The sequence below is a fragment of the Microcella sp. genome, assembly GCF_046296455.1.
GTDB lineage: Bacteria > Actinomycetota > Actinomycetes > Actinomycetales > Microbacteriaceae > Microcella.
In genome coordinates this window covers 57,672-113,234 of the sequence record NZ_JBKBLF010000004.1, presented here as the reverse complement: position 1 = coordinate 113,234, position 55,563 = coordinate 57,672, and the positions used below count along the sequence as shown (strand labels likewise).

The 55,563-nt window shown below is 71.0% G+C and carries 56 protein-coding genes and 1 tRNA gene (2 of these 57 running past the window's edge); 29 read left to right on the top strand and 28 right to left on the bottom strand.

Annotated features, from left to right (window positions below; translation table 11 throughout):
* The 8 genes in view from ACK4HH_RS03635 to ACK4HH_RS03600 are tightly spaced (at most 45 nt apart) and all read right to left on the bottom strand, a layout consistent with a single transcriptional unit that may run on beyond the window.
* A protein-coding gene (locus ACK4HH_RS03635) for a DEAD/DEAH box helicase (protein ID WP_409648366.1) crosses the window boundary here: on the bottom strand, positions 1–420 show its 5' portion. The gene continues 2,028 nt to the left of window position 1, outside the view; 420 of the gene's 2,448 nt are visible here — the first part of the coding sequence; the start codon lies at positions 418–420; its stop codon lies off the left edge, out of view.
* Positions 413–1,177 carry a twin-arginine translocase subunit TatC gene (gene tatC / locus ACK4HH_RS03630; protein WP_409648364.1) on the bottom strand — a complete coding sequence of 255 codons (765 nt, stop codon included), beginning with the start codon at positions 1,175–1,177 and terminating at the stop codon, positions 413–415. The genes ACK4HH_RS03635 and tatC overlap by 8 nt, the downstream gene beginning before the upstream one ends.
* A gap of 45 nt (positions 1,178–1,222) precedes the next feature.
* A complete protein-coding gene (locus ACK4HH_RS03625) occupies positions 1,223–1,444 on the bottom strand; it encodes a twin-arginine translocase TatA/TatE family subunit (RefSeq protein WP_409648362.1) in 222 nt (73 codons plus the stop codon).
* Positions 1,445–1,483: 39 nt separating this feature from the next.
* Positions 1,484–2,485, bottom strand: a complete 1,002-nt coding sequence (locus ACK4HH_RS03620; RefSeq protein WP_409648359.1) for a helix-turn-helix transcriptional regulator — start codon at positions 2,483–2,485, stop codon at positions 1,484–1,486.
* Positions 2,478–3,467 (bottom strand): helix-turn-helix transcriptional regulator, encoded by a 990-nt coding sequence (locus ACK4HH_RS03615; RefSeq protein WP_409648357.1) that lies wholly within the window; start codon positions 3,465–3,467, stop codon positions 2,478–2,480. The genes ACK4HH_RS03620 and ACK4HH_RS03615 overlap by 8 nt, the downstream gene beginning before the upstream one ends.
* 7 nt (positions 3,468–3,474) lie before the next feature.
* Positions 3,475–4,467 carry an FKBP-type peptidyl-prolyl cis-trans isomerase gene (locus ACK4HH_RS03610; RefSeq protein ID WP_409648355.1) on the bottom strand — a complete coding sequence of 331 codons (993 nt, stop codon included), beginning with the start codon at positions 4,465–4,467 and terminating at the stop codon, positions 3,475–3,477.
* A 5-nt stretch (positions 4,468–4,472) separates the two neighbouring features.
* Positions 4,473–5,459 carry a tRNA (adenine-N1)-methyltransferase gene (locus ACK4HH_RS03605; protein WP_409648353.1) on the bottom strand — a complete coding sequence of 329 codons (987 nt, stop codon included), beginning with the start codon at positions 5,457–5,459 and terminating at the stop codon, positions 4,473–4,475.
* A gap of 3 nt (positions 5,460–5,462) precedes the next feature.
* Positions 5,463–6,146 carry an HAD family hydrolase gene (locus ACK4HH_RS03600; protein ID WP_409648351.1) on the bottom strand — a complete coding sequence of 228 codons (684 nt, stop codon included), beginning with the start codon at positions 6,144–6,146 and terminating at the stop codon, positions 5,463–5,465.
* 75 nt (positions 6,147–6,221) lie between these two features.
* On the opposite strand from ACK4HH_RS03600, the gene ACK4HH_RS03595 reads away from it, so the two are divergent.
* A complete protein-coding gene (locus ACK4HH_RS03595; protein ID WP_409648349.1) occupies positions 6,222–7,142 on the top strand; it encodes a PAC2 family protein in 921 nt (306 codons plus the stop codon).
* 273 nt (positions 7,143–7,415) lie between these two features.
* On the opposite strand, the gene ACK4HH_RS03590 is transcribed toward ACK4HH_RS03595, so the two are convergent.
* The 3 genes from ACK4HH_RS03590 to ACK4HH_RS03580 all read right to left on the bottom strand — a co-directional run bounded on the left by ACK4HH_RS03590 (position 7,416) and on the right by ACK4HH_RS03580 (position 10,176).
* Positions 7,416–7,685: a hypothetical protein gene (locus ACK4HH_RS03590; RefSeq protein ID WP_409648347.1), complete on the bottom strand. Its 270-nt coding sequence runs from the start codon at positions 7,683–7,685 to the stop codon at positions 7,416–7,418.
* 251 nt (positions 7,686–7,936) lie between these two features.
* Complete coding sequence (locus ACK4HH_RS03585; RefSeq protein ID WP_409648345.1) at positions 7,937–8,803, bottom strand: undecaprenyl-diphosphate phosphatase; 867 nt, start codon at positions 8,801–8,803, stop codon at positions 7,937–7,939.
* An 11-nt stretch (positions 8,804–8,814) separates the two neighbouring features.
* On the bottom strand, positions 8,815–10,176 hold the full coding sequence (locus ACK4HH_RS03580) for a M20/M25/M40 family metallo-hydrolase (protein ID WP_409648343.1): 1,362 nt from the start codon (positions 10,174–10,176) through the stop codon (positions 8,815–8,817).
* 116 nt (positions 10,177–10,292) lie between these two features.
* On the opposite strand from ACK4HH_RS03580, the gene ACK4HH_RS03575 reads away from it, so the two are divergent.
* Both ACK4HH_RS03575 and ACK4HH_RS03570 read left to right on the top strand, forming a co-directional pair.
* Positions 10,293–10,376, top strand: a tRNA-Leu gene (locus ACK4HH_RS03575).
* A gap of 181 nt (positions 10,377–10,557) precedes the next feature.
* Positions 10,558–11,838 (top strand): hemolysin family protein, encoded by a 1,281-nt coding sequence (locus ACK4HH_RS03570; RefSeq protein WP_409648341.1) that lies wholly within the window; start codon positions 10,558–10,560, stop codon positions 11,836–11,838.
* 4 nt (positions 11,839–11,842) lie between these two features.
* Here ACK4HH_RS03570 and ACK4HH_RS03565 read toward each other — a convergent pair whose 3' ends face one another.
* Positions 11,843–12,199: a DUF2834 domain-containing protein gene (locus ACK4HH_RS03565; RefSeq protein WP_409648339.1), complete on the bottom strand. Its 357-nt coding sequence runs from the start codon at positions 12,197–12,199 to the stop codon at positions 11,843–11,845.
* Between ACK4HH_RS03565 and ACK4HH_RS03560 the strand changes: the two genes are divergently transcribed.
* The 8 genes from ACK4HH_RS03560 to ACK4HH_RS03525 all read left to right on the top strand — a co-directional run bounded on the left by ACK4HH_RS03560 (position 12,188) and on the right by ACK4HH_RS03525 (position 22,708).
* Positions 12,188–13,468 carry a hypothetical protein gene (locus ACK4HH_RS03560; RefSeq protein WP_409648337.1) on the top strand — a complete coding sequence of 427 codons (1,281 nt, stop codon included), beginning with the start codon at positions 12,188–12,190 and terminating at the stop codon, positions 13,466–13,468. The two genes, ACK4HH_RS03565 and ACK4HH_RS03560, sit on opposite strands and share 12 nt — an antisense overlap.
* An 8-nt stretch (positions 13,469–13,476) precedes the next feature.
* A complete protein-coding gene (locus ACK4HH_RS03555; RefSeq protein ID WP_409648335.1) occupies positions 13,477–14,301 on the top strand; it encodes a hypothetical protein in 825 nt (274 codons plus the stop codon).
* Positions 14,302–14,352: 51 nt separating this feature from the next.
* Positions 14,353–14,931, top strand: coding sequence for an RNA polymerase sigma factor (locus ACK4HH_RS03550; RefSeq protein WP_409648333.1), 579 nt, complete (start codon positions 14,353–14,355; stop codon positions 14,929–14,931).
* Positions 14,921–15,721, top strand: a complete 801-nt coding sequence (locus ACK4HH_RS03545; RefSeq protein ID WP_409648331.1) for a hypothetical protein — start codon at positions 14,921–14,923, stop codon at positions 15,719–15,721. Before ACK4HH_RS03550 ends, ACK4HH_RS03545 begins: the two co-directional genes overlap by 11 nt.
* Positions 15,722–15,908: 187 nt before the next feature.
* On the top strand, positions 15,909–16,688 hold the full coding sequence (locus tag ACK4HH_RS03540) for a hypothetical protein (protein ID WP_409648330.1): 780 nt from the start codon (positions 15,909–15,911) through the stop codon (positions 16,686–16,688).
* Positions 16,688–18,268, top strand: coding sequence for a DNA polymerase Y family protein (locus tag ACK4HH_RS03535; RefSeq protein WP_409648328.1), 1,581 nt, complete (start codon positions 16,688–16,690; stop codon positions 18,266–18,268). Before ACK4HH_RS03540 ends, ACK4HH_RS03535 begins: the two co-directional genes overlap by 1 nt.
* Before the next feature lie 42 nt (positions 18,269–18,310).
* The gene (locus ACK4HH_RS03530; RefSeq protein ID WP_409648327.1) at positions 18,311–21,862 is read left to right on the top strand and encodes an error-prone DNA polymerase; all 3,552 of its coding nucleotides are present in this window, start codon (positions 18,311–18,313) and stop codon (positions 21,860–21,862) included.
* Positions 21,863–21,880: 18 nt separating this feature from the next.
* Entirely contained in the window at positions 21,881–22,708 is an 828-nt protein-coding gene (locus tag ACK4HH_RS03525; RefSeq protein WP_409648325.1) for a DUF1206 domain-containing protein, read from the top strand.
* Between the two features lie 6 nt (positions 22,709–22,714).
* On the opposite strand, the gene ACK4HH_RS03520 is transcribed toward ACK4HH_RS03525, so the two are convergent.
* From ACK4HH_RS03520 to ACK4HH_RS03505, 4 genes are all read right to left on the bottom strand, one after another.
* Positions 22,715–23,788, bottom strand: coding sequence for an alanine racemase (locus ACK4HH_RS03520; protein ID WP_409648323.1), 1,074 nt, complete (start codon positions 23,786–23,788; stop codon positions 22,715–22,717).
* A gap of 19 nt (positions 23,789–23,807) precedes the next feature.
* Entirely contained in the window at positions 23,808–25,589 is a 1,782-nt protein-coding gene (locus ACK4HH_RS03515) for a DEAD/DEAH box helicase (protein WP_409648321.1), read from the bottom strand.
* Positions 25,590–25,664: 75 nt separating this feature from the next.
* Complete coding sequence (locus ACK4HH_RS03510) at positions 25,665–26,915, bottom strand: DNA polymerase IV (protein WP_409648319.1); 1,251 nt, start codon at positions 26,913–26,915, stop codon at positions 25,665–25,667.
* 84 nt (positions 26,916–26,999) lie between these two features.
* Positions 27,000–27,257, bottom strand: a complete 258-nt coding sequence (locus ACK4HH_RS03505; RefSeq protein WP_409648317.1) for a GlsB/YeaQ/YmgE family stress response membrane protein — start codon at positions 27,255–27,257, stop codon at positions 27,000–27,002.
* A gap of 170 nt (positions 27,258–27,427) precedes the next feature.
* Between ACK4HH_RS03505 and ACK4HH_RS03500 the strand changes: the two genes are divergently transcribed.
* Complete coding sequence (locus ACK4HH_RS03500) at positions 27,428–28,201, top strand: SGNH/GDSL hydrolase family protein (protein WP_409648315.1); 774 nt, start codon at positions 27,428–27,430, stop codon at positions 28,199–28,201.
* Positions 28,202–28,208: 7 nt separating this feature from the next.
* Here the strand turns inward: ACK4HH_RS03500 and ACK4HH_RS03495 are convergent, their stop codons facing one another.
* Complete coding sequence (locus tag ACK4HH_RS03495) at positions 28,209–29,441, bottom strand: D-alanyl-D-alanine carboxypeptidase family protein (RefSeq protein ID WP_409648313.1); 1,233 nt, start codon at positions 29,439–29,441, stop codon at positions 28,209–28,211.
* Entirely contained in the window at positions 29,438–30,460 is a 1,023-nt protein-coding gene (locus ACK4HH_RS03490; protein ID WP_409648311.1) for a LacI family DNA-binding transcriptional regulator, read from the bottom strand. Before ACK4HH_RS03490 ends, ACK4HH_RS03495 begins: the two co-directional genes overlap by 4 nt.
* Positions 30,461–30,662: 202 nt before the next feature.
* On the opposite strand from ACK4HH_RS03490, the gene ACK4HH_RS03485 reads away from it, so the two are divergent.
* The 5 genes from ACK4HH_RS03485 to ACK4HH_RS03465 all read left to right on the top strand — a co-directional run bounded on the left by ACK4HH_RS03485 (position 30,663) and on the right by ACK4HH_RS03465 (position 38,022).
* Positions 30,663–32,702, top strand: coding sequence for a beta-galactosidase (locus ACK4HH_RS03485; RefSeq protein WP_409648310.1), 2,040 nt, complete (start codon positions 30,663–30,665; stop codon positions 32,700–32,702).
* Positions 32,692–33,588 carry a carbohydrate ABC transporter permease gene (locus ACK4HH_RS03480; RefSeq protein WP_409648308.1) on the top strand — a complete coding sequence of 299 codons (897 nt, stop codon included), beginning with the start codon at positions 32,692–32,694 and terminating at the stop codon, positions 33,586–33,588. Before ACK4HH_RS03485 ends, ACK4HH_RS03480 begins: the two co-directional genes overlap by 11 nt.
* Positions 33,585–34,493 carry a carbohydrate ABC transporter permease gene (locus ACK4HH_RS03475; RefSeq protein ID WP_409648306.1) on the top strand — a complete coding sequence of 303 codons (909 nt, stop codon included), beginning with the start codon at positions 33,585–33,587 and terminating at the stop codon, positions 34,491–34,493. Before ACK4HH_RS03480 ends, ACK4HH_RS03475 begins: the two co-directional genes overlap by 4 nt.
* 74 nt (positions 34,494–34,567) lie before the next feature.
* The gene (locus ACK4HH_RS03470; RefSeq protein ID WP_255159423.1) at positions 34,568–35,896 is read left to right on the top strand and encodes an ABC transporter substrate-binding protein; all 1,329 of its coding nucleotides are present in this window, start codon (positions 34,568–34,570) and stop codon (positions 35,894–35,896) included.
* Positions 35,897–35,937: 41 nt separating this feature from the next.
* On the top strand, positions 35,938–38,022 hold the full coding sequence (locus ACK4HH_RS03465; RefSeq protein WP_409648304.1) for an alpha-galactosidase: 2,085 nt from the start codon (positions 35,938–35,940) through the stop codon (positions 38,020–38,022).
* Between the two features lie 62 nt (positions 38,023–38,084).
* Here ACK4HH_RS03465 and ACK4HH_RS03460 read toward each other — a convergent pair whose 3' ends face one another.
* The gene (locus tag ACK4HH_RS03460; RefSeq protein WP_409648302.1) at positions 38,085–38,885 is read right to left on the bottom strand and encodes a TrmH family RNA methyltransferase; all 801 of its coding nucleotides are present in this window, start codon (positions 38,883–38,885) and stop codon (positions 38,085–38,087) included.
* Between the two features lie 106 nt (positions 38,886–38,991).
* Between ACK4HH_RS03460 and ACK4HH_RS03455 the strand changes: the two genes are divergently transcribed.
* The 4 genes from ACK4HH_RS03455 (at position 38,992) to ACK4HH_RS03440 (ending at position 41,522) form a co-directional block, all read left to right on the top strand.
* On the top strand, positions 38,992–39,843 hold the full coding sequence (locus ACK4HH_RS03455; protein ID WP_409648300.1) for a Sir2 family NAD-dependent protein deacetylase: 852 nt from the start codon (positions 38,992–38,994) through the stop codon (positions 39,841–39,843).
* Between the two features lie 35 nt (positions 39,844–39,878).
* Positions 39,879–40,346, top strand: coding sequence for a hypothetical protein (locus ACK4HH_RS03450; RefSeq protein ID WP_409648299.1), 468 nt, complete (start codon positions 39,879–39,881; stop codon positions 40,344–40,346).
* Positions 40,347–40,410: 64 nt separating this feature from the next.
* Positions 40,411–41,046 carry a histidine phosphatase family protein gene (locus tag ACK4HH_RS03445; protein ID WP_409648298.1) on the top strand — a complete coding sequence of 212 codons (636 nt, stop codon included), beginning with the start codon at positions 40,411–40,413 and terminating at the stop codon, positions 41,044–41,046.
* Positions 41,046–41,522 (top strand): YbaK/EbsC family protein, encoded by a 477-nt coding sequence (locus ACK4HH_RS03440; protein ID WP_409648297.1) that lies wholly within the window; start codon positions 41,046–41,048, stop codon positions 41,520–41,522. The genes ACK4HH_RS03445 and ACK4HH_RS03440 overlap by 1 nt, the downstream gene beginning before the upstream one ends.
* Before the next feature lie 52 nt (positions 41,523–41,574).
* Here ACK4HH_RS03440 and ACK4HH_RS03435 read toward each other — a convergent pair whose 3' ends face one another.
* Together ACK4HH_RS03435 and ACK4HH_RS03430 are read right to left on the bottom strand one after the other, a co-directional pair.
* Positions 41,575–42,669: a glycosyltransferase family 4 protein gene (locus tag ACK4HH_RS03435; RefSeq protein WP_409648295.1), complete on the bottom strand. Its 1,095-nt coding sequence runs from the start codon at positions 42,667–42,669 to the stop codon at positions 41,575–41,577.
* A 3-nt stretch (positions 42,670–42,672) separates the two neighbouring features.
* Positions 42,673–43,557, bottom strand: a complete 885-nt coding sequence (locus ACK4HH_RS03430; protein ID WP_409648294.1) for an alpha/beta fold hydrolase — start codon at positions 43,555–43,557, stop codon at positions 42,673–42,675.
* Positions 43,558–43,575: 18 nt separating this feature from the next.
* Here ACK4HH_RS03430 and treS point away from each other — a divergent pair, with 18 nt between their 5' ends.
* Complete coding sequence (treS, locus tag ACK4HH_RS03425) at positions 43,576–45,312, top strand: maltose alpha-D-glucosyltransferase (RefSeq protein WP_409648292.1); 1,737 nt, start codon at positions 43,576–43,578, stop codon at positions 45,310–45,312.
* 10 nt (positions 45,313–45,322) lie between these two features.
* Positions 45,323–46,012, top strand: coding sequence for a 3'-5' exonuclease (locus tag ACK4HH_RS03420; protein WP_409648290.1), 690 nt, complete (start codon positions 45,323–45,325; stop codon positions 46,010–46,012).
* A 66-nt stretch (positions 46,013–46,078) separates the two neighbouring features.
* Here the strand turns inward: ACK4HH_RS03420 and ACK4HH_RS03415 are convergent, their stop codons facing one another.
* The 3 genes from ACK4HH_RS03415 to glgA form a co-directional block, all read right to left on the bottom strand.
* Positions 46,079–46,327, bottom strand: a complete 249-nt coding sequence (locus ACK4HH_RS03415) for a type B 50S ribosomal protein L31 (protein WP_409648288.1) — start codon at positions 46,325–46,327, stop codon at positions 46,079–46,081.
* Between the two features lie 107 nt (positions 46,328–46,434).
* The gene (locus ACK4HH_RS03410) at positions 46,435–47,217 is read right to left on the bottom strand and encodes an ABC transporter ATP-binding protein (protein ID WP_409648286.1); all 783 of its coding nucleotides are present in this window, start codon (positions 47,215–47,217) and stop codon (positions 46,435–46,437) included.
* A 12-nt stretch (positions 47,218–47,229) separates the two neighbouring features.
* Positions 47,230–48,411 carry a glycogen synthase gene (gene glgA, locus ACK4HH_RS03405; RefSeq protein WP_409648285.1) on the bottom strand — a complete coding sequence of 394 codons (1,182 nt, stop codon included), beginning with the start codon at positions 48,409–48,411 and terminating at the stop codon, positions 47,230–47,232.
* A 63-nt stretch (positions 48,412–48,474) separates the two neighbouring features.
* Between glgA and ACK4HH_RS03400 the strand changes: the two genes are divergently transcribed.
* On the top strand, positions 48,475–49,710 hold the full coding sequence (locus ACK4HH_RS03400) for a glucose-1-phosphate adenylyltransferase (RefSeq protein WP_409648283.1): 1,236 nt from the start codon (positions 48,475–48,477) through the stop codon (positions 49,708–49,710).
* A gap of 43 nt (positions 49,711–49,753) precedes the next feature.
* On the top strand, positions 49,754–50,392 hold the full coding sequence (serB, locus tag ACK4HH_RS03395; RefSeq protein ID WP_409648281.1) for a phosphoserine phosphatase SerB: 639 nt from the start codon (positions 49,754–49,756) through the stop codon (positions 50,390–50,392).
* On the opposite strand, the gene fabG is transcribed toward serB, so the two are convergent.
* A complete protein-coding gene (gene fabG, locus ACK4HH_RS03390) occupies positions 50,389–51,099 on the bottom strand; it encodes a 3-oxoacyl-ACP reductase FabG (RefSeq protein WP_409648279.1) in 711 nt (236 codons plus the stop codon). The two genes, serB and fabG, sit on opposite strands and share 4 nt — an antisense overlap.
* 43 nt (positions 51,100–51,142) lie before the next feature.
* Between fabG and ACK4HH_RS03385 the strand changes: the two genes are divergently transcribed.
* From ACK4HH_RS03385 to ACK4HH_RS03375, 3 genes are read left to right on the top strand one after another with little or no spacing between them, the layout of a single operon-like run.
* Positions 51,143–51,436, top strand: coding sequence for a DUF3099 domain-containing protein (locus ACK4HH_RS03385; protein ID WP_409648278.1), 294 nt, complete (start codon positions 51,143–51,145; stop codon positions 51,434–51,436).
* Positions 51,433–51,675, top strand: coding sequence for a hypothetical protein (locus tag ACK4HH_RS03380; protein ID WP_409648277.1), 243 nt, complete (start codon positions 51,433–51,435; stop codon positions 51,673–51,675). The genes ACK4HH_RS03385 and ACK4HH_RS03380 overlap by 4 nt, the downstream gene beginning before the upstream one ends.
* Positions 51,676–51,681: 6 nt before the next feature.
* A complete protein-coding gene (locus ACK4HH_RS03375; RefSeq protein ID WP_409648276.1) occupies positions 51,682–52,551 on the top strand; it encodes an SURF1 family protein in 870 nt (289 codons plus the stop codon).
* Here the strand turns inward: ACK4HH_RS03375 and ACK4HH_RS03370 are convergent.
* Positions 52,524–54,122, bottom strand: a complete 1,599-nt coding sequence (locus ACK4HH_RS03370) for an ABC-F family ATP-binding cassette domain-containing protein (RefSeq protein ID WP_409648274.1) — start codon at positions 54,120–54,122, stop codon at positions 52,524–52,526. The two genes, ACK4HH_RS03375 and ACK4HH_RS03370, sit on opposite strands and share 28 nt — an antisense overlap.
* A 106-nt stretch (positions 54,123–54,228) precedes the next feature.
* On the opposite strand from ACK4HH_RS03370, the gene ACK4HH_RS03365 reads away from it, so the two are divergent.
* Positions 54,229–54,855, top strand: coding sequence for a biotin transporter BioY (locus ACK4HH_RS03365; protein WP_409648273.1), 627 nt, complete (start codon positions 54,229–54,231; stop codon positions 54,853–54,855).
* Positions 54,856–54,969: 114 nt separating this feature from the next.
* Here ACK4HH_RS03365 and ACK4HH_RS03360 read toward each other — a convergent pair whose 3' ends face one another.
* Positions 54,970–55,299, bottom strand: a complete 330-nt coding sequence (locus ACK4HH_RS03360; RefSeq protein WP_409648271.1) for a metal-sulfur cluster assembly factor — start codon at positions 55,297–55,299, stop codon at positions 54,970–54,972.
* A gap of 4 nt (positions 55,300–55,303) precedes the next feature.
* Positions 55,304–55,563: the final stretch of a Fe-S cluster assembly ATPase SufC gene (gene sufC / locus ACK4HH_RS03355; RefSeq protein ID WP_409648269.1), read on the bottom strand. Its footprint extends 505 nt past the window's final position; 260 of the gene's 765 nt are visible here — the last part of the coding sequence; its start codon lies off the right edge, out of view; its stop codon occupies positions 55,304–55,306.

Here is a 55,563-nt window from a genome sequence, read left to right as displayed (position 1 = left end):
GTAGAGCATGTTGCGCAGCACCTCGGTCGTCATCACGACGATGCGCGCGCGCGCGTTGATATTCGTGTCGCCCGTGAGCAGCCCGACCTCGCTGTGGCCGTACTGCGCGACGAGCTCGGTGTACTTCTGGTTGCTGAGCGCCTTCATGGGCGCGGTGTAGAAGATCTTGGCGGTCGGCTCGAACATCGCGAGAAAGACGGCGAACTCGGCGACGATCGTCTTGCCGGCGCCCGTCGGAGCGGCCACGAGCACGCTGCGTCCCTGCTCGAGCGCCGCACAGGCAGCGTGCTGGAAGGGGTCGAGCTCGATCGTGAGTCCGTCGCGGAAGGCCCGCAGGCGCGGCAACGACCGCAGCTCGCGCTGGGTCGCATAGCGTTCGGCGGGGCTCGGTGCGTGGTCGGAGCGCTCGGCGTCAATCATCGACGCGGATGCCGTACTCGGCGTTGAGCGCCGCCTCGCGCTTCGCGACCCGCTTGTCGTTGATCGAGGCGATGCCCGCGGCGGCGAAGTAGAGCCCGACCATCGGGATCGCCAGCAGCACCATCGAGAGCACGTCGGCCGCGGGCGTGGCGATCGCGGTGAACGCCGTGATGCCGAGGATCGCCCAGCGCCAGGCCCTGAGGATGCCCGCGCCCGTGATGACGCGCGCGAGGTTGAGCGCCACGAGCACGACCGGGAAGAGGAACCCGACCCCGATCGCGAGGATGAACTTGATGGCGAAGTCGAGGTAGATGCGAGCGCTCAGCAGCGTCGCGGACTCGCCGAAGGCGAACCCCGTGAGCAGGATGACGATGTTCGGGAAGACGAACCAGGCCGCGAGGCATCCCCCGACGAAGAGCGGCACCGAGGCGGCGATGAAGCCGATCGCGAAGCGCTTCTCGCGCTGGTGCAGGGCGGGCACGATGAACGCCCACAGCTGGTAGAGCCAGATCGGCGACGACGCCACGATGCCGACGAGAAACATGATGAGCAGGCGGGTGTCGAAGGCCTCGCCAATGGTCGTGTACGCGAGGGTCGCATCGCGGTCTTGCGCTTCGGCGACGGCGAGCACGGGGGCGCTCAGCGCCGCCCAGACGTAGTCGACCGCCCACCAAGCCGGGATCGAGAAGAGCAGGATCGCGACCGCCGAGATCGAGATGCGCTTGCGCAGTTCGACGAGGTGCTGCCCGAGGGACATGCGGCCCTCGGGATTCCGGGGCCGCGGTTCGCGGCCGGCCACGGACTACTTCGTCGAGGAGGAGTCGGTGCTGTCGGCCTTCGGCGCGGTGCCCGCGTCGGTGCCCGACTCGCCGTCGACGTCTTTGTTCTTGATCTCTTTCTTGAAGATCGTCATCGACTGGCCGAGGCTGCGCGCCAGCTGCGGCAGCTTGGGCGCAGCGAACAGCAGGATGACCACGAGGAGCAGGATGAGGCCGGTCCAGCCACCGAGGTTTCCACCGAACATGGGGTCGTCCTAACGTTCACAGATGAGGTGTGAGGGAGTCTAGCGGTCGGCGCTCGGAGTCTCCTGCGCAGACCCGCCGTCGTCGGCCGCGAGCGCCGAGCGCGCCCACGCCGCGACGGTCTCGCGGGCACTCGCCGGCTCGACGATCTCGACCCCGCCGGCGAGCCGGGCGGCGATGCGGCCCAGGATGCCCGAGTGCGCGATGCGCAGCGTGACCGTCGCGTGCTCCCCCTCGATCCGCACCGGGTCGTCCGGTCCGCGGTAGTCCGCGATTAGGGGCAGCGCCGCGGCCGGCAGTCGCAGGGTGACGCGCTCATCGGTCGATGCGCCCTGGAACAGCTCGTCGCCCGCCACCCCGGCCTCGTGGTGCTCGGCCGGCCCCAGCAGCTCGGCGCTCGCCATGCGGTCGAGCAAGAAGGTGCGTTCGGCGTCGCGCGTGAGGCACCAGCCGCGCAGGTACCACGCGTCGTCGACGCCGTCGAAGCTGATCGGGTCGACCTCGCGCATCTCGCGCTCACCGCGCGTGGTGACGTAATCGATGCGCACGCGCCGCGCGCTCGCGACGGCCTCGACGAGCGTCGCGTGCATGGCGGCGACCTCGGCGGGGCGTACGGCGACGGGAGCCGGAACCCCCGTGGCCCCGCGCGCAAGCTTCGCCATGAGCTCGACGATGTCGACGCGCGCGGCGAACTCGGGGCGAGCCGCGACGCGCTGCAGCCCGGCCAGCAGCGCGGCGGCCTCGCGCGTCGAGAACCGCGGCTTCTCCTCCATGGGCGCCGCGCGAAACCGGATGATGCCGCGTTCGTCGAAGTCGTCCCAGTCGATGTCGAAGAGGGTCTCGTGGGTGTAGGTACCATCGGCGCCGGGCGTGCCGCTCATGGCGATGAGCTCGACCGCCTGCCGCATGCGCTCGGGCGTCGTGCCGAAGTGCGCGGCGGCCTCGTCGACCGTGACGCGCACTTGATCGATGAGGTAGGGCACGAGCGCCAGCAGGAACGTGAGCTTGTCGGCGGCGTGCAGGGGTGCGGGACGCTCAGCCATGGGTCTGCACCACCTTCTGCCAGCGCGACCGCACGGCCTCTCGCAGCTTGGGTGGCCCGACGACCTGCACGTCGGCGCCGAAGGCGGCGAGCTCGTCGGCGAGGATGTCGAGGTCGGTGGCGTGCACCGTCAGCCCCTCGGCGCCCTCGGCCGTGCCCGGGCGGTTGCGCACGACGACCTCGGCCTCGCTGCCCGGGCGCACCCGCACGGTCGCCACCGTCGAGTGCCACAGCGCGGCGAGCTCATCGAGCACGCGCGCCGTCTCGTCGGCGGCCGGGCGCACCGAGGCCGGGGCGCCCGACGGCACGACGGGGCCGACGATGCGGCGCAGCAGGAAGGTGCGGCGAGCATCCACCCCGTCATCGTGGGCATGCAGGTGCCAGCGCCCCTCATGGAAGACGAGGGCGAGCGGCGAGACGGTGCGGTGCTCGGCAGCGGACTGCCCGGGCTTGAGGTAGGGGAACACGACCTGCTGCGCGCGATCGATCGCGGCGGTGAGTGGCTCGTGGGCGGCATCGCGCGTGCGGATGCTCGGGGCGAATCCGACGACGGCGTCGTCGATGCGCAGGCCGAGCGACTGCAGTTTGGTGAGCGCGCGGCGCGAGTCGGTCGAGAGCGACCCCTCGCGCCAGACCTGCGCCGCGAGCGTGAGCATCGCGTACTCTTCGGTCGAGAACTCGAGGTCGTCGGGCAGCTGGTAGCGCGCGGGCGGGATGCGGTAGCGCTGCAGCTTGGTATCGCCCTCGGCGCCGAGCGCGTCGACCGTCTCGAGCGGAACGCCGAGGTCGCGCAGGTCTTCTTTGTCGCGCTCGAACTGCCGCTCGAGATTCGCGCGGTCGGCGGCCGCCTCGTACCGCGCGGCGTAGCCCGTGACGGTGGAGAGGATCTCGGCCTTCGTCAGACCCTGCTCGGTGGCGAGCAGCGCTAGCACGAGGCTGAACAGCCGCTCTTCGGCCGGAACCCGCCGGGTGGGCGCGGGCACGGCCGCCCTACTCCTCGATCCCGAGGATGTCGACGACGAAGACCATCGTCGAGCCGTCGGGGATCGTGGCAGGGGCCTGACCGGCCGGGTAGCCGAACTCGGGCGGGATCACGACGATCACCTGCGAGCCGACCGTACGCCCGACGAGGCCGTCGGCGAGGCCCGTGACGATGCCGTTCGGGTCGTTCTCGAAGCTCGTGATCGTGAAGGTCGCCGGGGCGCCGCGCTCCCAGCTCGAGTCGAAGATCGTCTTCGTGCTCCACAGCAGGCCCGTGTAGTGCAGCACGGCCCGGTCGCCCTCTTCGATCGCGGCGCCCTGCCCGAGCACGAGCGTGTGCGAGCGCAGCTCGGTCGGCGGAGCCTCGTCAGGGATCGTCACGCCGGGCGTGCCGTTCGGCGCCGTCACGACAGCGGGGATGCCCGCCGCGCCCAGCTGCGGAAGGCCCGTCGCCCGGCCGAGGTAGGCGGCCTGCACGTCGAGCACCATGACGATCGCGTCGTCGTTGGCGAGCCCCAGGCCGGGGTCGAGCGTGTCGGCGCCGAAGACGTCTTCGATCGTGCCCGTCACCGCGATGCGCGAGCCGACCTGAGCGCACTGCACGGCCTCGGCGAGCAGATCGATCTCGCTGCCGGCGGTGCGTCGAAGCGGCGCCTCGTCGTCGGAGTAGGCGCTCGCCGTGATGAGTTCGCCGTCGTCGCCGCTGAACAGGCTCACCTGGAAGTCGACGATCTGGCCCGCGCCGATCGCCTCGCCCTCGCCCGCGTCGATCACGGCCTGCTGGGTGCCGTCGGTCGTCAAGGGCGTCGGGAAGTCGACCTCGGGGGCGTTGCCGAACGCGCCACTCGCCTCGACGTAGCCGGCCGATTCCCCCGTCGGCACGACGGGAGTGCACGCGCCCGATGCGGCGGGACCGGTGCACGCGACGAGCGAGCTGATGAGGGCGCTGGTCAGAACGAGGGCAGAGGCGGTGCGCACAGAGCGTCGGGGGGTCGCAGTCACACCTGTCACTCTATCGGGCGGCGCGCCGACTTCTCGGCGAGGGCCTGCGCCTCGCGAGCGGCCTTGCGCAGCCGCTTGTCACTCGCCTGCCGGTCGCCCACCGCGCCCGGGGTCCAGAGCTCGAGATCGACATCGCCGTACTCGGTCTTCGAGCCGCGCTTGGCCTTGACGAACCGGCCCGCGCCGTCGGCGAGCCGCCGCGCGGTGAGCAGGAAGCCCGTGTGGGCGACCATGCGGTGGTCGGGCCGCACCGAGAGGCCGTCGACGTTCCAGCCGCGCACCATCGTCTCGGTCGAGACGGGCTCGGTGAAGGTCTCGGTGAGCCGGATCGCCTCTGCCACCCGCGAGAGCTGGGTCGCGGTGGCGACGTACACGAGCAGCACTCCCCCGGGCGTGAGCGCCGTGGCCACGGCGTCGAGGCACTCCCAGGGCGCGAGCATGTCGAGCACGGCGCGGTCGGCGGTGCCCGCCGGCACGACCTCGGGCAGCGCATCCTGCAGATCGCCCATCGTGATCGTCCAGTTCTCGGGCCGCGCGCCGACGTAGGCGCTCACGTTGCCCTCGGCGATCTGCGCGAACTCCTCGCGGCGCTCGAACGAGAAAAGGTGGCCGCGCTCGCCGATCGCGCGCAGCAGCCACATGCTCAACGCGCCCGAGCCGACACCGGCCTCGACGACGCGCGCGCCGGGGAAGATGTCGGCCTGCGCGAGGATCTGCGCGGCGTCTTTCGGGTAGATGATCGCGGCACCGCGCGGCATCGACATGACGAAGTCGGTCAGCAGCGGGCGCAGGGCCAAGTAGGCCACCCCCTGCGAGTTCTCGACCACGCTGCCGTCGGGCAGGCCGATGAGCATCTCGTGCTGCAGCACGCCGCGGTGGCTGTGAAAGGCGTTGCCGGCCTCGAGGGTGACGGTGTTCAGGCGGCCCTTGGGGTCGGTCAGCTGCACCTGATCGCCCTCGACGAACGGGCCGCTCTGTCGGCGGGTGGTCATGGCTCAGGCCCCTGTCGCTCGATGGTGGTGGCGCTCGAGCGCGGCGGCGAGGTCGGCGATCGTGCGGCCGTCGAGCGTCGGCCAGAGCTCGTGGGTCGGGGCCTCGTGCAGGGTGAGGTGCAGGGGCACGCCGATCGTGGCGGCGCCCGAGGCGACGGCCGAGACGAGGCCGAACTCGCTGTCTTCGATCGCGACGCAGTCGCCGATGGCGACGCCGAGGCGCTCGGCGGCGAGCAGGTAGGGCTGCGGGTGCGGCTTGGGATGCTCGACGTCGTCGCCCGCGATGACGACGTCGAAGACGCCCTCGCCGATCGCCGCGGCGACCTGCAGCGCCATGCGGCGGATCGACATCGTCACGAGCGCGATCGGGATGCCCGCGGCGCGCAGCTCGGCGATGAGCTCACGCGCGCCCGGCCGCCACGGCACGCCCTGCTCGATCTGCACCATCACGCGGTCGGTGAGCGCGCCGATGATCTCGTCGACCTCGAGCGCGACGCCCGCCTGCTGCAGGATGCGGGCCGACTGCACGAGGCCCGACCCGACGAGCTGCATGCCGTCGGCCTCGGTCCAGACGCCGCCGTGCTCGGCGACCAACTCGGTCTCGGCGCGCATCCAATAGGGCTCGGTGTCGACGATGGTGCCGTCCATGTCCCAGAGAACAGCGGCGGGTCGAAGCGGGGCGGTCACGACGCACGAGTCTAGTTGCGTTCTATCCTGGGGCGACCCCTCGGCACCGGCCGCGGGCGTCAGGAGGGTGCATCGGTGACGCAGAGCGATCTGTTCCGCAGCGGGCGGCTGCTCGTGGTCGCCTTCGAGGGCTGGAACGACGCCGGCGAGGCCGCGAGCGGTGCCGTGCGCGCGCTGAAAGACGTGCTCGACGTCGTGCCGATCGCCGACATCGACCCCGAGGACTACTACGACTTCCAGCTCAACCGGCCCCACGTCGAGTTCGACGACGACGGCAAGCGGCGCCTGCGCTGGCCGGGCGTCACGCTGTACGGCCCCGCGGGCGACGACGGGATGCCCCGCGCGCGCACCATCGCCGACGACCCGATCGGGGTCAGCGGCACGAACCACGAGAACATCTACCTGTTGCTGGGCACCGAGCCCTCCCGCGGCTGGAAGACCTTCGCGACCGAGACGATCGACCAGGCGCTCACGGCCGACATCACGGGCGTGATCCTGCTCGGGGCCCTGCTCGCCGATGTGCCGCACACGCGCCCCATCGCGATCCACAGCTCGAGCGAGAGCCCCGAGGTGCGCGACGAGCTCGGCGTCGAGCGCAGCAGCTACGAGGGGCCCGTCGGCATTCTCAGCGTGATCGCGGCGATGGCCGAGGGGGCCGGGATTCCGACAGTGTCGCTGTGGGCATCCGTGCCCCATTACGTTCACAACGCGCCCTCGCCCAAGGCGACGCTCGCCCTGCTCGACAAGCTCGAAGAGCTCGTGGACGTCGTCATACCGCGCGGCGACCTGCTCGATGAGGCGCGCGAGTGGGAGGAGGGCATCGACGCCCTCGCGAACGACGACGACGAGATGCGCTCGTACATCGACCAGCTCGAGCGCGCGCGCGACGCCGTCGAGGCGCCCGAAGCGAGCGGCGAGGCGATCGCGCAGGAGTTCGAGCGCTACCTGCGCAAGCGCGACGACGAGCCGCCGACCGACGGGCCCGGCGCCGGCTGAGCTCTGTTCGACTGTCCGCTAGCCCCGGAGTTCTGCCGAGAACCTCGGCGTGTCGCCTGCACCGCTCGGCGTGTCGCGCCGAACTGTCGGGGTGAGCGACACCTCACTGCCCGCGCCTGAAGGCGCTGATCTTCACAACTCAGGAGTGGCGTCACAATTCCGGTCGCGACGCGCCGGTGGAGCATCTCGATGCCGCACCTGACGCAGGCGCCTCCTGAATCGTGGAGATGAGCGGATGCTCGCGCGGGCCGATCGCCCACCGACGAGCTCGCGCTAGCCGCTGGGAGCTAGCAGCGGCTGAACGGTGAGGTAGAAGACCATAAAGAGGCCGATGCCCAATGCGATTCCGCCCCCGATTCGAACCTGCAAGACCTGTGATGGCGCGAGCGCTCGCTGTTCGTTCTTGTGCTGTCCGAGGGCCCGAAAGAGGGAAGCGTTGAACTCGGTGACCGATCGCGGCGAAATCAAGGAGACGAGGCCGAACGCGATGAAAAAGATCGTCACGAGCCAAACGAGGAAAGGCGGCGCCACCATGTCGCTCACGAGCCCCTCCCCATTTGTAGGAACCTCAGTATCGCTGGCGCGTCGATAACCCAGCAGTCTTTGGCGGACTTGAGCGCGGGTCTCGTGGCGTTGTGGGCCGCGACGCTGATCTCCACAACTCAGGAGTCGCGTTGCGTTGCGGGCGGCGACACGCCGGTGGAGCACCACAAAGCCGCATCGATACTCGCCACCTCCTGAATTGTGGAGATGCGGGGATGCTTGCGCGGGGCCGTGCGGCGGCGCGAGCCGCGCTACAGCGGGTCGAGCACGCCCGTCGAGAGCAGCACGATGAGGGTGCCGCCGAGCAGCAGGCGGTAGATCACGAAGGGCAGGAACGAGCGCTTCGAGATGTAGGCCATGAGCCCGGCGATGACGGCGAGGCCGACGCCGAAGGCGACGACCGTGGCGGCCGCGATCTCGAAGCCGCTGAACGGGCTCGACCCGGGCTCGCGGATGGCCGTGACGAGCTCGTAGAGGCCGCTGCCGAAGACGGCAGGGATCGCGAGCAGGAACGCGTAGCGCGCCGCGGCCGGGCGCGTGTAGCCGAGCGCGAGGCCCATCGTCGTGGTCGCCCCCGAGCGCGAGACGCCGGGGATGAGCGCGAGCATCTGCGCCGCGCCGTAGGCGAGGCCGTGCGGGTAGGTCAGGTCGGTGAGCTCGCGCGTGCGACGGCCGAGCCAGTCGGCGAGGCCCAGCAGGATGCCGAAGACGATGAGCACGATCGCGACGATCCACAGCGAGCGGAAGCTCGAGCGGATGTACTCCTGCGCGAAGAAGCCCACGAGCACGATCGGCACGGTGCCGATGATGATGAGCCAGCCCATGCGCACATCGGGGTCGTCGCGCGGGATGCCCCGCTCACCACCCTCGGAGTGCGAGCCGCCGCGCGGCCCGAACGAGCGGAACCACTTGGCGATGATGCGCGTGATGTCCTTCCAGAAGTAGAGCAGCACGGCGAGCTCGGTGCCGAGCTGCGTGATCGCAGTGAACGTGGCGCCGGGGTCGGTCGCGCTCGGCAGGAACTCGCCGACGATGCGCAGGTGCGCGCTCGACGAGATCGGCAGGAACTCGGTGAGGCCCTGGATGAGGCCGAGGAGGAGCGCTTCGAGGAGGGACACGCGAGGCCGTTCTAGTAGCGGGTGAGCAGGTCGGTGAGGGCGGCGTGCCCGAAGTCGAGGGCGTCGAGCGGCACGCGCTCGTCAACGCCGTGGAACATCGCCGGAAAGTCGAGCTCGGGCGTGAGCTTGAGCGGCGCGAAGCCGTAGCCCGTGATGCCCAGCAGGCTCAGCGCCTTGTTGTCGGTGCCGCCGCTCAGCAGGTACGGCAGCACCTCGGCGCCGGGGTCGTGCCGCTGCAGCGTCGCGACCATCTCGTCGACGAGTGCGCCGCTGAACGGGTTCTCGAGCCCGAGGTCGCGGTGCATGACGACGACCTCGATGTCGTCGCCGACGAGGCGCTGCACCTCGGCGAGCACGGCGTCTTCCTCCCCCGGCAGCGTGCGGATATCGATGAGCGCCTCGGCCCGGTCGGGGATGACGTTGTGCTTGTATCCCGCCTGCAGCAGCGTCGGGTTGCTCGTGGTGCGGATCGTCGCGGTGAGGAATCCCGCGGCGGTACCCGAGCGCAGCAGCAGCTCGTCGGGGCCGATCTGCTTGGGGTCGGCATCCAGCAGGCGGGCCAGCTCGGCGAGCAGCTGCCGCGTCGTGTCGGTGAGGTGCAGCGGCCACTGCTGCCGGCCGAGCGCGACGACGGCCTCGGCGAGCTTCGTGACGGCGTTGTTCGCGATGACCCGCGAGCCGTGCGCCGCGGTGCCGCGCGCGACGAGCTTGATCCAGACGAGGGCCTTCTCGCCCGTCTGCAGCAAGTAGGCGCGCCGCCCGGCGATCTCGACGGAGTACCCGCCGACCTCGCTGATCGCCTCGGTCGCGCCGGCGAAGAGCTGCGGATGCTCGGTCACGACGTGGTGCGACCCGAACACTCCCCCGTTCTCCTCGTCGGAGAAGAACGCCACGACGAGGTCGCGGTTGGGGCCGCCCGTCTCGATCGTCTGCCGCAGGGCGGTCAGCATCATGGCGTCCATATTCTTCATGTCGACGGCGCCGCGGCCCCACAGCATCCCATCGCGGATCTCGCCCGCGAAGGGGTCGACGCTCCAGTTCGCGGGGTCGGCGGGCACGACATCGAGGTGGCCGTGCACGACGAGCGCGGGGCGCTCGCCGCGGGTGCGATCGACGGGATGCTCGGAGGGCCCCTGCCTGACGGGATGCTCGTACCGGCCTTCGACGCGCGCGATGACGCTCGTGCGTCCGGGCGCGGCGTCGATCAGCACGGGCTCGAGTCCCATGTCGCGCAGCTCGGCCTCGACGTAGTGGGCTGCCTCGGTCTCGCCGTTGCTGCGGCCCTCGCCGTAGTTGGTGGTGTCGAAGCGGATGAGGTCGCGGGCGATGCGGGCGGTGCCGCTGAGCGGGTCGAGCGGAGCATCCGGAGCCATGCCGTCAACGCTACCGGGCGCACCGCGCCGGGGACGCGGCGCGCGAAAAGGGCACGCGGCATCCGTGCTAATGTCGTCTCCGGTCGCGACGCCCCCGGGCGGAGCGGTCACAACCAGCGCGGGTGGCGGAAATGGCAGACGCGCTAGCTTGAGGTGCTAGTGCCCGAAAGGGCGTGGGGGTTCAAGTCCCCCCTCGCGCACAGAACGCAGTGCGTGACACAGAACTGGTTGAGACAGTGCGGCACACGTGCCGTGAACGGCCCCGAGGCGAGAGCCCGGGGCCGTTCGTCGTTGCGGCATCTTCGCGGCGATGGTACAGCCCGCACATAGGCAGCCCCGAGAATCTAGAGAGATGGACGACTGTCACCATACGAGCCGTCGATGAGCGACATCGCGCTCACGATCGGGCTCATCGCCCTGTTCATCGCGATCGGCGGCGTCTTCGCTGCCGCGGAGATCGCCCTCGTCTCGCTGCGGGAGTCGCAGCTCGCCGCCCTCGAGAAGCGCAGCGCGCGCGGAGCCCGGGTCGCCGCTCTCGCCCGCGACCCCAACACCTTCCTCGCCGCGGTGCAGATCGGCGTGACCCTCTCGGGCTTCCTCTCGGCCGCGTACGGAGCCACAGCGCTCGCGCCCTTCCTCACGCCCACCCTCGTTGCGGCGGGCATGGCCGAGCCGGTGGCCGCGGCCGTCTCGATCATGACGATGACCCTCATCGTGGCCTACGCCTCGCTCGTGTTCGGCGAGCTCGCCCCCAAGCGGCTGGCGCTGCAGCGCGCCGAGTCGTTCGCGCTCGTCGTGGCGCCCGTGCTCGCGGGCTTCGCCGTCGTCGTCAAGCCGCTCGTGTGGTTGCTCGCCGCCTCGAGCAACCTTGTCGTGCGTCTCTTCGGCGGTGATCCGCACCAGCGAGCCGAACAGATCAGCGACGACGAGCTGCGTGAGCTCGTCGATGCTCACGACGGTCTCGGCGACGAGGAGCGCGAGATCGTCGGCGACGTGCTGCACGCCGCCGATCGCACGCTCGCCGAGGTCATGCGGCACCGCGCCGACATGGTCGCGGTGCGCGGTGATCTCTCGCTCGACGAGGCGCGGCGGTGGGCCCGCGAGCAGCCGTACTCGCGCTACCCCGTGCTGCACGGCGGGTTCGACGAGATCACCACCTTCGTGCACGTGCGCGACCTGGCGTGGGCGCCGGAGGGTGCCGACATCGCGAGCATCGAGCGCCCGCTCGCGGCCCTTCCGTCGACCGCGCGCATCCTGCCGACGCTCACGCGCATGCGCCGCGACGGCGACCACATCGCCCTCGTCGTCGACGAGTACGGCGGCGTCGACGGCATCGTGACGCTCGAAGACATCGTCGAAGAGCTCATCGGCGAGGTCTACGACGAGTACGACGAGACGGACGCGCTCACCGACGGAGCCATCGACGCGACCGTGCTCGTGCCCGGATCGCTCACGATCGAGGAGTTCGCCGACCGCACCGGCGTCGTCGTCGACGACGGACCGTACGAGACCATCGCGGGATACCTGGTCGACCGGCTCGGGCGCATGCCCCACGATGGCGACGCGGTCGAGACCGCGGACGTGCGGCTCGTCGTGCGCGGCGTGGAGCGCCGGCGCATCGTGCAGGTCGAGGTCGAACGCCTCGACCCGGTCCTCGACTGAAGCGCTACATCGCGGCGGTCGGTCCGGGCTGCTCGGCGAGCTGCTGCAAGCGCCGCTCCCGGTTGGCGAGGAAGAGCGGGAACGTGAACGCGATCGCCGTGAGCCCCGAGAACACGATGTACGCCCACAGGTGCTTCATGCCCAGGCGGCGGCCCTCGATGACGATGAGGGCGCACGCGGCGACTGCCATGATGAGCAGGTCCATCGTGAGCGAGCCGACGGCCGGGCCGCTGCCGAACCAGTCGCCGAAGAAGTCGCGGCGCTCGATGATGGCGATGACGTTGTAGGTCCAGGTGCCGATGAGGCCGGCGATGGCGAGAACGAGGAACACGATGGCGCGAGGATTCCAGTGACGGGTCATGACGCCATTGTGCCCGCGGCTGCTGATTCCGGAGCGGTCGACCTCGACGCCCTCGAATCCCGCACCGCGTTCCGGGAGTGGAGCGCGCGGTCGCCCGGGCAGCGGGCCGACCCCCGCCGGTTCGGGATGCTCGCCGCTGCGCTCGGCGTCGACCTCGAGCATCCCGCCCCCGCCCTCGGCGTCGTCGGATCCAAAGGCAAGGGCACCACGGTCGCCTACGCCTCGGCGCTGCTCGCCGAGACGGGGCTGCGGGTCGGCACGGTCTTCAGCCCGGGCCTCGTGAGCAATCGCGATCGGCTTCGCGTCGACGGCGCGGTGCTGCCGCTCGAGGACTACGTCCCGCTGCTCGAACGGGTCGACGCGGCGCTGCGCACGCTGCCCGAGCCTGTCGAGGGCTACATCGGGCCGAGCGGGTTCTTTCTCGCCGCCGGCCTCGCGCACTTCGCCGCGACCGGATGCGAGGCGCTCGTGCTCGAGGCGGGCATCGGCGGCCGGCGCGACGACCTCGGGCGCGTCGGGCTCACGGGCCTCGCGATGGCCGAGGTGTTTCTCGAGCACACCGACCTGCTCGGGCCGACGATCGCGGCGATCGCCGACGACAAGGTCGGCGCCGCGCGGCCCGGCACTCGCTTCGTGAGCCACCTCGCGCAGAGCGAGGAGGCCGAGGCGGTCATCCGGCGCCACGCAGCGGCGATCGGGGCCGAGCGGATGCGCGTCGACGAGGCCGCTCGCGCGCCGTACGCGGGCTCGGTCGTCGAGGGTCTCACGGGCATCAACGCCGCGCACGGCATGATCGCCGCGCGACGCCTGCTCGCCGAGCTCGGGCGGCCGGATGCATCGCTCGAGCAGGTGCGGGTCGCGGCGGCGCGCGTGCACTACCCCGGCCGTCTCTCGCGGCACGAGCTCGAGGGCTCGACGGTGTTCGTCGATTCGGCTGTCAGCCGCGACGGCTTCGAGAACGCCCTCGCGCACGTCGAGCGCGAGACCGGGGCTCCCCCGCCGCTCACGCTCGTCTCGGTGCCGAGCGAGAAGGATCTCGCCGGATTCCGCGCCGTCGCGGCGGGGTTGGCGGGCCGCGTCGTCTTCGTCGCCCTCGAGCGCGTGCACCTGCACTACCCCGAGCGCGACGAGTGGCCCGGCGAGTGGGCGACCGCCGCCGCGCTGCCCGCCCTGCTGCGCAGCGCGCCCGTCGTGCTCGCGCTCGGCACCGCGAGCTTCTCATCCGAGGTGCTGCGGCTCTGCGGCGTCGACACCGACCGAATCTTCTGAGGAACCCTGTGACCGCTCCTGCCCCCTTCGGCCTGCTGCTCGACGTCGACGGCCCCATCGCGAGCCCGATCGAGCGCCGCATCGTGCTCGACTCGATCGTGAGCGACCTGCTGACCCTGGCCGCAGCGAACATCCCGATCGCGTTCATCACGGGCCGCAGCGACGCCTTCATGCGCGAGCAGGTCGTGGCGCGCCTGGTGGCCGGCGGTCTGGATGCTCGCGCGCACGTCTTCGGAGTCTTCGAGAAGGGCGGCTGCTGGGCCCCTGTGACCCCGCACGGGCTCGGCGAGCTCGAGATCGACACCGTCGTCGCGGTTCCGGATGCTCTGAAGACGGCCGTCGAGTCGCTCGCCCGTGAGCATTACGCCGACACGATGTTCGTCGACGACGGCAAGCACGTCATGATCTCGCTCGAGCAGCGCACCGACGTGTCGTCGGAGGTCTTTCTCGAGGCGCGTGGGCGCTGCATTGCCGAGATCGCCGGGCTCATGGCAGCGCTCGAGGTCGGGCCGGGCTTCCGCATCGACCCGACGATCATCTCGATCGACGTCGAGTCGGTGCAGCTCGACAAAGACCTCGGCGCCGCGCGCGCCCTCGACTGGTTCGCCGCGCGCGGTGTGTCGGCCGAGCGGTGGTGGTCGGTCGGCGACTCGCGGTCGGACTACCTGATGGCTGACGCCGTGCACGCGCGGGGCATCCCGGTGGCGCATGTCGATGTGCGGCCCGGCGATGGCATGCTCGATCGGCCCTACGACGTCGTGGTCGAGGGCGACCTCATCCACGACGCGGCGGGGGCGGCGTTCCTGCGGCGCAGGGTCGCCGAGCTCGACTGAGCCGTTCGGTCGTCGCGGGAACCGATCGGGCGATGCTGGACACTACAGAGCATGAGCATCCCTCCGGCCGGTGACGATCGCGACGATTGGGCCCAGGCCCAGCGCGGCGTCGGAGAGGGCTTCGGGCGCATCTTCGACCGGTACCGCGACCGTGTGTACCGGCACGTGCTGCGGCTCGTACCGGTCGTCGCCGATGCCGATGATGCCGTCGCGATCGTGTTCCTCGAGGCGTGGCGGAGACGCGATGATGCGCGACTGGTCGACGGGTCGCTCCTGCCGTGGCTGCTCGTGACCGCCACGAGGGTGACGCAGGACCTGCAGCGCAGCGCCCGCCGCCATCGTGCGTTGCTCGCCAAACTGCCGCCGGAGGAGCACGCTCATGATCACGCGGAGCACCTCGATGACGGGCCGGCCAGCGTCGCGTTGCGTGACTTGCCGTTGTCCGATCGCCACGTCATCACCCTCTGCGTGCTCGAAGGCCTCACCGATCGCGAAGCCGCGCTCGTACTCGGCCTGCCGGTCGGCACGGTCAAATCTCGGCTCTCACGCGCCAAGCGCCGGCTTGCTGCCGCGCTCAACGCTTCCCCTCCCGCTCGCACTCGACTGAATGGAGCAGCACATGGCGCTTGACACTTCCTCGGACTCGTCGGCACGCCAGCGCGAGCTGCGGTCGCAGCTGGTTGATCTTGTGGTCGACACGCAGGCCCGTCGACGCACTGCTCATCCTGCGGCGATCATCGTAGGAGCGATTGCAGCCTTCGCCCTTGCCGGGGCGACGACGGGTGCGGCAGTCGCTGCCACCGGCATCCTGAGCCCACCGTCGTCAACCGCTGTCGATGTCAGCCAGTTGCTCAACGATGCTTTTGTCGGGCAGATCGAGAATGATCCGCCTCCCCTGGTGGTCACTGCTACCGGAAAGACGGAGGTGACCGTCGGCGCGCGTCCTGTCGGTGCGGAGTCGCTCAGCGTCGCTGTTTCATGCCTTGACCCTGGGCGCTTCGAGATCGGAGTGAATGGAGTCGTCGACTCCTGGCTCGAGTGTGATCAAGGAGGCGGAGGTGCGGGAGAGCAGCGGTACGCCGTGGACGGTGAGGGTCCGCACACGGTCTCGGTCGTGGGCACAGCGGGAGCCGACTACGTCATCCGGGTGACATGGTCTCCCCTGCCGATCGCTCCGCCACTCTCAGATGCACAGTCGCAAGCCATTGCCGACGGCGTGATCACCCGGGAAGAGTATGAAGAGGGTCTTGACCGGTACGTCGACTGCATGGCCGCAGCAGGGTGGAGAGTCGAGGTTTTCGACCGGGACGCGCCGGTCATCGAGTACCGCTTCGAGGGCGCCGGGGTCGATGCGGACTTCCTGTGCTACGAGGTGGAGTTCTACCGCATCGATTCGAGCTGGCAGGCGTCCCACGAGTAGGCGCCTCGTCCGAGGGCTGACCTCGTCGTCGTGAGGATTGTTGGCGCAGGCTTCAACGGATGCGGAACTTCGTGATCTGAATTCGCGTTCTTCCGCATCCGTTGAAGGCTGTGGGGGATGTTCGCGACACGCCGGGCGGATGTCGGTGCAGGTTGCCATATTCGAACGTATGTTCGATCATGGAGAGATGCCCGCTCTTGCGCTCTCCCCCGCTGTCGACCCCGCGGTCGACTCCCGCGGCGCGCGCATCGAGGCGGTCGAGACCGTGCAGGCGCTGCAGGCCCGCATCGACGCGCTGCAGCGCACGCGGCTCGACTCGCGGCTCATGCCCACGCACGAGGCGCTCGCCGACCTGCTGCCCGACGGCGGGCTGCGCGAGGGCGCGACCTACGCTCTGAGCCCCTCGAGCGCCCTCGTCATGGCGCTGCTCGCCGGCCCCTCGCAGGCGGGCTCGTGGTGCGGCGTCGTCGGCATGCCCGAGTTCGGCATCGAGGCCGCCGAGGCCATGGGCATCGACCTCGACCGGCTCGTGCTCGTGCCGCACCCGGGCGACGCCTGGCTGACGGTGACCGCATCGATCGCGGATGCGCTCGGCATCGTCGTCGTGCGCCCCGGGCGCGCGGCGAGCGACGGCGCGATCGCCAAGCTCGCCGGGCGGCTGCGCGAGCGCGGTTCGACCCTGCTCGTGCTCGGGCCCTGGCCCCAGGCCGAGGCCATGATCAGCCTCACCGAGAGCCGCTGGTCGGGGCTGGGAGACGGCCACGGCTACCTGAGCGAGCGCGAGGTGACGATCACCGTGAGCGCGAAGCGCGGAGGGCGACCCCGCAGCGGGCGCGTGATGATGCCGGATGCCGAGCTGGGAATCCGGCGCCTCGATCGGGGCGTCGCGGCCGACCGGGCACGTGAGCGCTGGCAGGGCTCCCCCGACGCTGTGTCATCGAACACCGTGGTGAGACGGGTCGGCTGATGCAGCGCACGCTCGTGCTGTGGGTGCCCGACTGGCCCGTTATCGCGGCCGTGCGCGAGGGGCTGGCCGTCGCGGGAGCGCCGATCGCCGTCATGGCGGCCAACCGGGTCGTCGCGTGCTCCCCCGCGGCGCGCGCCGAGGGTGTGCGATCCGGCCAGCGGCGGCGCGAGGCCCAGTCGCTGTGCACGAGCCTCGTCGTCGTGCCGTTCGACGAGGGCCGCGACCACCGGCTGTTCGCCCCGCTCATCGACGTCGTCGAAGGGCTCGTCGCGGGCGTGCAGGTCGTGCGGCCCGGCCTGCTCGCCCTCGCCGCGCGCGGGCCCGCCCGCTACTACGGCGGCGAGAAGGCCGCCGCGCTCGCGCTGCGCGGGGCCGTGTTCGACGATGACGTGGTCGACACACGCATCGGCATCGCCGACGGGCCCTTCGCGGCCGAGCTCGCCGCGCGCACGGTCGCGCCCGCCGGTGCTCATCAGAACAGTGCTGTGCAGATCGTGCCGAGCGGAGCATCCGGCCCCTTCCTCGCCCCCTTCGCGGTCACGACGCTCGGCGACCCCGACCTCGCGACCCTGCTCGGGCGGCTCGGGGTGCGCACCCTCGGCGACTTCGCCGCGCTGCCCGCCCAGGCCGTGCGCGACCGCTTCGGCGCGGCCGGAGCCCACCGGCACGCCCTCGCGGGGGCCTCCGACGCGACCCCGCTCGTGCCCCGCACTCCCCCGCCCGACCTCGAACGCGTGCTCGAGCTCGAACCGCCGCTCGACCGCATCGACCAGCTCGCCTTCGCCGTGCGGCAGCTCGCCGACGAGCTCGTCGAGACCCTCACGAGCCGGCTGCTCGTCGCCACCGCGATTCGCATCGGGTTCCGCGACGAACACGGCACCGAGACCGAGCGCGCCTGGCTGCATCCGCGGTCGTTCCGCGCGAGCGAGATCGTCGACCGCGTGCGCTGGCAGCTCAGCGGCGAGACGCGCACGGCGGGCACACGGGCTGACGCCGACCGCGGCCCCGGCCTGCGCTCGGCCATCACGCGCGTGCGCATCGTGCCCGAGAGCGTCGACGACCTCGCCCACCACGAGCCCGGCCTGTGGGGCAGTGCGCCCGACGAGCGCGTGCACCACGCCCTCTCGCGCGTGCAGAGCCTGCTCGGGCACGAGGCCGTGCTCACCGCGCAACGCACGGGCGGCCGCACGCTCGCCGAACGATCCGTGCTCGTGCCGTGGGGCGACCGCGCCGTCATCACCCGCCCCGTCGAGCGGCCGTGGCCCGGAGCCCTGCCGCAACCCGCACCGGCCACCGTATTCCCCTCGCGGCATGCGGTCACGGTCGTCGACGCGCGGGGAGAAGCGGTCGGCATCGATGACCGGATGCGGCTCTCCGCACCCCCAGCCGGGTTCGCCCCGGCCGCGGGTGGAACAACTCGGCCCGTGACCTCGTGGGCGGGGCCGTGGCCGCTCGACGAGCAGTGGTGGAGCATCCGTCGCCGGCGGCTGCACCGGCTGCAAGTGGTCGACGCGGCGGGCGTCGCATGGCTGCTCGTGCTCGAGGGCAGCAGCTGGTGGGCCGAGGCCCGCTATGACTGAGCGTGCGGCGAACCGGCAGCATCGCACGCGAGGGCCGCGCTGATGGCCGGTTGGCACAACCCGCCGATTCCGTGGAGCGAGTTCGAGCGCAATCTGCGCGAGGGCAGCCGCCCCGGCTCGAGCCCGCCGCTCGGCGGTGATGCGGGCGACTCCCCCGCCTGGTCGCACAAGCGCGGGGCGTACCAGCGTCGAGGCATCGAGCAGCCCGACCCCGCCACGGTCGTGCCCTACGCCGAACTGCACGCGCACTCGAGCTTCAGCTTTCTCGACGGCGCCTCGAGCCCCGAAGAGTTGCTCGAAGAGGCCGCGCGCCTGGGGCTCACCGGCCTTGCGATGACCGACCACGACGGCTTCTACGGCGTCGTGCGCATGGCCGAGGCTGCCGAGCCGTACGGCATCACGACCGTGTTCGGCGCCGAGCTCTCGCTCGACCTCACCGGCCCGCAGCAGGGCGTGCCCGACCCCGAGGGCACTCACCTGCTCGTGCTCGCGCGCGGGCAGGCCGGCTACCACCGCCTCGCCGCCGCCATCACCGACGCGCAGCTCGCGGGCGCCGAGAAGGGCCGCCCGGTCTACGACCTCGACGTGCTCGCCGAGCACGCGGGCCGCGGTGGCGACGCGACAAGCGGCGACCACTGGATGATCCTCACCGGGTGCCGCAAGGGCGCCGTGCGGTCGGCGCTCGAGGGCCGCGATACACGAAGAGCAGGCAACGATGGCGCGGCCTCGGATGGCGTCGCCCGCGCGCGGCCGACGCGCGCCCACATCGCCGCCGCGGGCGCCGAGCTCGACGCGCTCGTCGACCGGTTCGGAGCATCCAATGTCTGCATCGAACTCTTCGATCACGGCCGGCCGCTCGACACCGTGCACAACGACGTGCTCGCCGCTCTTGCCGCTGAGCGCGGGCTGCCGGTCGTTGCGACAGGCGCCGTGCACTACGCGACTCCGGCGCGGTACCCGCTCGCCACCGCGTTCGCTGCCCTGCGCGCGCGCCGCAGCCTCGACGACATGCAGGGCTGGCTGCCCGCGGCCGGCACCTCGCACTTGCGCAGCGGCGCCGAGATGCAGCGGCTGTTCGCGCGGTACCCGGGGGCCGTGGCGCGCAGCGTCGCGCTCGCGACCGAGCTCGGCTTCAGCCTGCGGCAGGCCAAGCCCCACCTGCCGAAGCAGGAGGTGCCCCCGGGCCACACCCCGATGAGCTGGCTGCGCGAGCTGGTCTGGGCGGCCGTGCCGCGCAAGTACCCCGAGGCGAGCGAGGCCGATCGCGCCCGCCTCGCGCGCGAGCTCGACGTCATCGAGATGAAAGACTTCCCCGGCTACTTCCTCATCGTGCACGACATCGTGCAGTACGCGCGCGGCCGCGGAATCCTCTGCCAGGGCCGCGGCTCGGCCGCCAACTCGGCCGTCTGCTACCTGCTCGACATCACGGCGGTCGACTCGATCGGCTACCAGCTGCCCTTCGAGCGCTTTCTCTCGAGCCTGCGCGATGAAGAGCCCGACATCGACGTCGACTTCGACTCCGATCGGCGCGAAGAGGTCATCCAGTACGTCTTCGAGAAGTACGGCCGGCGCAACGCCGCCCAGGTCGCGAACGTCATCAGCTATCGGCCCAAGAACGCCGTGCGCGACATGGCGCGGGCGCTCGGCTACTCCACGGGCCAGCAGGACGCCTGGAGCAAGCAGGTCGAGCGCTGGGGCGCCGTGCTCTCGAGCGATGACCACGACATTCCCGAACCCGTCGTCGATCTCGCGCAGCAGGTGCTCACCTACCCGCGGCATCTCGGCATCCACTCGGGGGGCATGGTGCTCACCGACCGGCCCGTCGGCGAGATCGTGCCCATCGAGCACGCGCGCATGGAGAACCGCACGGTGCTGCAGTGGGATAAAGACGACTGCGCCTGGATGGGCCTCGTCAAGTTCGACCTGCTGGGCCTCGGCATGCTCGCGGCCCTGCAGTACTCGTTCGACTTGATCGACGAGCACCTCGGTGAGCGATGGGAGCTCGCGACCCTGCCGAAGGAGGAGCAGGCGACCTACGACATGCTGTGCCGCGCCGACTCGATCGGCGTGTTCCAGGTCGAGAGCCGTGCGCAGATGGGCCTGCTGCCGCGCCTGCAGCCGAGAAAGTTCTACGACCTCGTCGTGCAGATCGCGCTCGTGCGCCCGGGACCGATCCAGGGCGGGGCCGTGCACCCCTTCGTGCGGCGCAAGCTCGGGCGCGAGCCCATCACCTACGACCACCCCAAGCTCGTCGGGCCGCTCGAGCGCACGCTCGGCATCCCCATCTTCCAAGAGCAGCTCATGCAGGTGGCGATGGCGGTCGGCGGCTGCACGGGCGACGACGCCGACCTGCTGCGGCGGGCGATGGGCAGCAAGCGCGGCCTCGAGCGCATCGAGTCGCTGCGCGAGACGCTCTACGCCGGCATGGCGAGCAACGGCATCACGGGCCAGCTCGCCGACGAGATCTACGGGCGCATCCAGGCCTTCGCGAACTTCGGCTTCGCCGAGAGCCACTCGATCAGCTTCGCGCTGCTCGTCTACGCGAGCTCGTGGATCAAGCTGCACTACCCCGGCGTCTTCCTCGCCTCGCTCTTGCGCGCGCAGCCGATGGGCTTCTACGCCCCCGCGAGCCTCACGGCCGACGCCGAACGCCACGGCGTCGAGGTGCGCACCCCGTGCATCCTGCGGTCGGGGGTCGAGGCGGGGCTCGAGCGGCTCGATCTGGTGGTCGCCTCAGCGCATGAACCCGTGGCCCCGGATGCCCGCCGCGCGCACCCCACAGGGCTCGAGCCGTGCATCCACCGCCAGCAGCCGCCCGTGCCCGAGTTCGAGCCTGATTCGAGCAACGGCGACCTCGCCGACTGCGCGCTGCACCGCCGCGACGGCGAGCTCGCGGTGCGGCTGGGGCTCGCCGAGGTCACCGGGATCGGTCGGCCGACGGCCCAGCGCATCGTCGCTGAGCGCGAGCGGGGCGGCCCGTTCCGAGACCTCACCGAGCTCGTCTACCGCACCGGGCTCACGGCCGCCCAGGTCGAGGCCCTCGCCACGGCCGGCGCCTTCGACGTGCTCGGCCTCTCACGGCGCGAGGCGCTGTGGGCGGCGGGCGCGGCGGCGCAGGCGCGGCCCGAATACCTGCCGGGGGTCGTCACGGCCGTGCAGCCGCCGCTGTTCACCGACCTCGACGCGCACGAGCTCATGGTCGCCAACCTGGTGTCGACGGGCATCGCGCCGGGCGACCACCCCGTGCGCTTCGTGCGGGGGCTGCTGCGCGAGCGCGGCGTGCTGAGCTCGCGCGAGCTGCGCAGTGCCGAGCCCGGGCGCCGCGTCGAGGTGGCGGGGGTCGTCACGCACCGCCAGCGACCCGCGACCGCGAGCGGCATCACCTTCTTGAACCTCGAAGACGAGACGGGTCTCGTCAACGTGATCTGCTCGGTCGGCCTGTGGGGCCGCTACCGCCGCACGGTGCGCGAGTCGCGCGCGCTCATCGTGCGCGGCACGCTCGAGCGCTCGGCCGAGGGTGTCATCAACATCGTCGCCGACCGCGTCGAATCGCTGCCGCTGCGCGTCACGATGCCGAGCCGCGACTTCCGCTAGCCCGGCCTACTGTGAAGCATGGCCTCCGCCCGAACCACCGCCGTCGCCCGCCTGCTCTCCGCCGCGCGCACCGTGCACGAGAGCACCGCGTTCGAGACGGCCGCGCGCGCCGGCTTCGCGGTCAACGGGCTGCTGCACGTGCTCATGGGGGTGCTCGCGATCACAGTCGCCACGGGAGCGAGCAGCGCCGGGGACGACGCCGACCCGGCCGGCGCGATCCGGGCCGTCGCCGACACCCCGGGAGGGTTCGTGCTCGTCTGGGTCATCGCCGCCGGTCTCGCGTGCCTCGCCCTCTGGCTGCTGCTCGAGGCCGTGCTTGCGCACCTCGTGAACGGCGAGCTGCGCAGGGGCGTGCTCGTCGTCGCGAAGGCCGCGGCCTATGGCGCCCTCGCGGTACCGGCGGTCACGATCGGGCTCGGCGGGCGCGTCGAGTCCGATGACGACGTTCGTGAGATCAGCGCCTTCCTCGTGCAGACGCCGATCGGCATCGTCGTGCTCGGGCTCGCGGGCCTCGCCGTGATCGGCATCGGCGGGTACTTCGTGGTGAAGGGAGCTCGCCGTCGATTCCTCGACGACATCCGCACGCCGAGCGGCTCGGCCGGGACGGCCGTGACGGTGCTCGGAACGGTCGGATACATCGCCAAAGGCATCGCGCTCGCGGCCGTCGGTGTGCTGCTCATCATCACGGCGGTCACGGTCGACCCCGCCGAGGCCGCGGGGCTCGACGGCGCGCTGCGATCGGTCGCCGCGCTGCCCTTCGGTGCCGCCCTGCTCGTGCTCATCGCTCTGGGGCTCATCGCCTACGGCCTGTACTGCGGCGTGCGGGCTCGCCGCGCTCGGCAGTAAGGCGGATCAGGTGGTGCGGCCGCGCGCCGCGACCGGCCACACGCCCGCCTCCGTGCCGCCGCGTTCGACGACCAGCTCGTCGACGAGATTCACGGCGTTGCAGACATGGTTCGGAACGACACGCAGCCCCGTGCCGAGCGCGGGAACGACGGCGTCGGGCGGGAAGGCGATCGTCGCGTGGTGCTCTGAGAGCGCCGTGATGCGGGCGTCGGGATGGTCGAGCAGCCGACCGTAGCCGCTCGCGTACGAGGCACGGTCGGCGCCCAGGATCTTGCTGCCGGCATCCACGACCGCGACGCCCTCGCGTCGGCTCACGACCGTGGCACGGGCCGTCAGCGCGATGGCGCTCGGCTCGATCGTGTCGAGCTCCCACTGCTGCGCGTCGCCGAACAGGTAGACGCCGGGGCGCAGCTCGGTCAGCACCCCGCCATCGGCCGCGCGGGCGCTCGGCGTCGAGCCGCCGCTCACGACGGGGCACGGGATGCCCGCTGCGACGAGCGCGTCGCGCGCGATCGCGAGGGCCGCGGCCTCGTCGCCCGCCGCGGGTGCCGCCGCGCCCGAGCCGTACGAGTGCCCCGGGAAGGTGAAGACGCCGTCGACGAGCAGCCCCGCCTCGAGCGCCGCGGTCGCCACCTCGACGGCGCGCTCGGGAGCGATGCCGCTGCGGTGGTGACCGCTGTCGACCTCGACCGCGATCGCGAGCGGAGGTGCGCCCGCGCGACCGGAGTGCACGGCGTCGGCGAGCATCCGCACGCCCTCGACCGAGTCGGCGCCGACGCGCAGCCGCACGCGGCCGGCGAGATCGCGCAGGCGGGGCGCCCGCGGCCCGACCGCCCAGATCGGGTAGGCGATGAAGAGGTCGTCGACCCCGGCATCGGCGAACACCACGGCCTCGCCGACCGTCGCGACCGTGAGGCCGACGGCGCCGTGGGCGATCTGCCGGTGCGCGATCTCGGGCGTCTTGTGGGTCTTCGCGTGCGGGCGCAGGGCGACCCCGAGCGCGCGGGCATGAGCGGCCATGGCCGAGAGGTTGGCCTCGAGCAGGGTCTCGTCGACGACGAGATAGGGGGTGTCGCGCACGCCCCCATCATGCCCGTCGTCAGGCCCCGCCGTTCGCCATCTGCTTGCGCAGCAGCTCGATGCGCAGCTGCAGCTGTGCCACGGTCGCCTGCCCGACCGCGGGGCCGCCGCACAGCCGCCGCAGCTCGGCGTGGATGTGCCCGTGGGGCTGCCCCGTGAGCTTGGCACGCAGGCCGACGAGGCTGTTCAGCAGCGTGCGCTGCTCCTTGAGCGAGCGGTACATGGGCTGCACCGCCGGAGCGGCGCCGGCGGGTCGCTCGGCCGCACGGCGCTGCTGCCGCTGGTGGCGGGCCTTGAGCACCTCGCGCACCTGGTCGGGCTCGAGGATTCCGGGCAGGCCGAGAAAGTCGAGCTCTTCGAGGCTGCCGACCGGAGACAGCGCACCGAACTCGTCGCCGTCGTAGAGCACCTTCTCGAAGGTCGCACTCGACTCGAGTGCGAGGTAGGTGTACTCGGCGAGCTCGCTCTCGCTCGCCTTCTCGTCGCGTTCGGCCGCCGCCAGAAGAGTGTCGTCGAGCAGCTCGTCGCTCGCGCGATCGAGCGCGTGGTCGCGCTCGCGCTCGAGCTCGCTCGCGAGCCGTTGGATGGCGGGCACGCTCGGGATGAAGATCGATGCCGTCTCGCCGCGACGCCGCGCGCGCACGAAGCGCCCGATCGCTTGCGCGAAGAACAGCGGCGTGGATGCGCTCGTGGCGTAGACCCCGACCGCCAGCCGTGGCACATCGACCCCCTCGGAGACCATGCGCACGGCGACGAGCCAGCGCGACTCCGATTCGGCGAACGCGGCGATGCGGTCGGATGCGCCGGCTTCGTCGCTCAGCACGACCGTGGGCTCCTCGCCCGTGATCGAGGTCAGCAGACCCGCGTAGGCGCGCGCGGTCGCCTGATCGGTCGCGATGACGAGGCCGCCCGCATCCGGGATGGCATGCCGCACCTCGGTGAGGCGCGTGTCGGCGGCCCGCAGCACGCCGCTCATCCACTCCCCGCCCGGGTCGAGCGCCGTGCGCCACGCCTGCGCCGTGATGTCGGCGGTGTCGGCCTGCCCCAGCACGGCCTCCATCTCGTCGCCCGAGGTCGTGCGCCAGCGCATGCGGCCGGCGTACGAGAGAAAGATCACGGGGCGCACGACCCCGTCGCTCAGCGCACGGCCGTAGCCGTACTGGTAGTCGGTGTGCGAGACGCGGATGCCTTCGGCGTCGGGCACATAGGTGACGAACGGGATGGGCGCGGTGTCGCTGCGGAAGGGCGTGCCCGTGAGCGAGAGCCGCCGCGTGGCCCCCTCGTACGCCTCGCGGATCGCGTCACCCCAGCTGAGCGCATCGCCGCCGTGGTGCACCTCGTCGAGGATCACGAGCGTCGAGGCCTGCTCGACGAGCCCGCGGTGCACGAAGGGCTGCGCGGCGACCTGCGCGTAGGTGACGGCCGCGCCGTGGAAGGCGCGCCCGACGATTCGCCCGGCGTTGCGGAACGCGGGGTCGAGGCGGATGCCCACACGGTGCGCGGCGTCGGCCCACTGCCGCTTGAGGTGCTCGGTGGGTGCGACGACGATCACCCGCTCGACCGTGCGGCGCGCGAGCAGCTCGGCCGCGAGGCGCAGCGCGAAGGTCGTCTTGCCGGCGCCGGGCGTGGCGGCGGCGAGAAAGTCGCGCGGCTCGGTCTCGAAGTAGCGGTCGAGGGCCTCGGCCTGCCAGGCGCGCAAGCGGTCGGCCGTGCCGCGCGCGGCGCGCTCGGGGTACGAGGGTGAGAGGTGCTCCGCGGCGAAGGTGCCCACGTGCGGGGCGCGGCGGTAGGTCGGACTCACGAGACCTCGATGCTAGCCGAGCGCACCGACACCGCTCGCCGAGCCGACGCCGTGCGGTCTGCAGCCTCCGCGCACTCAGCCGTCGGCGTCGGGAACGCTCCCCCGCCGCGGCGGGGCCCCGCGCAGCAGCGACGCCCGCTGCACGGCCCCGCGCCCGAACCGCTCGGCGAGCGCGTCGATCGCCCCCTCCGCCTCGCGCCAGGGCTCGTCGTCATCCCACAGCCCGCGCGCGACCGTGCCCGTCGGCAGCAGGGCCGAGGCTCGCACGCCGATGAGCCGCAGTCCGCGCCCGACGACGGGCGAGTCCGCGTAGAGCGCTCGCGCCTCGGTCGCGATGCGCTGGGCGACATCGGTCGGCTCGGGCAGCGACTGCGACCGCGTGATGGTCTCGAAGTCGCCGAACCGCAGCTTGATCGAGAGCGTGCGCGCGACCCATCCGCCGGCCCGCAGGCGCTCGGCGACGCGCTCGGCGAGCCGCAGCAGTTCGCGGTCGATCAGGCGCGCATCGGCGATGTCGCGTTCGAACGTCACCTCGTGACCGATGGTCTTCTCGGCGCGCTCGGGAGACACCGTGCGCGGGTCGCGCCCGTGGGCGAGCGCGTGCAGGTGCCCGGCGGCGGCCGGGCCGAGGGCGCGCGTGAGCGCGTCGATCGGCGCATCGGCGACGTCGCCGATCGTGCGCAGGCCCAACCGTTCGAGTCGCTGCGCCGACGCCGCCCCGACGCCCCAGAGCGCCGTGATCGGCTGCGGGTGCAGAAAGGCCAGGGTCTCGGCCTCGGGCACCACGAGCAGCCCGTCGGGCTTCGCGCGCCCCGAGGCGAGTTTCGCCACGAACTTGGTCGCGGCTGCTCCGACCGAGGCGATGAGCCCCGTCTCGGCGTGGATGCGCGCCCGCAGCGCGGTGCCGATCGCGTACGGCGGGCCGAACAGCGCGGTCGCCCCGCTCACGTCGAGGAACGCCTCGTCGATGCTGAGCGGCTCGACGAGCGGCGTGACGTCGCCCAGGACGCGCATGACCTCGCGAGAGGCCGCCTGGTAGCGCTCGTAGTGCGGCTCAAGCACCACCGCGTGCGGGCAGCGGCGCAGCGCGACCGCCATGGGCATCGCCGAGTTCACGCCGTAGCGCCGAGCCTCATAGGTCGCGGCGGTCACCACCGAGCGCGCTCCGCGATGGCCGACGATCACGGGCTGACCGCGCAGCTCGGGGCGGTCGAGCAGTTCGACCGAGGCGAAGAACGCGTCCATGTCGAGGTGCAGGATCCGGGCGCTGAGGTCGTCGGTCGGGGCAGCGGTCACCTGCCGGCCGCTGCCGTCTTGCTTGCTCATGACGAACGCCCCACGCGAGCATCCTGCCACCGTGAACTGACGGCGGCGGGATGCGCGTGGGGCGTGCGGGTGCTGCGGTGGTGCCTAGCGCTTGCGCGTGATGAGGCCCCAGAGCAGGATCACGAGGATCGAGCCGCCGATGGCGAGCAGCCAGCTGCCGATGCTGAAGAACTCGTCGACGGAGCCGAGGCCCAGGAGGCTGCCGATCCAGCCGCCGAGGAGGGCGCCGACGACGCCGAGGATGAGGGTCGAGATCCAGCCGCCGCCCTGCTTTCCGGGAAGGATCGCCTTGGCGATCGCGCCGGCGATGAGACCGAGCAGGAGGAATGCGAGGAAGCCCATGGCTTCTCCTTTCGTTGTGGCGGGCACGCAAGGGGCGCACCGCCGGGGGTCGAGCACCTCTGTGGAAACGCTCGGCCCACAGTCAAGCAGATGACCCCCGTTCGGGGGGAGCAGATTCTCGGCGGGTTGCCAGGATGCAATGAGGCCCCCGCGTCTGCCACTCTGGGAACATGCCTCAGCTGCACCCCTGGTCGCGCTACGTCGCGATCGGCGATTCGTTCACCGAGGGCATCGGCGACCCCGAGCCGCAGAGCCCGGGCGGGCACCGCGGATGGGCCGATCGCGTCGCCGAGGTTCTCGCCGACCGCACCGACGACTTTGCCTACGCGAACCTCGCGATCCGGGGCCGCCTGCTGCAGCAGATCGCCGACGAGCAGGTGGATGCGGCGCTCGCGTTGCGCCCCGACCTGATCACCATCTCGGGCGGCGGCAACGACATCATCCGCCCCGGCACCGATCCCGACCGGGTCGCCGAGCTGTTCGACGAGACGATCGGCCGCCTGCGGGCCAACGGCGCCACGGTCGTCATGTTCAACGGCCCCGATATCGGCATGACGCCGGTGCTGCGGCGCGTGCGCGGCAAGGTGGCCATCTACAACGAGAACCTGCGGTTCGTCGCGGCCAAGCACGACGCGATCGTGGCCGACATGTGGGCCCTGCGCCAGCTGCAGAACCCGCAGATGTGGGCCCCCGACCGTCTGCATTTCTCACCGCTCGGGCACCACACGATCGCGATCTCGGTGCTCGACGCGCTCGGGGTCGACCACGGTCTCGAGCCGCAGCATCCCGAACCGCTGCCGGCCCGGTCGTGGCGTGCGGCCCGCGCAGACGACATGGGCTGGGCCCGCGAGTACCTCGTACCGTGGGTCGTGCGTCGCATCCGGCACCAGTCGTCGGGCGACACGGTGCGACCCAAGCGCCCGACCCTGCCGCCGCACTCCTGATCGTCGGTCAGTCGCCCGTCACCTCGGCGAGCGGTTGGGCGAGACGCCAGGCGAGCGGGGGCTCGCCGATCTCGCCGACCCAGCGCAGGTCGAGCCGGGCCTCGCGATCGCCGTAGCGCACGATGAGCGTCGGGGCCGAGGGGGTGCCGAGACCGGGCAGCACCTCGGGCGCGCTCGTGAACGCCACCGATCGCACGTCGCCCCAGACGAGGTCGGTGATCGTCTCGTCGACGACGAGCTCTGCCGTGTCGCCCCACGGTGCCGTGTAGCGTGCGACGACCGCACCGGGCTCGCCGATCGCGACGGCGTGGTAGTCGTCGACGACGCTCGCGATGAGGCGGCGCAGGTCGCGCGCGATCGTCGCCTGATCGGGGGCTCCGATGACGACCCCGACGATGTCGACCGGCTCGTCGGCGGCGGTCACCGTGCCCGAGAAGAGCAGATTCGACCCGACGACGCGCAGGGTGCCCGTCTTGAGCCCCGTGATGCCGGCGGTTCCGAGAGCGAGATTGCGGTTCTCGAAGGTGCCGATGCCGGGCACGGTGAGGGTGCGGCGCGCCGAGGCGGCGGCGACGACGGGATCAGCCGCGGCGAGGCGCGCGAGCGCCACGAGATCGCGCGGGGTGGCGCGGTTGTCGGGCGAGAACCCCGTCGTATCGGCGATCCGGATGCTCGCGAGACCCTGCCCGTCGAGCCATCGCCGCGCCGCCGCGAGGTAGGCGTCGACCGAGCCGAAGCCCCACACCGCGAGCGACTCGGCGTAGTTGTTCGCCGAGTGCACCATCATGAGCTCGATCATCTGCCGCTGCGTGACGACCGCTCCCGCGGGCGCGGGAGCCACCGTGCCGTTGATGGCCGCGTACCGGGCAGGCAGTCGGCTGTCAGCCGCGCTGAGCGTGATGGAGGCGCCGGGACCGTCGCCCTCGATGGGGCGCTCGGCCAGCACGACGAGCGCTGTCACGACCTTCGCGATCGATGCGATGGGCCGCGGCGTGTCGAGATCGCGCCCGGCGTAGATCTGCTCGCCATCGGCCGCCGCGATGGCCGAGGCGCCGTACGTCGGCAAGACGACGGCCGGTTCGGGGGTCGAGACCTGCGCGAGCGGCAGAACGACGGGGGTGATCGGCGGCAGCGGTGCGAGCAGGGCGAAAGCGCCGTACCCGAGCGTCGAGGTCGCGAGCGCGAGCACCGCGATGATGCCCGTCGCGCGCACGCGCCGCGCCGTGCCCGCGCGGCTCACGCCGAGTCGCGCCAGACGATCTCGGTGGCCAGCAGGGCGCCGTTCGCAGCGAGCGAGCCGGTGCGCACCTGCTCGAGCACGAGCTCGGCGGCCCGGGCGCCGAGCTGCCCGGCGGGCTGCCGCACGGTCGAGAGCGCCGGCTGGGCGCGCAGCGCCCACGAACTGTCGTCGAACCCGACGATGCCGACGTCGGTCGGCACCGACCGCCCCGCGTTGCGCAGCGTCTCGAGAGCACCGGCGGCGATCGCATCCGACGCCGCGAACACGCCGTCGATCGCGGGGTCGATGCGCAGCAGTTCGGCCATGCCGGCCACCCCGGCGGCGTAGGTGTAGAAGCGTTGCCGGGCGACGAGCGTGTCGTCGAACGACTCGCCCATGGCCTCGCGGAACCCGGCGAGGCGGTCACGGCCCGAATCGCGGTCGAGACCCGCGGCGATCATCCCGACCCGCTGTCGGCCCGTGCCCCGCAGCCGCTCGGTGATCTGCCGCGCGGCACCGCGGTTGTCAATACCGACCCAGGGCAGCTGCGGCTGGTTGTCGGGGCGCCCGACCATGACGGCGGGCAGCCGAAGGTCGGCGATGGCCTGCGAGATCGGGTCGTCTTCTCGCGCGGAGACGATGATGGCCCCGTCGACGAACCCGCCGCCGAGGTATCCGGTCACGCGCTGCGAGTCGCGCTCGGTGTCGATGATGAGCGAGACGAGCTGGTAGTCGGCGGCCGAGAGGGCGGCGTTGGCGCCCAGCAGAATGGCACCGATGTTGGGGTCGTCGATGAACACCGAGTCGGGCTCGTGCACGATGAGGGCGATCGCCCCGGACGACTGCTTGGCGAGATTGCGGGCGGCCGTGTTGCGCACGTAGCCGACCTTGGCGATCGCCGCCTCGATCGCTTCGCGGGCGGCGGCCGAGACGTAGGGCTCGCCGTTGAGCACGCGCGAGACGGTGCCGCGCGAGACGCCCGCTTCGGCCGCGACATCGAAGATCGTGGCGCGTTTGAGGCGGGTCGTCGAATCAGACACGCGCTCAGTGTAGCCAGCCGTCGGGGGCCGTCAGGGGTGTGCCGCGCGACGCGGGTGTTGACAGGGCGGAGCGGGCGTGCGTACTCTGTGAGCGCTCACAGAAAACCCTCCCCCCGAACAGGTCACCTTGTTCTGTGCACGCTCACAGGGATGCGGTGGACGGAGCGACAACGACGTTGACCCCGCCTCGGAAGGACGGCCTGTGACCACTCCCCTGACCCTCAGCCACGAGCAGTCGCTCGTTCCGGGCTGGGCCACGGGCACGATCACGCTCGGCTGCGACTACAACCCCGAGCAGTGGGACGACGCGGTCTGGCACGACGACATCGCGCTCATGCGCGAGCTCGGCGTCGACCTCGTCGCCATCAACATCTTCGGCTGGGCGCAGCTGCAGCCGCAGCCCGGTCCGTTCGACTTCAGCCGGCTCGACCGCATCCTCGAGCTGCTGCACGCGGCCGGCATCCGCGTCAACCTCGGCACCGGCACGTCGTCGCCGCCGCCGTGGCTCGCGCGCGTGCATCCCGAGACGCTGCCGCAGGCCGCCGACGGCACGATCGCGTGGCCGGGCGGACGCCAGGCGTGGTGCCCCAGCTCGACGGTGTTCCGGCAGAAGGCCCTCGAACTCGTGACGGCGATGGCCGACCGCTACGGCTCGCACCCCGCGGTCGCGCTCTGGCACGTCTCGAACGAGCTCGGGTGCCACAACGCGCTGTGCTACTGCGACGCCTCTGCCCGAGCCTTCCGCACCTGGCTGCGCGACCGGTACGCCACGCTCGACGCCCTCAACTCGGCCTGGGGCACCGCGTTCTGGAGCCAGCGCTACGGGCACTGGGACGACGTGCTGCCGCCGCGCACGACGCGCTCGGCGGGCAACCCCGCCCAGCTGCTCGACTTCAAGCGCTTCTCGTCGGATGCGCTGCTCGACTACTACCGCGCCGAGGCCGCCGTGCTGCGCGAGCGCTCGAGCGTGCCCGTGACGACCAATCTGATGGTCACCGCGCACATCCAGACCCAGGACTACTTTCGCTGGGCACCCGAGCTCGACCTCATCGCCAACGACCACTACCTCGACCACCGTCTCGCCGACCCGCTCGCCGAGCTCGCATTCAGCGCCGACCTCACGCGCGGCGTCGCGGCCGGTGCCCCGTGGATGCTCATGGAGACGTCGACGAGCGCCGTCAGCTGGCAGCCCGTCAACCACGCCAAGCGCGAGGGCGAGCTCGTGCGCACGGTGCTCGGCCATGTTGCCCGCGGTGCCGATTCCATCTGCTTCTTCCAGTGGCGGGCCTCGCGCAGCGGAGCAGAGAAGTTCCACTCGGCCCTGCTCCCCCACAGCGGCACGGCCGGCGAGGGCTGGGCGCAGAGCGTCGAGCTCTCCGCGCTGCTCGACCGTCTCTCCCCCGTCGTCGGCTCGTGCGTGCACGCCCGTGCGGCGCTCGTCTTCTCGTGGGAGGCGTGGTGGGCCGCCGAGGGCGACACCCAGCCTAGCAGCCTGCTGCGCTACCTGCCCGAGGCGCACCGCTACCACCGGGCCCTGCGCGCCCTCGGCGTGACCGTCGACGTCGTCGCGCCCGATGCCGACCTCGACGGCTACGACCTCGTCGTCGTTCCGACCCTGTACACGGTGACGGATGCGGCGGCCGCGTCGATCGCGCGAGCCGCGCAGGCGGGCGCCACCGTGCTCGTCACGCCCTTCAGCGGCATCGTCGACGAGCACGATGCCATCCGCCCCGGCGGCTACCCGGGAGCCTTCCGCGAGCTGCTCGGCCTCACCGTCGACGAGTTCCGCCCCCTCGCGGCCGATGCGACGGTCGCGCTCACCTCGGGCGCGCGCGGCACGATCTGGAGCGAAGCGGTGCGCGTCGCCGATGCCGAGGTGGTCGAGCGGTTCGCCGACGGCCCCGCCGCGGCATCCCCCGCCCTGACGCGACGCACGGTCGGTGACGGTGCCGCCTGGTACGTCGCCACGGTGCTCGACGACGAGGCCGTGCTCGCCCTGCTGCGCAGGCTCTGCGTCGAGGCCGGCGTGCCCGTCACCGAGGTGGGCTACGACGTCGACGTCGTCACGCGCCGCACGGCGACGAGCGAGTTCACCTTCGTCATCAACCACCGGGCGCAGCCCATCGCGGTACCGTTCGCAGGACTCGACCTGGTCTCGGGCGAGCCCGTCACCGACGCCACTCCGCTGCCTGCGGGCGCCGTGCGCGTCGTTCAGTCAGAGAGGAGCGATCGTGGCGCGTGACACCGCTGTCAAAGCATCACGAGCCGTTCGCCACCGGGGAGCGCTCGCCGTCTTCCTCGTGCCGTTCGGCGCCCTGTTCGTGCTGTTCTACCTCGTCCCGATCCTGTACGCGGTCTACCAGTCGCTGCTGACCGTCGAGCGCGAGGGCACCTTCGGCCCCGCGGTGCAGGTCTTCGGGGGGCTCACTCAGTACATCGCGGTGTTCCAGAACGAGCCGTTCTGGGCATCCATCGGCCGTGTGCTGCTCTTCGGCGTCGTGCAGGTGCCGATCATGCTGGGCCTCGCGCTCGTGCTCGCGCTGCTGCTCGACTCGCCGCTCGTGCGGGGATCGAAGTTCTTCCGCCTGGCGTTCTTCGCCCCCTACGCCGTGCCGAGCGTCATCGCCGCCATCATGTGGGGCTTTCTCTACTCGCCCAACCTCTCGCCGTTCACGGCGGTGACCTCGAGCGTCGATCTGCTCTCGGCCGAGACGGTGCTGTGGTCGATCGCCAACGTCGTGACCTGGGTCTACGTCGGCTACAACATGCTGATCATCTACTCGGCGCTGCTGTCGATCCCGCAAGAGATCTACGAGGCAGCACGGCTCGACGGCGCCGGTCAGTTCCGCATCGCCTTCGCGATCAAGATCCCGCTCGTCGTGCCGGCCCTCGTGCTCACGGGCATCTTCTCGATCATCGGAACGCTGCAGCTGCTCGCCGAGCCGCAGGTCTTCCAGAGCTTCTCGAACGCCGTCACGAGCACCTTCACCCCGAACCTCACCATCTACTCGACCGCGTCGGTGCCCAACATCAGCCTCGCCGCGGCCATGTCGGTCGTGCTCGCCCTGGCGACCTTCGTGCTCTCGTTCACCGTGCTCAAGCTCACGCAGCGGAGGACCGCGCAATGACCGTCTCGACCGAAACCCGCGCGCTGCGCACCCAGGGGCAGAAGAAGCCCGCCCGCGACGCCGGCATCCGCGAGAGCGCTGTCTCACGCACCGTCGCCATGGCGGTCATGATCGTCGCCACGCTCTACTTCCTCACCCCGCTGTGGTGGCTGCTCGTCGCGTCGACCAAGACGCGCGAGGACTTCACGACGACCAGCCCCCTGTGGTTCGCCGACTTCGCGCTGTTCGACAACATCGCGGCGCTGGTGACCTACCGTGACGGCGTGTTTCTGCAGTGGCTCGGCAACAGTGCGCTCTACGCCGGCGTCGGGGCGCTGCTCGCCACCCTCATCGCGGCGATGGCCGGCTACGCGATCGCCAAGTACACCTTCCGCGGCCGCGAGACGCTCTTCAACGTCATTCTCGGCGGTGTGCTCGTGCCGGCCACGGCGCTCGCCCTGCCGCTCTTCCTGCTCTTCAGCCAGGCGGGGGCGACGAACACGATCTGGGCCGTGCTGCTGCCGAGCCTCGTGAGCCCCTTCGGCGTCTACCTCTCGCGCATCTACGCCGCTGCGAGCGTGCCCGACGAGATCATCGAGGCCGCGCGCATCGACGGCGCGGGAGAGGTGCGCACGTTCTTCACGGTCGCGACGCGACTCATGGCCCCGGCGCTCGTGACGATCTTCCTCTTCCAATTCGTCGCGATCTGGAACAACTTCTTCCTGCCGCTCATCATGCTGCGCGACGAGTCGCTCTTCCCCGTCACGCTCGGCCTCTACGTCTGGAACACGCAGGTGAGCCAGATCCCCGACATCCGCGCCCTCGTCGTCATCGGGTCGCTGCTGTCGATCATCCCCCTCATCGTCACCTTCCTCGCACTGCAGCGCTTCTGGCAGTCGGGGCTGGCGAACGGCGGGCTCAAGTGAGCACCCGCCGACAGTCCCTCGGTCGCACGACGGCCGAGCGGAGCAGCACCACCACCAATCGAAAGGAACACAGCATGGCGATCTCTCTTGTCGCACGTGCGGGGGCCATTGCGGCCATCTCCGCGCTTGCGCTGACGGCCTGCTCGACCGGCGGCACCGACGCCCCCGGCGCGAGCGGCGACTGCGCCCCCTCGGACGGACCCGTCACCCTCACCTTCACGAGCTGGCTGCCCGGCGTCGAAGAGGCCGTGGCGATCTGGAACGAGGAGAACCCCGACGTTCAGGTCGAGGTTCAGACCGGCCCGAACGGCAACGGCGGCACGTACCAGAACTTCTTCAACCAGCTCGCGGCCGGCAACGCGCCCGACCTCGGCCAGATCGAGTTCGACGCCATGCCGAACTTCCGCGTGCAGGACGGCCTCGAGAACATCGCGGCGTGCGAGGGCATTCTCGCGGCCGAGGACCAGTTCGTGCCGTGGACCTGGAGCCAGGTCACGTTCGGCGAAGAGGACGCGGTCTACGCGATCCCGCAGGACACCGGCCCCATGGCCATGTTCTACCGTGCCGACCTCTTCGAGGAGGCGGGCATCCCCGTTCCCACCACGTGGGAGGAGTACGAGGCTGCCGCGGTGCAGATTCGTGAGCAGGGCGGCTACATCAACAACTTCTCGCAGAGCGACATCAACGCCTTCGCTGGCCTGGTGTGGCAGGCGGGCGGCGAGTGGTTCTCGAACGACGCCGACGGCTGGACCGTCGACCTGACCGGCGCCGAGACCACGCAGGTGGCCGAGTACTGGCAGGGTCTCATCGACAACGACCTCGTCGCTGTCTACCCGCCGTGGACCGACGAGTGGAACGCCGCCTACAACTCGAGCGAGCTGTGGACGTGGGTCTCGGCCGTCTGGGGTGCCAACACCATCGCGAGCGGTGCGCCTGACACCGCCGGCAACTGGGCTGTAGCCCCGATGCCGCAGTGGGAGGCCGGCGCCAGCGCCGCGGGCAACTGGGGTGGCTCGACCACTGCGGTGCTCAAGGGCTCGGACCACCCGTACGAGGCCGCGCAGTTCGCTCTGTGGCTCAACACGGATGCCGACGCGCTGACCGCGATGAACCGCACGGCGAACATCTACCCCGCCACGATCGAGGGTGCGAACCTTCCGGTCTTCGGTGAGGGTGTGGAGTTCTACGGCGGACAGAAGATCTACGAGGTCTTCGCCGAGGCTGGCAACAACGTCGACCCCAACTTCACGTGGGGCCCGACCATGACGCAGGTCTACAACGATGTCGCTGACGGCTTCTCCGGTGCCGTCTCGGGCAGCGGTACGCTTCTGGATGCTCTGACCGCTGGTCAGGACGCCACGATCGCAGCCCTCAAGGCGGCCTCGATTCCCGTCAAGGAGTAGGTATCTCGCTTCTCCACCTCCGTGCCGCGGGTGTCAGCTTCGTGCTCGACGCCCGCGGCACGGCCGTGCCACGGCTCGCCCACTGGGGTCACGATCTCGGATCGGTCGAGCCGCTCATGCTCGAGCTGGTGGCGGCCGCACTACCCGCGGTCGCCCCCAGCTCGCCTGATGTGCCCCTCGTGCCGTCGATCCTCGCCGGGCCCGCCGAGGGCTGGAGCGGGTTCCCCGCGCTCGTCGCCCACCGCTCGGGCGCTCGCCCCGCGCGCCTGCCGATGCGCATCCACCGCACCGCGCTCTCGCAGCCCGACGAGGCATCGGTCGCGGTCGAGCTGCGCGTGCACGACGACCACGGCCCGCTGCTGACGATCGGCTGGCGCGCGCGCCTCTCGCCCGAGGGCGTCGTCGTCATCGCGCTGGATGCCCGTGCCGAGGCCCCCGAGGGCGTCGAGGTGCACCGGCTCGCCGCGACCCTGCCGGTTCCCGCCCGGGCGAGCGATCTGCTCGACTTCAGCGGGCTCTGGGCCGGTGAGCGCAAGCCGCAGCGCGGTGCCGTGCGCGACGGCCTGCACCTGCGCGACCAGCGTCGTGGCCGCCCCGGCCACGACGCCCCGTTCCTGACCGTGCTTGGCACCCCCGGCTTCGGCTTCCGCACGGGCGAGGTCTGGGCGCTGCACCACGCCTGGAGCGGCAACAGCACGACGGGCGTCGAGTCGCTGCCGACCGGACACCGTCGCCTGCTCGCCGCCGAGCTGCTCGACCCGGCCGAGGTCGTGCTCGCGCGCGGCGAGACCTACACGGCGCCCGAGACGGTGCTCGCGTGTTCGAATGCTGGCCTCGACGGGTTGAGCGACCGCCTGCATCCCTTCGTACGGGCGCTCACTCCCCCGACCCACCGGCCCGTCGTGCTCAACACGTGGGAGGCCGTCTACTTCGACCACGCCCTCGAATCGCTCATGCCGCTCGTCGACGCCGCGGCCGACCTCGGCATCGAGCGCTTCGTGCTCGATGACGGGTGGTTCGAGGGCCGCACCGACGACCGCCGAGCCCTCGGCGATTGGACGGTCGATCCCGAGCGGTGGCCCTCCGGCTTGCACCCGCTCGCCGACGTCGTCGTCGCCCGCGGCATGGAGTTCGGCCTGTGGGTCGAGCCCGAGATGGTGAGCCCCGACTCGCGGCTCGCGCGCGAGCATCCCGAATGGATGCTCGCCGACGCCGCGACCGACCGCCAGCACCCCCCCACCTGGCGCTTTCAGCACACGCTCGACCTCACGATCGCCGCAGCGCGTGCGCACCTGCTCGAGTCGTTGAGCGCGCTGCTCGCCGAGTACCCCATCGCCTTCCTCAAGTGGGATCACAACCGCGACCAGCACGCGGGCACCGCTGCGGCCCACACCCGCGCGGTCTACGGGCTCATCGACGACCTGCGCGCGCGGTTTCCGCACGTCGCGATCGAGAGCTGCGCCTCGGGCGGCGCGCGCGTCGACCTCGGCATGGCCGCGCGGGTGCACCGGTTCTGGACGAGCGACACGAACGACGCCCTCGATCGGCAGCGCATCCAGCGCTTCAGCGGGCTGCTCATGCCGCCCGAGCTGCTCGGCGGCCACGTCGGCGCGCCGCGCGCCCACATCACGGGCCGCACGCACGACCTCTCGTTCCGCCTGGCCACCGCGCTGTTCGGCAGCGCGGGCATCGAATGGAACGTCACGACCGCCGACGCCGCCCAGCTCGACGCCCTGCGCGACTGGGTCGCGACCGTCAAGCTCGTGCGCCCCCTGCTCACGACGGGCCGCACCGTGCGCACCGACGAGCCGGGCGACGACCGCTACGTGCACGGCCTCGTCTCCCCCGACGGCGCCGAGGCGCTCATCGCGCTCGTCACGCTCGCGACGGCCGCGGTCGCGGTCCCACCGCCGCTGCGCTTTCCGGGCCTCGACCCCGACCGGCGGTACCGGATCGAGCCGCTGACGGTGGGCGGGGCGCCGCACGCGGTGCAGGATGCTCCCCCGGCGTGGCTCGCCGATGGCGGCATCACGGTCACGGGCCGGCTGCTCGCCGACCTCGGGCTGCCCGTGCCGCTGCTCGCGCCCGAGCAAGCGCTGCTGCTGCGGGCGATCGCGCTCGACTAGGCGATCGACTCTCGCGCGCTTCCACAACTTCGGAGTGGAAGCCTGCAGCGACGACGGGGCGATCAGCGCTGCAGCGCGTAGAGGGCCACGGCGCTCGCGGCCGCGACGTTGAGCGAGTCGACGCCGTGCGCCATGGGGATCGTCACGACGACATCGGCCGCCTCGAGGGCGGCGCGGCTCAGGCCGTCGCCTTCGGTGCCGACGACGATCGCGACGCGCTCGGGCGCGGTCGTGGCGAAGTCGCGCAGGCCCACAGCGTCGTCGGCCAGGGCGAGCGCCGCGATCGTGAAGCCCGCGGCATGCAACTGCGGCACGGCCTCGCCCCACTCGGGCAACCGCGTCCACGGCACCTGCAGCACGGTGCCCATCGAGACGCGCACGCTGCGGCGGTAGAGCGGGTCGGCGCAGCGCGGAGTGATGAGCACGGCATCGGCCCCGAGGCCCGCCACCGAGCGGAAAATCGCGCCGACGTTGGTGTGGTCAACGACGTCTTCGACGATGACGACGCGCCGGGCATCCCGCAGCACCTCGGTCACGGTCGGCAACGCGGGCCGGTGCATGCTCGCGAGGGCTCCGCGGTGCAGGTGAAAGCCCGTGAGCGCTTCGAGCACCCCGGCCTCGCCCACGTGCACCGTGACGTCGCGGTCGCCCAGTAGCGCCTCGAGGTCGGGCAGCCAACGCTCGCTCGTGAGCACCGAGCGCGGCTCGTGCCCCGCTCGCAGCGCGCGGCCGATGACGGTGATCGACTCGGCGATGTAGAGCCCGCCCTGCGGCTCGGTCGCGACGCGCAGGGCGACGTCGGTGAGGCGCGCGTAGTCGGCGAGGGCGGGCTCGTCGAGCGTCGTGATGTGCTCGATGCGCATGGATGCCCGCCTTCCGCCCGGAGGACGCGAGTCGCCCTGCCAGCCTCCGGAAACATACTCGAAACCAGAGCGTTCTAGTCTGCGAGGAAGGAACACCGGAGGCCCCATGTCGATCGCCGCACCGCTCGTCGAGCTGGATGCGGCCGCGCGCGCCTCGATCGAGCAGGCCATCGAACTGCTGCGCGGTCGGCGCATCGCCGTGCTGACCGGAGCGGGCGTGAGCACCGACTCGGGCATCCCCGACTACCGCGGCGTCGGGGCCCCCGTGCGCACGCCCATGACCTACAGCCAGTTCCTGGCCGACGAGCCGTACCGCAAGCGCTATTGGGCGGGAAGCCACCTCGGGTGGGAGCGCTTCGCCGCCGCGGGCCCCAATGCCGGCCACCGAACGCTCGCCGACCTCGAGCAGGGTGGCATCGTGACGGGAGTGGTCACCCAGAACGTTGACGGCCTGCACGTGCGCGCGGGTAGCCGCCGCGTCGTCGACCTGCACGGCAGCATGGACCGCGTCACGTGCCTGCACTGCGGCCAGACCTTCGACCGCGGCGCGATCGCCGAGCGCATCGCCCGTCTCAACCCGTGGCTGAGCGACGCCGATGCGACGATGAACCCCGACGGCGACGCCGAGGTGGCCGACGTCTCGCGGTTCCAGGTGCCGGAGTGCTCGGTCTGCGGCGGCACGCTCAAGCCCGACATCGTGTTCTTCGGCGAGTTCGTGCCGCCCGTCAAGTTCGAAGAGGCGCGCGGCATCGTGGCGCGGTCGGATGCCCTGCTCGTGCTCGGCTCCTCCCTCGTCGTCAACTCGGGCATCCGGCTGGTCGGGCTCGCCGCCAAGAAGCGCATCCCCACGATCATCGTGAACCGCGGCGAGACGAAAGCCGATGCCCGCGCTGCCCTCAAAATTGACGCGGGAACGACCGAGACGCTCGCGGCCTTCCGATCGGCACTGATCCCGTAGTCGACGCAGCCCTTTTCATGAGGGATGATCAATGGATGACGCGATCGACCTTCCTCACGCTGGCCGCCATCCCCGCGCTGCTCCTCGCCGTCTCCGGCTGCAGTGCCTCCGCTCCCGCGCCCGAGCCGACGAGTTCCGTCGCGGCGCCTGAGGCGGCGACCGAGCCGCTGACCTCGGTGCCCGCGGGCGACGCGGACTGGGAGTGCGGCCACGCCAGCGCGCTCATGGGCATCCAGTTCCGCACCGAGTGGGAGCTCGTGAACGGTGTGATCGATCAGGCGGCTTTTGACGCGCGCGCAGCCGCGCTCGTGGACTCCTGGACCTACTTCCCCACGGGTCAGTCCGATGTCACCACGGCGCTGCGGGCAGCGATCACCGAAGCCGCTCAGGGCATCGGCCCGGAGAACCCCGATTTCTCCGTCGCGACCCAGCAGCTCGTGTCGGCGTGCGACGCCGCCGGCTCAATCTCGATCATGAGCGCCCTGCCCGAGATGGGCGGCTGAGCGCGCGGGTCGAGGTCTTCGTCGCGCGCTCTACGATTGTCGGGGCCGACGAAAGGGATTCTTCATGACGGTGTTCGCACTCGTGCGCCACGGCGAGACCGATTGGAACCGCGAGCGGCGCATCCAGGGCTCCACCGACATCCCGCTCAACGAGACGGGGCGCGAGCAGGCCCACGCGACCGGTGAGCTGCTCGCCAGCCGCCGCTGGACGGCTCTCGTCGCTTCGCCCCTCTCGCGCGCCGCCGAGACCGCCCGCATCATCGGTGAGTACGTCGGCCTCGGCGAGCCCGAGCTCGAGCAGCGCCTCGCCGAGCGCGACTACGGCGAGGCCGAGGGCCTCACGGGCCCTGAGATCGACGCGACGTTCCCCGACGGCGCCGATGTGCCGGGGCGCGAGCCGCGCGAGGCGGTCGCCGAGCGCGCGGTCGCCGCCCTGCACGATCTCGCCGCGCGGCATCCCGGCGAGGCGGTGATCGTCGTCGCGCACGGCGGCGTCATCCGCAGCGTGCTCGAGACGGTCGCCCCCGGACGGCACCGCGAGCCGATCACGAACGGCTCGGTGCACTCGTTCCGCCACGCCGACGGAGCGATCGAGCTCGTCGCCTTCGACGACCCGATCGACGAGCAGTCGATCTTTCCGCTTGCCGACGACTTCGAGCAGCAGAACCGTCTGGCCGAGCGCGAGCGCGAGGGTCGCTGATGGCGAGCGGCCCCGAACGCTTCCTGGCCGCCACAGCGCACCTGCCGATTACCCCGCGCCGGATGCCCGACTCGACCCACACCGCCGCCGAGGCCGCGGCCGCTGTCGGCTGCGAGGTCGGGGCGATCGTCAAGTCGCTCGTCTTCGTCGCGGTGCACAGCGATGACGTGCGTGAGCCCGTGCTTGCCCTCGTGTGCGGCGACAACCGCGCCGACCTCGACGCGCTGGCGCACGTGCTCGGCACCCGCGTCGAGAAGGCCGACGCGAATACCGTCAAGCAGGCGACGGGCTACTCGATCGGCGGGGTTCCTCCGCTCGGGCATCCCGCCCCCGTGCGCACGGTCGTCGATCGCGACCTGCTGCGCTTCGAGACGGTGTGGTCGGCGGCCGGCAGCGCCTACGACGTCTTCCCGGCAACCCCGCAGCAGCTCGTCGACTGGACAGGCGGCGAGCTCGCCGACATCGGCACCCGCTAGCGGAAGTCCTTGGATTCGGGAGCGCCCCGAGCAGGACGTCCCAGCCCAGTCGCTAGCCCCGCGAGCGTCGGAGCACGGCTTGCTCGCGCAGCAGCTCGAGCAGCACCGCGGCCGAACGGCTCCAGTCGAAGCGCGCCGCCTCGGCGGGGGCGGCGGCCGAGCGGCGCTCCCACTCCCCCGCAGCCAGCAGCTCGGTGATGCGCGCGGCGAAGGCCGCCGCATCCCCGGTCGCCGCATAGAGCGCCGTCTCTCCGCCGATCTCGCGGAAGATCGGGATGTCGCTGACCACGACGGGCGTGCCGCGCCCCATGGCCTCGACGAGCGGGATGCCGAAGCCCTCGTCGCGCGAGGCGCTCACGAGCGCCGTGGCGCTGTCGAGCAGCTCGGCGTACTCCTCGTCGCTCACGCCATCGTGCACCACCAGCGAGCCCGCCGGTGCCGCCGCCTCGAAGCGCTCACGGTCGGCGGGGCGGATGCGGCTCAGCAGGTGCAGCCGCGCGCCGGGCAGGTGGTGCAGCGCCGCCACGAGCGTGTCGACGCCCTTGTAGGGCATGAACGAGCCCATGTAGACGAGCTCGATGCCCGCGGGGCGCGCCCGAGGGGCGACCGAGACCGGCCGGTCGGCGGCGTTCGGCACGACCGTGATCGAGCGACGGGTGAGCCGATGCTGCTGCATGAGTGCGCGGGTCGTTTCGCTCACCGTCACGACCGCGTCGGCGCGATTGAGCAGCAGCCGCTGCGGCCACCACGCCAGGTGGTACAGCCGCCACCCGAGGCGCACGGGCCAGGGCAGATCCCGCGGCGGCGTGGGATGCGCGTAGTAGATGAGATCGTGCAGCGTGAGCACGAGCGGGTACCGCCGCCCCAGTGCCCCCATGGTCTGCATGGGGCTGAAGACGACATCCGGCGCCACACGGTTCACCTGGCGCGCCACGACGGGCTCACGCGCGCTCGTGGGGCCGCTCACGCGGTGCCAGGGCAGCCCGGAGGGCAGCATCGCGAGCTGCCGCTCGTCGTTGATGAGCAGCTCGAGCGACTCGCCGTCGGCGAGCAGCGGGAGCAGGGCATCCACGAGGCCCGCCGTGAACCGGCTGATGCCGTCGTGGCGCGGAAACCGCACGTAGCGGCAGTCGACGACGATCTTCACGCGCTACGCCAGGAACTCGCGGATGGCCGCGGCCGCCTCGACCGGCTTCTCGTAGTGCACGAGGTGGCCGACGCCCTCGATGACCTCGAGGCGGGCATCCGGGAACACCGTCACGAGGTGGCGCTGGGCCTCCAGCGGCGTGATGTCGTCCTCGTCGGCGACGATCAGCAGCGTGCTCGGCGCGACGTCGGCGGCGTACTCCGAGACGTCGTGCGAGACGGATGCCCGGAACGCCTCGAGCAGGCTGTCGCGGTTCGCGAAGGCCGAGAAGTAGCGGTCGTGCTCCTCGTGGATCCAGCGCAGCAGGGCTTTATCGTCGGTCTTCGCCATGGTCGCGCTCATGATGCGCGTGACGAGGCGGCTGCGCAGCACCGCGAAGCCGAGACTCTCGGGCAGGGCGGCGCCCGCGCGGTAGAAGCCGACGGCGAGGCGCGTGAGCACCCCGCGCGGCCCCGCGAGGGCGTTCTGACCGATGGGGTTCACGAGCACGACGCGCGGGGTCGGCACACCGCTCGCGACCGCGGCCGAGACGACGATCGAACCGAACGAGTGACCCAGCAGCACCGCGGTGCCGTGCACGCCCGCCGCGTGCAGAAAGGCGTCGAGCCACGCGACGTAGCCGTCGATGTCGTGGGTGCGGTCGGCGAGCGGAGCGCTCGTACCGAAGCCCGGCAGGTCGGGGGCGAGAAAGCGGATGCCCGGCAGCTGCGCCACGACGGGCCCGAGCCCGTGGTGATCGCCGCGAAAGCCGTGCACGAGCACGACCGTGCGGTCGGCGTCGGCGGGCCCGTACTCGACCAGGTGGGTCGGCACCCCGAGCACCTCGAGCGTGCGGTCGCGAGCGGGGATGCGCGCGAGGGCGTCGGCGTACGGAGAAGGGGCGCTCATCGTGATTAGTCTAGGCAGGTGTCGTTCACCGCCCCCATCACCCTGCCCGGACTCGCTCTCGACCCGCAGTGGCATCGCCGCAGCGTGTTCTACGAGGTCATGGTGCGCTCGTTCATGGATTCGAACGGCGACGGCATCGGCGACCTCGCCGGCCTCATCCAGAAGCTCGACTACCTGCAGTGGCTCGGCGTCGACGCCCTGTGGCTGCCGCCCTTCTTCCAGAGCCCGCTGCGCGACGGCGGCTACGACGTGGCCGACTACACCGCCGTGCTGCCCGAGTTCGGCACGGTCGAGCAGTTCCGCGAGCTCGTCACGAAGGCGCACGAGCGCAACATGCGCATCGTCATCGACCTCGTCATCAACCACACGAGCGACCAGCACCCCTGGTTCCAGGCCTCGCGGGAGGACCCCGAGGGGCCCTACGGCGACTACTACGTGTGGAGCGACACTGATGACAAGTACGAGAACGTGCGCATCATCTTCGTCGACACGGAGGAGTCGAACTGGGCGTTCGACCCCGTGCGCCGGCAGTTCTACTGGCACCGCTTCTTCTCGCACCAGCCCGACCTCAACTTCGAGAACCCGAAGGTGCACGACGAGATCTTCGACGTCGTGCGGTTCTGGGCCGACCTCGGCGTCGACGGCTTCCGCCTCGACGCGATCCCCTACCTCTACGAATCCGACGGCGGCACGGGCGAGAGCGAGCCGCCGACCCACCACTTCATCGCGAAACTGAGGGCGATGATGGATACCGAGTATCCCGGCCGCGTGCTCATCGCCGAGGCCAACCAGTGGCCCCACGAGGTCGCCGAGTTCTTCGGCACCGACGAGCAGCCCGAATGCCACATGGCCTTCGACTTTCCCGTCATGCCGCGCATCTTCTACGCCCTGCGCTCGCAGCAGGCCACCGAGCTGCAGCGCCAGCTGAGCGAAGAGGTCTCGGCCCCCGAGGGCAGCGCCTGGGGCGTCTTCTTGCGCAACCACGACGAACTCACGCTCGAGATGGTGAGCGAGGAGTACCGGCAGGCGATGTACGGCTGGTACGCCTACGACCCGCGCATGCGCGCGAACATCGGCATCCGCCGCCGGCTCGCTCCCCTGCTCGACAACTCGCGTGCCGAGCTCGAGCTCGCGCACGCCCTGCTCTTCAGCCTGCCCGGCAGCCCGTTCCTGTACTACGGCGACGAGATCGGCATGGGCGACAACATCTGGCTGCCCGACCGCGACAGCTCGCGCACGCCCATGCAGTGGACCCCCGACCGCAACGCTGGCTTCTCGCACGCCGACCCCGGCAAGCTCTACCTGCCCGTCGTGCAGTCGCTCGTATACCACTACAACCAGATCAACGTCGAGAGCCAGCTCGCGCAGTCGCGCTCGCTGCTGCACTGGATCCGCAACGTCATCCACGTGCGCAAAGCCCACCCGACCTTCGGGCTCGGCACGATGCGCGTGCTCGAGACCGACAACGAGTCGGTGCTCGCCTTCGTGCGCGAGTACGCCGGAACCGGTACGCACCTCGGCGACGCGCCCGAGCGCATTCTGTGCGTGTTCTCGTTCGCCCACAACCCTGTCTCGGCGCGCATCACGGCGCCGGGGCTCGAGGGGGCCGAGCTGAGCGATCTGTTCGGCGGAGCGCCGTTCCCGGCCGTCGGCGCCGACGGCTCGGTGACGCTCACTATGGGCACGCAGAGCTTCTACTGGCTGCACGTCGGCGACTCTGCGGGCGACGCGCCCGCCGTCGGAGCACAGGCCTAGGCTGGTCGGCGTGACCCTGCTGCAGCGCGACCTCGCCGTCTTCGACCTCGAGACGACGGGGGTGGATGTTCGCACCGCGCGCATCGTCACCGCGTGCATCGCCGTGCTCGACCCGACGGGGGCTCTCGTCTCGCGTCGTGACTGGCTCGCCGACCCCGGCGTCGAGATCCCGGAGGGCGCTGCGGCGATCCACGGCATCACGACGGAGCGCGCGCGCGCCGAGGGCCGCCCGGCCGCCGAGGTCGTCGGCGAGATCGTCGCCGAGTTGCGCGCCCAGTTGAGCGCGGGGCTGCCCCTCGTCGTCTACAACGCCCCCTACGACCTGTCGCTGCTGCGGTTCGAGGCCGAGCGGCACGGCGTCGCGCCCCTCGTCGATCCGGCTCCCGTGATCGACCCGCTCGTCATCGACAAGGCTGTCGACCGCTACCGCAAAGGCAAGCGCACGCTCGAGGCCGCCGCCGCTCACTACGGCGTCGCCCTCGACGGCGCGCACGATGCAGGCGTCGACGCGATCGCGGCCGGGCACGTCGCCCGCGCCATGGTCGAGGCGCACGCCACGAAGGTGCCCGCGACGCTCGACGAGCTGCACACCCAGCAGGCGGTGTGGCACGAGCAGCAGGCCAGCAGCTTCGAGGACTACATGCGCACGCAGCGCGACCAGCACTTCACGGCCGACCGCGGCTGGCCCGTGCGGCACTGACGCCGGCGCGTCAACGATGAAGGCCCCGTCCTGATGGACGGGGCCTTCATCGTGCAGGAGCGAGGCTCAGCTGCCGAAGTTCTTGAAGCGCTGGTTGAACTTCTCGACGCGACCGGCCGAGTCCATGATGCGCTGCTTGCCCGTGTAGAACGGGTGCGAGGCCGACGAGATCTCGACGTCGATGACGGGGTAGGTCTCGCCGTCGAGCTCGATGGTCTTGTCGCTCGTGACGGTCGAGCGGGTGAGGAAGGTCTCGCCCGAAGCCAGGTCGCGGAACACGACGGCGGCGTACTCGGGGTGGATGTCAGTCTTCATGAGCGGATTCCTTGAAAGTTCGTGATGGGCGCACGTCACGCGTGCGCGACGAAGGGCCACGAGGCCCAGCGGTCAAGAATAGCAGAGGCCGACGCCGACCAGGCGGCTCAGGCAGCTCGTGCCGCGAAGCGGTCGCCCTCGCGCGACACCGTGAGGCCGAGCCCGAAGGCCGCCGTCAGGTGCTCGCTCGTGATGACCTCGCCGAGCGGGCCAGCGGCGGCGATCTCGCCCCCGCGCAGCAGCAGCGCATGGGTGAACCCTGACGGGATCTCTTCGACGTGGTGGGTCACCATGACCATGGCGGGCGAGCTCGGCTCGCTCGCGTAGGCGCCGAGCAGTTGCAGCAGCTCTTCGCGCGCACCCAGATCGAGGCTCGCGGCCGGCTCGTCGAGTAGCAGCAGCTCAGGGTCGGTCATGATCGCCCGCGCGATCTGCACGCGCTTCTGCTCGCCGTCGCTCAGCGTTCCGAAGAGCCGGTCGGCGAACCCGTCGAGGTGCCACTCGCGCAGCACGCGCTCGGCGCGCCGAACATCCACGTCGTCGTACTGCTCGTTCCACCGGCCGGTCACCGAGTACGAGGCGGTCATGACGACGTCGAGTACGCGCTCGTTAGCGGGAATGCGGCGTGCGAGAGCGGTCGACGCGAAGCCGATGCGGGGTCGAAGCTCGAAGACGTCGGTCGATCCGAGCTGCTCGTCGAGCACGACGGCGCGGCCCGAGCTCGGGTGCATGAGCGATGCCGCGACCTGCAGCATGGTCGTCTTGCCTGCGCCGTTCGGGCCCAGCACGACCCACCGCTCATCGGCGTTCACGCGCCAGGTGACGTGGCTGAGGATGGCCGAGCCATCGCGGGTCAGAGAGACATCGTCGAACTCGAGAACGCTGGCCATGATGCTTCCAGCCTAGAGCAGGCCGCGGTACAGCTCGGTCGTGCGTGCAGCGATTTTGTCCCACGAGAACATGGTCTCGGCGCGCTGGCGACCCGCTGATCCCATAGCGTGGGCGGTGTCGGGATCGGTGACGACCTCGGTGAGGATGGCGGCGAGATCGGCGATGAAGCGCTCGGGGTCGAGCGGGGTGCCCGAGCCGTCGTGCACCTGGTCGATCGGCACGAGCCGGCCCGTCACCCCGTCGTCCACCACCTCGGGAATACCGCCGGTGTGCGTGCCGACGACGGCGACACCGCAGGCCATGGCCTCGAGGTTGACGATCCCGAGCGGCTCGTAGACGCTCGGGCACACGAAGGTCGTGGCGGCCGAGAGCACGGCCGAGAGCTCGAGGGGCGAGAGCATGCGCTCGATCCAGACCACGCCCGTGCGCTCCGTCTGCAGCGCCGCCACGCCGTGCTGCACCTCGCGCAGAATCTCGGGGGTGTCGGGAGCGCCCGCGCACAGCACGAGCTGCACCTCAGGCGGTAGCCGGCGCGCGGCCTGCAGCAGGTAGGGCAGGCCCTTCTGTCGCGTGATGCGCCCGACGAAGACCACCGAGGGGCGATCCGGGTCGATGCCGAGCGCGCGTACAGCGTCGTGATCGATCGTGCGCTGCCAGCGCTCGAGGTCGATGCCGTTGTGGATCACGCTCACGCGGGATTCGTCGATGTCGGGATAGCAGCGCAGGATGTCGCGACGCATGCCGTCGCTCACAGCGATCACGGCATCCGCCGACTCGAAGGCGGTCTTCTCGATCCAGCGCGAGACGCGGTAGCCGCCGCCGAGCTGCTCGGCCTTCCACGGACGCAGCGGCTCGAGGCTGTGCGCGGTCACGACGTGCGGGATGCTGTGCAGCAGCTGCGCCAGGTGGCCAGCGGCATTCGCGTACCAGGTGTGCGAGTGCACGATGTCGGCGCCGTCGACGTCGTCGGCGATCGCGAGGTCGACCCCGAGCGTCGCGAGAGCGGGATTCGCCGAGCTCAGGGTTCCGGGAACGAGGTAGGCGTGGGTGTCGGCCTCGTTGCGGGGGGCCCCGAAGCACCGCACGCGCACGTCGTGCTCGTGACGCAGCGCGCGCACGAGCTCGGCGACATGCACCCCTGCTCCCCCGTAGACCTCGGGCGGATACTCACGGCTGATCACGTCGACGCGCATGGCCATGACGCTAGTACAGGCGAGCCTCTATGACGGCACCCGCCGCTCGCCTAGTGTGGGGCCATGTCGACACCCAAGATCTTCGGAATCGTGCTCGCCGGCGGCGAGGGCAAGCGGCTCATGCCCCTCACGGTCGACCGGGCCAAGCCCGCGGTGCCCTTCGCCGGCGGGTACCGTTTGATCGACTTCGCGCTCTCGAACCTCATCAACTCGGGGTTGCGGCAGCTCGTCGTGCTCACGCAGTACAAGAGCCACTCGCTCGACCGGCACGTGTCGCAGACCTGGCGGCTGAGCGGCATGCTCAACGCCTACGTCGCCTCGGTGCCCGCGCAGCAGCGCCTCGGCAAGCGCTGGTTCTCGGGCTCGGCCGATGCCATCCTGCAGAGCCTCAACCTTATCCGCGACGAGAAGCCCGACATCGTCGTCGTCGTCGGTGCCGACCACGTCTACCGCATGGATTTTCGGCAGATGATCGACGCGCACATCGCCAACGGCGCGGGGGTCACGGTCGCCGGAATCCGGCAGCCCATCGCGCTCGCCGACCAGTTCGGCGTCATCGAGACCGACCCGGCGAACCCGCAGCGCATCGCGGCCTTCCACGAGAAACCGACCGACGCCGTGGGGCTACCGGATGCTCCGCACGAGGTGCTCGCATCGATGGGCAACTACGTGTTCGACGCCGATGTGCTCGTCGATGCGGTCACCCGCGATGGTGACGACACAGAGAGCACGCACGACATGGGCGGCGACATCGTTCCGGCGTTCGTGCGCGACGGCAAGGCCTTCGTCTACGACCTCAACCGCAACGAGGTGCCGGGCTCGACCGAGCGCGACCGTTTCTACTGGCGCGACGTGGGCACGATCGAGTCGTTCTTCGACGCCCACCAAGACCTCATCTCAGCGCTGCCCGTCTTCAACCTGTACAACTCGGAGTGGCCCATCTACTCGCAGCAGCTCAACTCGCCGCCCGCGAAGTTCGTGCGCGACGCGGCCGGGGTCACGGGCAACGTGGTCGACTCGATCGTGTCGCTCGGCACGGTCATCTCGGGCTCGCACATCGAGCGCAGCGTGCTCGGCCCCTGGGTCACGATCGAGTCGGCGACGGTCACCGACACCGTCGTGTTCGAGCGCACCACGATCGGCGCGGGCGCCGTCGTGCGGCGGGCTATTCTCGACAAAGAGGTCGTCGTGGCCCCCGGCGCACAGGTGGGGGTCGATCACGACGCCGACCGCGCTCGCGGCCTCACGGTCACCGAGACGGGAATCGTGGTCGCCGGCAAGGGCGTCCGCATCGAGTAGGGCGGCTGCGGTCGCCCCGAGCCGCGCAGGAGCATCCACCGCCATGGCCCTCGTGCTCGTCGTGCTCGACGCCGACTCGACCCTCATCGAGCAAGAGGCGATCGAGCTTCTCGCCGACGAGGCGGGCTCGGGCGAGCGTGTCGCGGCGATCACCGAGCGTGCGATGGCGGGCGAACTCGATTTCGCGGCCTCGCTGGCCGAGCGGGTGGCCACGCTCGCGGGACTCGACACCGAGGCGGTTCACCGCGTCGGCCCGCGGATCGTGCTGACGCGCGGCGCGCGCGAGCTCGTGGCGGGCATCCACGCCGCTGGCGGACGCGTCGCCGTCGTCTCGGGCGGGTTCCACGAGCTGCTTGACCCCATCGCCGCCGATCTAGGCCTCGACGCCCACCGCGCGAACCGGCTCGCGGTCTCCGACGGACGATTCACCGGGGTGACCAGCGGGCGCGTCATCGATGCGGCGGCGAAGGCGGATGCCCTGCGTGAGTGGGCGCAGCGTTTCGACGTGCCCCTGCATCGCACGGTCGCGGTCGGCGACGGCGCGAACGATCTGGCGATGATGGCCGCGGCCGGCCTGTCGATCGCTTTCGACGCGAAGCCCGTCGTGCGCGAGCGCGCCCACGTGAGCCTGCCCGACCGTGATCTCTCGGCCGTGCTGGCGGTGCTGGGGCTGCGGAGTTAGTGCCCCATGCCGAGGCCGCCGTCGACCGGGATCACCGCGCCGCTGATGTAGGCGGCATCGTCGCTCGCGAGCCACGTCACCACGCGAGCGACCTCGAGCGGGGTCGCGAAGCGCCCGGCCGGGATCGACTGCTGGTAGGCCTTCTGCTGGTCCTCCGGCAGCGCCGCCGTCATGTCGGTCTCGATGAACCCGGGTGCCACGACGTTCGCGGTGATGCCGCGGCCGCCGAGCTCGCGCGTGAGCGACCGGGCCATGCCGACGAGCGCCGACTTCGAGGCGCTGTAGTTGACCTGCCCCGCTGAGCCGTACAGCCCGACGACGCTCGAGATGAGGATAATGCGGCCGAACCGCGCCTTGAGCATCCCCTTCGATGCCCGCTTGACGGTGCGGAACGCACCGGTGAGGTTCGTGTCGATGACGTCGGTGAAGTCGTCCTCCGACATGCGCAGCAGCAGGGTGTCGCGCGTGATGCCGGCGTTCGCCACGACGACCTCGACGGGCCCGAGCTCGGCCTCGACGGTCGTGAAGGCCGTATCGAGCGAGGCCGCGTCCGTGACGTCGGCGATGACGGTGAGGGCACCCGCGGGCCCCGAGCCCGACCGGGCGGTGACGGCGACGCGGTGGCCCTGGGCGATGAACTCCTCGGCGATCGAGTAGCCGATGCCGCGATTGCCGCCGGTGATGAGAACAGTGCGCTGGGGGGTCATGGCTCCCCAGCATATGCGCAACGTCGCGGGCTACCATCGCGGTGTGCCGAAGCCGCAGACGAGTGCCATCACGAGCCTCCCGACGTCGCCAGACGATGAGCGCCGCGCCCGCATGATCAAGTACGCGGCGGCCATGGGAGTGCGCATGATCTGCATCGGGGCGTGCTTCGTGACGCCCGGCTGGTGGATGCTCATCCCCGCGCTCGGCGCCATCGTGCTGCCCTACTTCGCCGTCATCGCCGCGAATACCGTCGTCAACACGGGCCGCACGGCCGTCGAGCGGCCGGGAGCACTGCTGCCGCTGCGCGACGACCCGTTCTCGAGCGGCCGCGCGTGATCGACCTGCCCGGGTCGATCTCGAGCACGCGATGCTCGCGCGCCGGCTGCCGCGCGGCGGCGACGTGGGCCGTCAACTGGCGCAACCCCCGCATCCACTCGCCCGATCGGGTCAAGGTGTGGCTCGCGTGCGATGAGCACCGCGACTACCTGTACGACTACGTCGACGCGCGGGGGTTCCCCGTCACGATCACGCCGGCGGGCGTGGTCGTCGAGCGGGTGCCCGAACCGGGAGAATAGCTCGTCGTGAGCATCCTCTCGCTGGCCCTCACGCGACGCTGGCTCGGCTGGCTCGCGTTCACGACCGTGTTCGCGATCGTCTGCGTCGGCCTGGCGCAGTGGCAGTGGGCGCGCCGACTCGAGGCGGTGGCCGAGATCCGCGTCGTGGCGCAGAACTGGGATGCGGCCCCGGTCGCCCTGCGCGAAGTGCTGCCGGCGGGCGCGCCGCTCGACCCTGCGGCAGAGTGGACCCCCGTCGTGCTCGAGGGCGAGTACCTCGTCGACGAGCAGCTGCTCGCGCGCAACCGCCCCTTCGGCGGGCGCCCGGGCTTCGCCGTGCTCACCCCGCTGCTGCTCGAGACGGGCGAGGTGCTCATCGTCGACCGCGGCTGGGTGCCGACGGGCGATGCACAAGACCTGCCCGATTCCGTGCCGCCTCCCCCGGCGGGCCCGGTCGAGGTGCTCGTGCGTCTCAAGCCCGGCGAGCCCACGATCGCGGGACGCGGGGCTCCCGACTGGCAGGTGGCCACGATCAACCTGCCGCAGATCGTCGAGCTCGTCGAGGGCGGAAGCGTCATCACGGGCGCGTACGGGCTCATGGACACCGAATCGCCGGCACCCGCCGATCGCCCCGCCGCCGCGCTGCGCCCGGTCGCCGACGAGGGTCCGCATCTGAGCTACACGTTCCAGTGGTACCTGTTCGCGCTCCTGGGCTTCGTCGGGTACGGCTGGGCGCTGCGGCAGGAGCACCGCGGGCTGCGCGCCACCGATGCCGAAGCGCCGCCCCCGCCCCCGCGACGGCCCCGCCGGTCAGGACCGAGCGACGACGAGGTCGAGGATGCGATCGTCGACCGCCAGTCGGTCGCCCGTCAGGCCAGCGAGATCAGTTCGGCGTAGTCCGCCGTCCAGAGATCTTCGACGCCGTCGGGCATAATGAGCACCCGCTCGGGGTTGAGCGCTTCGACGGCTCCCTCGTCGTGGCTGACGAGGATCACGGCCCCCGAGTAGTTCGCGAGCGCGCCGAGAATCTCTTCGCGGCTCGCCGGGTCGAGGTTGTTGGTGGGCTCGTCGAGCAGCAGCAGGTTGGCCTTCGACACCACGAGCGTGGCGAGCGATAGCCGTGTCTTCTCGCCACCCGAGAGCACCCCGGCGGGCTTCTGCACGTCGTCCCCGATGAACAGGAACGAGCCCAGCACGCTGCGCGCCTCGCGCTCGGTGATCGCCTCGCTCGCACTCATCATGTTCTCGAGCACCGAGCGCTTGACGTCGAGCGTCTCGTGCTCTTGGGCGTAGTAGCCGACCCGCAGCCCGTGGCCCGGCTCGATGACGCCCGTGTCGGGGGCGTCGACGCCCGCCAGAATGCGCAGCAGGGTCGTCTTTCCCGCGCCGTTGAGGCCCAGGATGACGACGCGCGAGCCGCGGTCGACCGCGAGGTCGACGGCCGTGAAGATCTCGAGCGAGCCGTAGCTCTTCGACAGGTTGTGCGCCTGCAGCGGCGTCTTGCCCACGGGAGCGGGTTCGGGAAAACGCAGCTTCGCAACCCGGTCGACAGCCCGCACCTCTTCAAGGCCCGAGAGCATCTTCTCGGCGCGCGCGACCATCTGGTGTGCCGCGGCGGCCTTCGAGGCCTTGGCACCGAACCGGGCGGCCTGCAGCTGCAGAGAGGTGGCCTTCTTCTCGACGTTGACGCGCTCTTTCTTGCGGCGCTCCTCGTCGGCTTCGCGCTGGCGCAGATAGTGCTTCCAGCCCATGTTGTAGATGTCGATGACGGTGCGGTTGGCGTCGAGGTAGAACACGCGGTTCACGGTCTCTTCGACCAGCTGCACATCGTGGCTGATGACGATGAACCCACCCTGGTACTGCTTGAGAAACTCGCGCAGCCACACGACCGAGTCGGCGTCGAGGTGGTTGGTCGGCTCGTCGAGGATCATCGTCTCGGCATCGCTGAACAGGATGCGGGCCAGCTCGATGCGGCGCCGCTGGCCACCGGACAGCGTGCTGAGCGGCTGGCTGAGGATGCGGTCGGGAAGGCTGAGGTTGCTCGCGATCGCGGCGGCCTCCGCCTCGGCGGCGTACCCGCCGAGGGCGTGGAACCGGTCGGTGAGCCGCCCGTATGCCGCCATGGCCTTCTCGGCCACGGCGGGGTCGGCACTGCCCATCTCGATCGAGGCGCGCTCCATGTCGATCACGATCTGGCCGAGACCGCGTGCGTCGAGGATGCGGGTTCGGGCCAGCTGCTCCGGGTCGCCGGCCCGCGGGTCTTGCGGCAGGTATCCGATCTCGCCCGAGCGCGTGATCGTGCCGCCCGTGGGCTCGCCCTCGCCCGCGAGCGCGCGCGTCATCGTCGTCTTCCCCGCGCCATTGCGGCCGACGAGTCCGACCTTGTCGCCTTTGTCGACGCGAAAGGTCACGTTCTCCATGAGCAGGCGCGCCCCGACGCGAATCTCGAGGTCTTGCACAGCGAGCACAGCGAACGTCCGTTTCTTTGGTGGGTTTCGACCAGCCCGACGACGGGGGGCCAGCCCGATAGTCTAACCCTGTCCCCCGCACCCGACGTCTCGTGAGGAACCCCTCGTGTCGATCGCCGCCACTCCCCTCGTCCGCCCCACGCTCGTCGATCGCGTCGTCACGCGTAGCTGGGCCAGCGACATCGCCCTCGTCGTCGCCGGCACCGCGCTCGTCGCCGTGCTCGCGCAGGTCTCTATACCGCTGTGGCCTGTGCCGGTCACCGGCCAGACCCTCGCCGTGCTGCTCGTCGGTGCCGGGCTGGGCGCCGTGCGCGGCGCGTCGTCGCTCGGTCTCTACGCCGTGCTCGGCCTCGTCGGCCTGCCGATCTTCGCTCCGCAAGAAGACGGCTCGCACCTCACGGGTATCGCCGCGTTGAGCGCACCCAGCTTCGGCTACATCATCGGCTTCATCGCCTCGGCCGCGATCGTGGGTTGGGCTGCCGAGCGCTCGTGGGATCGCGGGTGGTACAAGCCGATCATCACCTTCATCGGCGGCTCGCTCGTCGTCTTCGCGATCGGCCTGCCGTGGCTGGCCGTCTCGCTCGGGCAGCTCGGTCTGCCCAACGACCTGCAGTCGGTGCTGATCGCCGGCTTCTACCCCTTCATCATCGGCGGGCTCATCAAGGCGGCGATCGCGGCCGCACTGCTGCCCGCCCTGTGGGCCGCCGCTGAGCGCTCGCAGCGCGGCAAGTAGCGCTCGAACGACGAAGGGCCCCTGCCGGTTGGCGGGGGCCCTTCGTCGTGGCTCAGATCGAGAAACCCAGCCGCCTCTCGGCGGAGCGCTGGGCACTGAGAGCCCACTGGGCTCTCAGATACTGAAGCCCAGAGCTCTCATCATGTCGCGGCCGTCGTCGGTGATGCGCTCGGGGCCCCACGGCGGCATCCAGACCCAGTTGATGCGAAACTGCGCGACGATCCCGTCGAGCGCGTTCGCGATCGACCCTTCGATGACGTCGGTCAGCGGGCACCCGGCTGAGGTCAGCGTCATCGAGATGATGAGGGCATCGCTCTCCTCGTCCCACGCGAGGTCGTAGACGAGTCCCAGGTCGACGATGTTGACGCCGAGCTCGGGGTCGACGACGTCTTTCAGACCCTCCTCGACCTGGTCGAAGAGCTTCGGTTCGAGTGCGGTGGGCATGCGACTAGCCTACGGTCGAGCCGGTCAGGTAGCGGTCGTAGCCCTCGTTCTCGAGGCGTTCCGCCAGCTCGGGGCCTCCTTCTTCGGCAACGCGGCCGTCGACGAAGACGTGCACGAAGTCGGGCGTGATGTACCGCAGAATGCGCGTGTAGTGCGTGATGAGCAGCACACCGAGGCCGGTGTTCTCCTTCACGCGGTTGACACCCTCCGACACGATCTTGAGCGCATCGACGTCGAGACCCGAGTCGGTCTCGTCGAGCACCG

Bases quoted from the DNA above. Each gene is read 5' to 3' on its own strand.
- tatC (WP_409648364.1), bottom strand. From the start codon at position 1,177: ATGTCCCTCGGGCAGCACCTCGTCGAACTGCGCAAGCGCATCTCGATC.
- ACK4HH_RS03625 (WP_409648362.1), bottom strand. From the start codon at position 1,444: ATGTTCGGTGGAAACCTCGGTGGCTGGACCGGCCTCATCCTGCTCCTC.
- ACK4HH_RS03620 (WP_409648359.1), bottom strand. From the start codon at position 2,485: ATGGCTGAGCGTCCCGCACCCCTGCACGCCGCCGACAAGCTCACGTTC.
- ACK4HH_RS03605 (WP_409648353.1), bottom strand. From the start codon at position 5,459: ATGACCACCCGCCGACAGAGCGGCCCGTTCGTCGAGGGCGATCAGGTG.
- ACK4HH_RS03580 (WP_409648343.1), bottom strand. From the start codon at position 10,176: ATGGCTCCGGATGCTCCGCTCGACCCGCTCAGCGGCACCGCCCGCATC.
- ACK4HH_RS03570 (WP_409648341.1), top strand. From the start codon at position 10,558: ATGAGCGACATCGCGCTCACGATCGGGCTCATCGCCCTGTTCATCGCG.
- ACK4HH_RS03565 (WP_409648339.1), bottom strand. From the start codon at position 12,199: ATGACCCGTCACTGGAATCCTCGCGCCATCGTGTTCCTCGTTCTCGCC.
- ACK4HH_RS03550 (WP_409648333.1), top strand. From the start codon at position 14,353: ATGAGCATCCCTCCGGCCGGTGACGATCGCGACGATTGGGCCCAGGCC.
- ACK4HH_RS03545 (WP_409648331.1), top strand. From the start codon at position 14,921: ATGGCGCTTGACACTTCCTCGGACTCGTCGGCACGCCAGCGCGAGCTG.
- ACK4HH_RS03540 (WP_409648330.1), top strand. From the start codon at position 15,909: ATGCCCGCTCTTGCGCTCTCCCCCGCTGTCGACCCCGCGGTCGACTCC.
- ACK4HH_RS03535 (WP_409648328.1), top strand. From the start codon at position 16,688: ATGCAGCGCACGCTCGTGCTGTGGGTGCCCGACTGGCCCGTTATCGCG.
- ACK4HH_RS03530 (WP_409648327.1), top strand. From the start codon at position 18,311: ATGGCCGGTTGGCACAACCCGCCGATTCCGTGGAGCGAGTTCGAGCGC.
- ACK4HH_RS03525 (WP_409648325.1), top strand. From the start codon at position 21,881: ATGGCCTCCGCCCGAACCACCGCCGTCGCCCGCCTGCTCTCCGCCGCG.
- ACK4HH_RS03510 (WP_409648319.1), bottom strand. From the start codon at position 26,915: ATGAGCAAGCAAGACGGCAGCGGCCGGCAGGTGACCGCTGCCCCGACC.
- ACK4HH_RS03505 (WP_409648317.1), bottom strand. From the start codon at position 27,257: ATGGGCTTCCTCGCATTCCTCCTGCTCGGTCTCATCGCCGGCGCGATC.
- ACK4HH_RS03500 (WP_409648315.1), top strand. From the start codon at position 27,428: ATGCCTCAGCTGCACCCCTGGTCGCGCTACGTCGCGATCGGCGATTCG.
- ACK4HH_RS03475 (WP_409648306.1), top strand. From the start codon at position 33,585: ATGACCGTCTCGACCGAAACCCGCGCGCTGCGCACCCAGGGGCAGAAG.
- ACK4HH_RS03470 (WP_255159423.1), top strand. From the start codon at position 34,568: ATGGCGATCTCTCTTGTCGCACGTGCGGGGGCCATTGCGGCCATCTCC.
- ACK4HH_RS03460 (WP_409648302.1), bottom strand. From the start codon at position 38,885: ATGCGCATCGAGCACATCACGACGCTCGACGAGCCCGCCCTCGCCGAC.
- ACK4HH_RS03455 (WP_409648300.1), top strand. From the start codon at position 38,992: ATGTCGATCGCCGCACCGCTCGTCGAGCTGGATGCGGCCGCGCGCGCC.
- ACK4HH_RS03450 (WP_409648299.1), top strand. From the start codon at position 39,879: ATGACGCGATCGACCTTCCTCACGCTGGCCGCCATCCCCGCGCTGCTC.
- ACK4HH_RS03445 (WP_409648298.1), top strand. From the start codon at position 40,411: ATGACGGTGTTCGCACTCGTGCGCCACGGCGAGACCGATTGGAACCGC.
- ACK4HH_RS03440 (WP_409648297.1), top strand. From the start codon at position 41,046: ATGGCGAGCGGCCCCGAACGCTTCCTGGCCGCCACAGCGCACCTGCCG.
- ACK4HH_RS03430 (WP_409648294.1), bottom strand. From the start codon at position 43,557: ATGAGCGCCCCTTCTCCGTACGCCGACGCCCTCGCGCGCATCCCCGCT.
- ACK4HH_RS03415 (WP_409648288.1), bottom strand. From the start codon at position 46,327: ATGAAGACTGACATCCACCCCGAGTACGCCGCCGTCGTGTTCCGCGAC.
- ACK4HH_RS03410 (WP_409648286.1), bottom strand. From the start codon at position 47,217: ATGGCCAGCGTTCTCGAGTTCGACGATGTCTCTCTGACCCGCGATGGC.
- glgA (WP_409648285.1), bottom strand. From the start codon at position 48,411: ATGCGCGTCGACGTGATCAGCCGTGAGTATCCGCCCGAGGTCTACGGG.
- ACK4HH_RS03400 (WP_409648283.1), top strand. From the start codon at position 48,475: ATGTCGACACCCAAGATCTTCGGAATCGTGCTCGCCGGCGGCGAGGGC.
- serB (WP_409648281.1), top strand. From the start codon at position 49,754: ATGGCCCTCGTGCTCGTCGTGCTCGACGCCGACTCGACCCTCATCGAG.
- fabG (WP_409648279.1), bottom strand. From the start codon at position 51,099: ATGACCCCCCAGCGCACTGTTCTCATCACCGGCGGCAATCGCGGCATC.
- ACK4HH_RS03360 (WP_409648271.1), bottom strand. From the start codon at position 55,299: ATGCCCACCGCACTCGAACCGAAGCTCTTCGACCAGGTCGAGGAGGGT.